Origin of the sequence: Streptococcus infantis (assembly GCF_047465185.1) — a bacterium.
In the GTDB taxonomy this organism is placed as follows: domain Bacteria; phylum Bacillota; class Bacilli; order Lactobacillales; family Streptococcaceae; genus Streptococcus; species Streptococcus infantis_O.
Map to the genome: position 1 here is coordinate 515151 of NZ_JASHAJ010000001.1, position 57671 is coordinate 572821.

Annotated in this window: 65 protein-coding genes and 1 pseudogene (2 of these 66 cut by a window edge); 9 read left to right on the top strand and 57 right to left on the bottom strand. The window is 37.0% G+C overall.

Going from position 1 to position 57671, the window contains the following annotated elements; genetic code table 11:
- The 5 genes from QM382_RS02565 to QM382_RS02585 form a co-directional block, all read right to left on the bottom strand.
- Positions 1-497, bottom strand: partial view of a hypothetical protein gene (locus QM382_RS02565; RefSeq protein WP_414272335.1) — the 5' portion only. It extends 58 nt beyond the left edge of the window; the window shows 497 of its 555 coding nt (coding positions 1-497); its start codon is at positions 495-497; the stop codon falls past the left edge of the window.
- Positions 498-514: 17 nt separating this feature from the next.
- Complete coding sequence (locus QM382_RS02570; RefSeq protein WP_414272336.1) at positions 515-997, bottom strand: hypothetical protein; 483 nt, start codon at positions 995-997, stop codon at positions 515-517.
- A gap of 18 nt (positions 998-1015) precedes the next feature.
- Complete coding sequence (locus tag QM382_RS02575; protein ID WP_414272337.1) at positions 1016-1867, bottom strand: CbrC family protein; 852 nt, start codon at positions 1865-1867, stop codon at positions 1016-1018.
- Between the two features lie 132 nt (positions 1868-1999).
- On the bottom strand, positions 2000-2404 hold the full coding sequence (locus QM382_RS02580; protein WP_414272338.1) for a hypothetical protein: 405 nt from the start codon (positions 2402-2404) through the stop codon (positions 2000-2002).
- Between the two features lie 48 nt (positions 2405-2452).
- Positions 2453-2959, bottom strand: a complete 507-nt coding sequence (locus tag QM382_RS02585; RefSeq protein ID WP_414272339.1) for a YfbM family protein — start codon at positions 2957-2959, stop codon at positions 2453-2455.
- Positions 2960-3076: 117 nt separating this feature from the next.
- Between QM382_RS02585 and QM382_RS02590 the strand changes: the two genes are divergently transcribed.
- Positions 3077-4096 (top strand): hypothetical protein, encoded by a 1020-nt coding sequence (locus QM382_RS02590; protein WP_414272340.1) that lies wholly within the window; start codon positions 3077-3079, stop codon positions 4094-4096.
- Between the two features lie 36 nt (positions 4097-4132).
- Here the strand turns inward: QM382_RS02590 and QM382_RS02595 are convergent, their stop codons facing one another.
- The 13 genes from QM382_RS02595 to QM382_RS02655 all read right to left on the bottom strand — a co-directional run bounded on the left by QM382_RS02595 (position 4133) and on the right by QM382_RS02655 (position 13371).
- Positions 4133-4933 carry a hypothetical protein gene (locus QM382_RS02595; protein WP_414272341.1) on the bottom strand — a complete coding sequence of 267 codons (801 nt, stop codon included), beginning with the start codon at positions 4931-4933 and terminating at the stop codon, positions 4133-4135.
- Positions 4934-4981: 48 nt separating this feature from the next.
- Positions 4982-5293: a hypothetical protein gene (locus QM382_RS02600; protein WP_000351658.1), complete on the bottom strand. Its 312-nt coding sequence runs from the start codon at positions 5291-5293 to the stop codon at positions 4982-4984.
- A 38-nt stretch (positions 5294-5331) separates the two neighbouring features.
- Complete coding sequence (locus tag QM382_RS02605; RefSeq protein WP_414272342.1) at positions 5332-5652, bottom strand: hypothetical protein; 321 nt, start codon at positions 5650-5652, stop codon at positions 5332-5334.
- Positions 5653-5674: 22 nt separating this feature from the next.
- The gene (locus QM382_RS02610) at positions 5675-5857 is read right to left on the bottom strand and encodes a hypothetical protein (protein WP_414272343.1); all 183 of its coding nucleotides are present in this window, start codon (positions 5855-5857) and stop codon (positions 5675-5677) included.
- A gap of 14 nt (positions 5858-5871) precedes the next feature.
- Positions 5872-6756 (bottom strand): DUF4300 family protein, encoded by an 885-nt coding sequence (locus tag QM382_RS02615; protein WP_414272344.1) that lies wholly within the window; start codon positions 6754-6756, stop codon positions 5872-5874.
- Positions 6757-6931: 175 nt separating this feature from the next.
- The gene (locus QM382_RS02620; RefSeq protein WP_414272345.1) at positions 6932-7453 is read right to left on the bottom strand and encodes an RDD family protein; all 522 of its coding nucleotides are present in this window, start codon (positions 7451-7453) and stop codon (positions 6932-6934) included.
- Positions 7454-7492: 39 nt separating this feature from the next.
- A complete protein-coding gene (locus QM382_RS02625; protein WP_414272346.1) occupies positions 7493-8374 on the bottom strand; it encodes a diacylglycerol/lipid kinase family protein in 882 nt (293 codons plus the stop codon).
- Positions 8375-8419: 45 nt separating this feature from the next.
- A complete protein-coding gene (locus QM382_RS02630) occupies positions 8420-8806 on the bottom strand; it encodes a hypothetical protein (RefSeq protein WP_414272347.1) in 387 nt (128 codons plus the stop codon).
- A gap of 258 nt (positions 8807-9064) precedes the next feature.
- Positions 9065-9307 carry a phosphohydrolase gene (locus QM382_RS02635; protein WP_373074341.1) on the bottom strand — a complete coding sequence of 81 codons (243 nt, stop codon included), beginning with the start codon at positions 9305-9307 and terminating at the stop codon, positions 9065-9067.
- A 105-nt stretch (positions 9308-9412) separates the two neighbouring features.
- Positions 9413-9979 (bottom strand): hypothetical protein, encoded by a 567-nt coding sequence (locus QM382_RS02640; protein ID WP_414272348.1) that lies wholly within the window; start codon positions 9977-9979, stop codon positions 9413-9415.
- Positions 9980-10025: 46 nt separating this feature from the next.
- A complete protein-coding gene (locus QM382_RS02645) occupies positions 10026-10880 on the bottom strand; it encodes an ADP-ribosylglycohydrolase family protein (RefSeq protein WP_414272349.1) in 855 nt (284 codons plus the stop codon).
- Between the two features lie 21 nt (positions 10881-10901).
- The gene (locus QM382_RS02650; protein ID WP_414272350.1) at positions 10902-11687 is read right to left on the bottom strand and encodes an alpha/beta fold hydrolase; all 786 of its coding nucleotides are present in this window, start codon (positions 11685-11687) and stop codon (positions 10902-10904) included.
- Positions 11688-11829: 142 nt separating this feature from the next.
- Positions 11830-13371: an ATP-binding cassette domain-containing protein gene (locus QM382_RS02655; protein WP_003003557.1), complete on the bottom strand. Its 1542-nt coding sequence runs from the start codon at positions 13369-13371 to the stop codon at positions 11830-11832.
- A 376-nt stretch (positions 13372-13747) separates the two neighbouring features.
- Between QM382_RS02655 and QM382_RS02660 the strand changes: the two genes are divergently transcribed.
- The 4 genes from QM382_RS02660 to QM382_RS02675 are packed head-to-tail and all read left to right on the top strand — an operon-like array spanning position 13748 to position 14992.
- Positions 13748-13993, top strand: a complete 246-nt coding sequence (locus QM382_RS02660) for a hypothetical protein (RefSeq protein ID WP_001813542.1) — start codon at positions 13748-13750, stop codon at positions 13991-13993.
- Complete coding sequence (locus tag QM382_RS02665; protein ID WP_000806926.1) at positions 13990-14325, top strand: hypothetical protein; 336 nt, start codon at positions 13990-13992, stop codon at positions 14323-14325. The genes QM382_RS02660 and QM382_RS02665 overlap by 4 nt, the downstream gene beginning before the upstream one ends.
- Positions 14326-14337: 12 nt before the next feature.
- Entirely contained in the window at positions 14338-14706 is a 369-nt protein-coding gene (locus tag QM382_RS02670; protein WP_000567222.1) for a hypothetical protein, read from the top strand.
- On the top strand, positions 14693-14992 hold the full coding sequence (locus QM382_RS02675) for a DUF5960 family protein (protein WP_001072467.1): 300 nt from the start codon (positions 14693-14695) through the stop codon (positions 14990-14992). The genes QM382_RS02670 and QM382_RS02675 overlap by 14 nt, the downstream gene beginning before the upstream one ends.
- A gap of 117 nt (positions 14993-15109) precedes the next feature.
- On the opposite strand, the gene msr(D) is transcribed toward QM382_RS02675, so the two are convergent.
- The 14 genes from msr(D) to QM382_RS02745 form a co-directional block, all read right to left on the bottom strand.
- Positions 15110-16573, bottom strand: coding sequence for an ABC-F type ribosomal protection protein Msr(D) (msr(D), locus tag QM382_RS02680; RefSeq protein WP_000420313.1), 1464 nt, complete (start codon positions 16571-16573; stop codon positions 15110-15112).
- A gap of 119 nt (positions 16574-16692) precedes the next feature.
- Positions 16693-17910: a macrolide efflux MFS transporter Mef(A) gene (gene mef(A), locus QM382_RS02685; protein WP_000417519.1), complete on the bottom strand. Its 1218-nt coding sequence runs from the start codon at positions 17908-17910 to the stop codon at positions 16693-16695.
- A gap of 385 nt (positions 17911-18295) precedes the next feature.
- The gene (locus QM382_RS02690) at positions 18296-18466 is read right to left on the bottom strand and encodes a hypothetical protein (RefSeq protein ID WP_000873143.1); all 171 of its coding nucleotides are present in this window, start codon (positions 18464-18466) and stop codon (positions 18296-18298) included.
- A 514-nt stretch (positions 18467-18980) separates the two neighbouring features.
- Positions 18981-20336 (bottom strand): 23S rRNA (uracil(1939)-C(5))-methyltransferase RlmD, encoded by a 1356-nt coding sequence (gene rlmD, locus QM382_RS02695; protein WP_414272351.1) that lies wholly within the window; start codon positions 20334-20336, stop codon positions 18981-18983.
- 74 nt (positions 20337-20410) lie between these two features.
- On the bottom strand, positions 20411-21385 hold the full coding sequence (locus tag QM382_RS02700; protein ID WP_414272352.1) for a DUF1002 domain-containing protein: 975 nt from the start codon (positions 21383-21385) through the stop codon (positions 20411-20413).
- A 235-nt stretch (positions 21386-21620) separates the two neighbouring features.
- A complete protein-coding gene (locus QM382_RS02705; RefSeq protein ID WP_006148472.1) occupies positions 21621-22223 on the bottom strand; it encodes a lysozyme family protein in 603 nt (200 codons plus the stop codon).
- A complete protein-coding gene (locus QM382_RS02710) occupies positions 22223-23197 on the bottom strand; it encodes a nucleoid-associated protein (protein WP_414272353.1) in 975 nt (324 codons plus the stop codon). Before QM382_RS02710 ends, QM382_RS02705 begins: the two co-directional genes overlap by 1 nt.
- 6 nt (positions 23198-23203) lie before the next feature.
- Entirely contained in the window at positions 23204-24460 is a 1257-nt protein-coding gene (gene glyA / locus QM382_RS02715; protein ID WP_414272354.1) for a serine hydroxymethyltransferase, read from the bottom strand.
- Entirely contained in the window at positions 24457-24903 is a 447-nt protein-coding gene (locus QM382_RS02720) for a GNAT family N-acetyltransferase (RefSeq protein WP_178895068.1), read from the bottom strand. Before QM382_RS02720 ends, glyA begins: the two co-directional genes overlap by 4 nt.
- Before the next feature lies 1 nt (position 24904).
- Positions 24905-25507, bottom strand: coding sequence for an L-threonylcarbamoyladenylate synthase (locus QM382_RS02725; protein ID WP_178895069.1), 603 nt, complete (start codon positions 25505-25507; stop codon positions 24905-24907).
- Positions 25491-26327: a peptide chain release factor N(5)-glutamine methyltransferase gene (prmC, locus tag QM382_RS02730; protein ID WP_178895070.1), complete on the bottom strand. Its 837-nt coding sequence runs from the start codon at positions 26325-26327 to the stop codon at positions 25491-25493. Before prmC ends, QM382_RS02725 begins: the two co-directional genes overlap by 17 nt.
- The gene (gene prfA, locus QM382_RS02735) at positions 26327-27406 is read right to left on the bottom strand and encodes a peptide chain release factor 1 (RefSeq protein ID WP_001028810.1); all 1080 of its coding nucleotides are present in this window, start codon (positions 27404-27406) and stop codon (positions 26327-26329) included. The genes prmC and prfA overlap by 1 nt, the downstream gene beginning before the upstream one ends.
- Positions 27407-27415: 9 nt before the next feature.
- Positions 27416-27895 carry a GNAT family N-acetyltransferase gene (locus tag QM382_RS02740; protein ID WP_414272355.1) on the bottom strand — a complete coding sequence of 160 codons (480 nt, stop codon included), beginning with the start codon at positions 27893-27895 and terminating at the stop codon, positions 27416-27418.
- A complete protein-coding gene (locus QM382_RS02745; RefSeq protein ID WP_414272356.1) occupies positions 27885-28484 on the bottom strand; it encodes a thymidine kinase in 600 nt (199 codons plus the stop codon). The genes QM382_RS02740 and QM382_RS02745 overlap by 11 nt, the downstream gene beginning before the upstream one ends.
- A gap of 122 nt (positions 28485-28606) precedes the next feature.
- Between QM382_RS02745 and QM382_RS02750 the strand changes: the two genes are divergently transcribed.
- Positions 28607-28789: a 4-oxalocrotonate tautomerase gene (locus tag QM382_RS02750; RefSeq protein WP_001117401.1), complete on the top strand. Its 183-nt coding sequence runs from the start codon at positions 28607-28609 to the stop codon at positions 28787-28789.
- A 114-nt stretch (positions 28790-28903) separates the two neighbouring features.
- Positions 28904-30277, top strand: a complete 1374-nt coding sequence (mnmE, locus tag QM382_RS02755) for a tRNA uridine-5-carboxymethylaminomethyl(34) synthesis GTPase MnmE (protein WP_414272357.1) — start codon at positions 28904-28906, stop codon at positions 30275-30277.
- A 394-nt stretch (positions 30278-30671) separates the two neighbouring features.
- On the opposite strand, the gene hemH is transcribed toward mnmE, so the two are convergent.
- Positions 30672-31766, bottom strand: coding sequence for a ferrochelatase (hemH, locus tag QM382_RS02760; RefSeq protein ID WP_414272358.1), 1095 nt, complete (start codon positions 31764-31766; stop codon positions 30672-30674).
- Positions 31767-31920: 154 nt separating this feature from the next.
- On the opposite strand from hemH, the gene pepT reads away from it, so the two are divergent.
- Complete coding sequence (gene pepT, locus QM382_RS02765; RefSeq protein ID WP_414272359.1) at positions 31921-33144, top strand: peptidase T; 1224 nt, start codon at positions 31921-31923, stop codon at positions 33142-33144.
- A 36-nt stretch (positions 33145-33180) separates the two neighbouring features.
- Here the strand turns inward: pepT and QM382_RS02770 are convergent, their stop codons facing one another.
- The 11 genes from QM382_RS02770 to QM382_RS02820 all read right to left on the bottom strand — a co-directional run bounded on the left by QM382_RS02770 (position 33181) and on the right by QM382_RS02820 (position 46042).
- Complete coding sequence (locus QM382_RS02770) at positions 33181-36684, bottom strand: pneumococcal-type histidine triad protein (RefSeq protein WP_414272360.1); 3504 nt, start codon at positions 36682-36684, stop codon at positions 33181-33183.
- A gap of 7 nt (positions 36685-36691) precedes the next feature.
- Positions 36692-37621, bottom strand: a complete 930-nt coding sequence (locus QM382_RS02775; RefSeq protein WP_414272361.1) for a metal ABC transporter solute-binding protein, Zn/Mn family — start codon at positions 37619-37621, stop codon at positions 36692-36694.
- A gap of 138 nt (positions 37622-37759) precedes the next feature.
- Positions 37760-38728, bottom strand: a complete 969-nt coding sequence (locus QM382_RS02780) for a hypothetical protein (protein WP_414272362.1) — start codon at positions 38726-38728, stop codon at positions 37760-37762.
- 175 nt (positions 38729-38903) lie between these two features.
- The gene (locus QM382_RS02785) at positions 38904-39815 is read right to left on the bottom strand and encodes a bifunctional riboflavin kinase/FAD synthetase (protein ID WP_414272363.1); all 912 of its coding nucleotides are present in this window, start codon (positions 39813-39815) and stop codon (positions 38904-38906) included.
- A gap of 54 nt (positions 39816-39869) precedes the next feature.
- Positions 39870-40853, bottom strand: a complete 984-nt coding sequence (locus QM382_RS02790; protein ID WP_414272462.1) for a dihydroorotate dehydrogenase — start codon at positions 40851-40853, stop codon at positions 39870-39872.
- Complete coding sequence (locus QM382_RS02795) at positions 40816-41616, bottom strand: dihydroorotate dehydrogenase electron transfer subunit (protein WP_414272364.1); 801 nt, start codon at positions 41614-41616, stop codon at positions 40816-40818. The genes QM382_RS02790 and QM382_RS02795 overlap by 38 nt, the downstream gene beginning before the upstream one ends.
- Positions 41617-41864: 248 nt before the next feature.
- Positions 41865-42554 carry a sugar phosphate nucleotidyltransferase gene (locus QM382_RS02800; protein ID WP_004252737.1) on the bottom strand — a complete coding sequence of 230 codons (690 nt, stop codon included), beginning with the start codon at positions 42552-42554 and terminating at the stop codon, positions 41865-41867.
- 12 nt (positions 42555-42566) lie between these two features.
- Positions 42567-43445 (bottom strand): DMT family transporter, encoded by an 879-nt coding sequence (locus QM382_RS02805; protein WP_414272365.1) that lies wholly within the window; start codon positions 43443-43445, stop codon positions 42567-42569.
- Positions 43435-44301, bottom strand: coding sequence for a choline/ethanolamine kinase family protein (locus QM382_RS02810; protein ID WP_414272366.1), 867 nt, complete (start codon positions 44299-44301; stop codon positions 43435-43437). Before QM382_RS02810 ends, QM382_RS02805 begins: the two co-directional genes overlap by 11 nt.
- 6 nt (positions 44302-44307) lie before the next feature.
- On the bottom strand, positions 44308-45330 hold the full coding sequence (locus tag QM382_RS02815; protein ID WP_414272367.1) for a ribitol-5-phosphate dehydrogenase: 1023 nt from the start codon (positions 45328-45330) through the stop codon (positions 44308-44310).
- Between the two features lie 4 nt (positions 45331-45334).
- Positions 45335-46042: a 2-C-methyl-D-erythritol 4-phosphate cytidylyltransferase gene (locus tag QM382_RS02820; protein WP_303405219.1), complete on the bottom strand. Its 708-nt coding sequence runs from the start codon at positions 46040-46042 to the stop codon at positions 45335-45337.
- Positions 46043-46362: 320 nt separating this feature from the next.
- On the opposite strand from QM382_RS02820, the gene QM382_RS02825 reads away from it, so the two are divergent.
- Positions 46363-46662: a YbaB/EbfC family nucleoid-associated protein gene (locus tag QM382_RS02825; protein WP_142557396.1), complete on the top strand. Its 300-nt coding sequence runs from the start codon at positions 46363-46365 to the stop codon at positions 46660-46662.
- Between the two features lie 46 nt (positions 46663-46708).
- Here the strand turns inward: QM382_RS02825 and QM382_RS02830 are convergent, their stop codons facing one another.
- From QM382_RS02830 to QM382_RS02890, 13 genes and pseudogenes are all read right to left on the bottom strand, one after another.
- The gene (locus QM382_RS02830) at positions 46709-48472 is read right to left on the bottom strand and encodes a glycerophosphoryl diester phosphodiesterase membrane domain-containing protein (protein WP_414272368.1); all 1764 of its coding nucleotides are present in this window, start codon (positions 48470-48472) and stop codon (positions 46709-46711) included.
- Positions 48473-48480: 8 nt separating this feature from the next.
- Complete coding sequence (locus tag QM382_RS02835; protein ID WP_414253570.1) at positions 48481-49071, bottom strand: 3'-5' exonuclease; 591 nt, start codon at positions 49069-49071, stop codon at positions 48481-48483.
- A gap of 69 nt (positions 49072-49140) precedes the next feature.
- The gene (locus QM382_RS02840; RefSeq protein WP_004252719.1) at positions 49141-49632 is read right to left on the bottom strand and encodes a DUF536 domain-containing protein; all 492 of its coding nucleotides are present in this window, start codon (positions 49630-49632) and stop codon (positions 49141-49143) included.
- Positions 49633-49826: 194 nt separating this feature from the next.
- On the bottom strand, positions 49827-50705 hold the full coding sequence (gene truB, locus QM382_RS02845) for a tRNA pseudouridine(55) synthase TruB (protein WP_414272463.1): 879 nt from the start codon (positions 50703-50705) through the stop codon (positions 49827-49829).
- A 216-nt stretch (positions 50706-50921) separates the two neighbouring features.
- On the bottom strand, positions 50922-51887 hold the full coding sequence (locus QM382_RS02850) for a hypothetical protein (protein ID WP_414272369.1): 966 nt from the start codon (positions 51885-51887) through the stop codon (positions 50922-50924).
- Positions 51884-52873 carry a hypothetical protein gene (locus QM382_RS02855; RefSeq protein WP_414272370.1) on the bottom strand — a complete coding sequence of 330 codons (990 nt, stop codon included), beginning with the start codon at positions 52871-52873 and terminating at the stop codon, positions 51884-51886. The genes QM382_RS02850 and QM382_RS02855 overlap by 4 nt, the downstream gene beginning before the upstream one ends.
- A gap of 11 nt (positions 52874-52884) precedes the next feature.
- A pseudogene (gene truB / locus QM382_RS02860) lies at positions 52885-52980 on the bottom strand (tRNA pseudouridine(55) synthase TruB); the annotation flags it as partial.
- Positions 52981-53145: 165 nt separating this feature from the next.
- Positions 53146-53907: a hypothetical protein gene (locus QM382_RS02865; RefSeq protein ID WP_414272371.1), complete on the bottom strand. Its 762-nt coding sequence runs from the start codon at positions 53905-53907 to the stop codon at positions 53146-53148.
- 44 nt (positions 53908-53951) lie between these two features.
- Entirely contained in the window at positions 53952-54065 is a 114-nt protein-coding gene (locus QM382_RS02870) for a DUF4176 domain-containing protein (protein ID WP_414272372.1), read from the bottom strand.
- Positions 54065-54871 (bottom strand): hypothetical protein, encoded by an 807-nt coding sequence (locus QM382_RS02875; RefSeq protein ID WP_414272373.1) that lies wholly within the window; start codon positions 54869-54871, stop codon positions 54065-54067. The genes QM382_RS02870 and QM382_RS02875 overlap by 1 nt, the downstream gene beginning before the upstream one ends.
- An 11-nt stretch (positions 54872-54882) precedes the next feature.
- The gene (locus tag QM382_RS02880; protein ID WP_414272464.1) at positions 54883-55680 is read right to left on the bottom strand and encodes a hypothetical protein; all 798 of its coding nucleotides are present in this window, start codon (positions 55678-55680) and stop codon (positions 54883-54885) included.
- Complete coding sequence (locus QM382_RS02885; protein ID WP_414272374.1) at positions 55673-56785, bottom strand: glutamyl-tRNA amidotransferase; 1113 nt, start codon at positions 56783-56785, stop codon at positions 55673-55675. The genes QM382_RS02880 and QM382_RS02885 overlap by 8 nt, the downstream gene beginning before the upstream one ends.
- Positions 56786-56923: 138 nt before the next feature.
- A protein-coding gene (locus QM382_RS02890) for a DUF2130 domain-containing protein (RefSeq protein ID WP_414272375.1) crosses the window boundary here: on the bottom strand, positions 56924-57671 show its 3' portion. It continues 524 nt past the right edge of the window; the window shows 748 of its 1272 coding nt (coding positions 525-1272); its start codon lies beyond the right edge, outside the window; its stop codon occupies positions 56924-56926.

The window sequence follows — 57671 nt, forward strand, 5'->3', positions numbered from 1 at the left end:
AGTTTCCTAAGTAAATCTTTATCTACAGTAATTTCATAATAGTCAGTCACAAACTCATGAAATCTCTCAAAGCTATCAAAAAGGTAAGATAGCAACCATTCTCCGCCCTCCTTATCTTGGTAAGTCTGTTGATGCGCGTGACCATCATACCAGATAAAGAAGGTTGTTTCATCTTTTTGTTCTTCTGAATAAAGTGAGACATACTTTTCATCTAGTCCTTTATAAAAACTATCGATGATATCTTGATTCCACTCGTCAGCAGCAAACTGGCTTAAACTACTTTCATGATCAAAGCCTTTTATAAGGATCATTTTATCAGTCAAAATCACATCTAAAGAATCACCAGAGCCATTGTCAATAAGATATCGGACTCCATAGTCTTCCTCAATCTTAATCACGAGCCTAAGCCAATTCTCACTCGGATTTGTTAGATACTCATCAATGACCAGCAAGGCATCTAAGCGAGTTTTTATCTTGTCCCAATCAATCTTTCTCATCTCTAAAAACCTCCTTCTTATTCTCGCAATTTATCAAGATCACAAGCCCTATAACGAGCTGTTATATAGCCTGAAAAGCTAATCTGAGGGATATTCCACTCATTAGGCAAATAAATGGAACAATCTACCTGATCTCCAAGAGGAGAACTTGCTGAGAAGACATATCTTCCCAAATCCTCATTATTAGGATTTCTTTCAACTTGACCCAATCTGCTAGTATTGAACCAGTCTTTAAACAGTAACCAGATTTGCTCTGCATCTTCGTTTAATAGGGAGACTTTCAAGTTATAGCTGATTCCGACTCTACATCTTTTTTTGAATCCTGACTCATCAGCCTTACAAACTTTTATCGAACCCTTATCATACTGCCAGTTATCACTATCTAATAGGGGAAATTGAACAGATAGATTGTCTTTAAATCCCTGCATAGTATCAAATAAATCTTTGGAGGCAGCTTCGAATAATTCTAGTTCTTCCATAGTCTTCTCTTTAATTTTCATAGCTAATCACATTTCGATTTAATCTGCATCAACCCAGATTTGGTATTTTTGACAATGTAGACATCTAAACAAATAACCACAGATAGGCCCGTCTTTGACCAAGTAGTCTTCTACCTCTTGATATTCTTCACACGCTTCATAGTCTGCCAAGACCTGCTCAGCGATTCCCATTACCTTTAGTTCTTTAGTGCCTACTGTTCCTAAATAGGCACAGTAGTCTTGGCAACAACATAACCAATGTTCTCCCTGCCAACTTATATAGCCTGGAGTCTGGCAAAAAAGAAGCTTATCTTTTTCTAGATCCAATTCCCCCTGCCACTCGGCATCTTGGATAAATTCTGCATCAAATTTTTTAGCTGCTTGACCGTTTGCAATGCACATTGGGCAAAGGTATTCTATATCCTCGATACAATAAGGGATCAAGTCATAATAAATATTGCTTTCTTTCCCACAAGATGGACAAAGCTTGGCTTCTCCTTCAACAAATGAACCTGTAGCTAAAGGGTCTGGATGATAGATAAAATGTGGTAAGGACTGTAATAGCTTCTGTCTTTGCTTATTCTCTTCTTTTCTTAGAGGACGAGGAAGGGCAAAACGATCGCCATGACTCTGACTCATTTCTTGTAAACGGCTCAGTTTCTTTATCTGTTTTCGATCAGGTTTTTCTAAGATTTCGGTAAATAAGCTATAGGCACTAGTGTAGAGACCCAATTGTTCATAGAGGTCAACTAAGACTTTTTTAGCTTCTAAATCCTCAGACTTAGCTAATTCATCAACCAAATCATAAAGGGCTGCAACACTTGAAGGATTTCCATCTTTAGCATGGTATTCCCTTGTCCGGGTGATATATTCTTGTAAATATGGATTCATCTGACTACCTTTTCTTTTATGGATAAATTCTGATCAACAAATGGTAATAAGGAAAATACCATTTAAGCCTAACATTGCTTTATATATATCTTTCATTTCATCACCTGATTTTAACCTCTTATTGTCAGACAGTTAGTAAATTTCATACACAAGCTCTCTATCAGCTTGAAAATATTTGTCGAATTTCACTAAAAGATAAAGGGATCCAGCTGGAGAGACACCGGCATCATAACCTAGAGCAAATTCGCCATAAGAACTACTTTTATCCAAGATTAACTCCTTTAATTCCAGTTCTGTAACTGCTTTATCAGGCCAATTATCATGGATAACCTTTTGAGCTTTTTTATCAAGGTGTTCTAAGTTTCTATATAAACTAGTCATCAAATCATCTGATAATAAGACTAAATCCTGTTCACAGTAACCTGTAAAATAAATATTTATGTCTTTATTTAGATATCGCCCTAGAAAATAAATCCCCGAATCATGTTTTTCCCAGTTTATTCCCTTCCATAATGCCAATAAATCTTCTTTGTTCATTTATTACCTCAAGCAGTTTTATTCTTTTAGGAATGTTTAATAAACTTTCTAACAGATAGTGACCAGGACATTTCCATTGAGCTCCAGAATCTTTTTGTAAAACTCTTTCAAATTTACAAAACTGATTCGAATATCATCCTTGATTTCTTCCTCTTCCTCAAGATAATCCCAAATATCAGGATACAAGTCGGCTTTCTTGCATGCTTCCATACTAAAGTTAGCCATAGCTCTGTCCATGTCAAAACTTTCTAAAGCTTCTACAATATCGGCTATCTTGTTTTTTTCAGTATAGGCGATATAGTCAGATACATCCTCTAGAGGAGTCACCCCTAAAACAGCTTCTCTCAAGGGATTGTCATCCAAAAATTCTGAACTACTAAATCCTGTCAAGACAAAGAGAAGAGCATCCCACATTTTGTCGATATCTAGTAAGATATCATGACTATCAGCGGAGTCCTCAGCAAAGTCTAACAAGTCATCTTCTTGATTGGAAAGAGCTTTTATTTGTTCTAATTCATCGTCTGGTAAATATTGATAATTGGCAATCATTCCCATGATTTTTCTCCTTTGAATCTTGTAGGATAATACTGATGTTTTTAGCTCTATTTTATAGAAAATGCTATAATGGAGCTAAGAAATTGTTTTATTGAATGTTAAATAGGGGGAACAGTCATGTTCACTAGTATTGTTTTGGGTTTTTATGCTCTTTTCTTTCTATCCTTGTCCTTTACTATCTATCTCTATATTAGACTTGTAGTTGCAGTTAAAAAAGGCAAAGACATTCCCAAATGGATTTATAAACTTGGTCATGCTGTTCAAGGAAGAATTCACGTTGACTATGAAGAAATCACTGATGCTAATGCCCTTAAAGAGATTCATTGGTTCTTGCTAATCTATTTAATCGTAAATCTACTCGTATTGGCTGGCTTCTACTATCATGGAAATAGCTTTCCTCAAGCCATTTATGAATGTTTGAAAAAACAATTTTTTATCGTACTTGTTAGTATGGTTTTAAAAAGTATTGGCAAATTTGTTGTACTCGCTATAAGAAAAAACTTTCATAACAGTCATGTCTATGCATCAACCAATGCTTTTGTCGGGACAGCTTTTTTAACGAGTTATGTTTTTATGTTTTGCATGATGATGAGTGGCCTTCCAGCTCAACCTGTTCCAGTAACCATTCAAGATACAACTGTCATTATCGGGGAGACCAAGGCTTCCGAGCTTTTAGACCAAGGCTATACCTTTGGAGATAAAGGTGCAGAGAGCTCCATCACCAATCCCAAAAACGACCACTTTTACTACGGTCAGCTTCTCGAAGTCAAGCGGGATAATCAGTCCTTTGGCTTTATGAGCCTTACTCCTACAGGTAAAGATACTGATCAGCTCAAAAACTGCGTCATCACCTATTACAGAACACCTAAGGATAGCAAGCAACTAGAAGAAATTTCCATCAATCATGTCAAGCTAGCAAATCTCAAGCTCCAAGATTTTCAAACACGAAAATTAATCGATATCTTTGAAGTCAATCCAGCTGATTATAACGTCTCTGATAAGGATACCAACTTCATTCTGACTATTCAAACAGCAGATTACGACCTCTGGAAAAGATACCAGATTGAATCCAAGTTCAATTCAGATGGTTCGATTGATAGCTATGGAGTCAGAGCCCAGCATAGCATGTGGGAATGATTCACCATTTCTCCCTTTATCACATAAGCATTAAACTTAAAAAATATCATCGACGAGTTTGTAGCTTTCGATGAATCGAAGGCCAGAAGAACCTTTATCTCTAGTGATTTCTTCATAAATGTCTTCTAAATTTTGGGCAGGTGCCAACATCCAAAGACTAAAAGGTTTAAGTTTCACCTGTCCAATTTTTTCAATATTTTCTAATAATTGCCCTAAATCTTTGTGATTGAACCAGCAATCTGTAACGAGAGCAAACTTTGTATTGTCCATCTTACAGGAGATTTGACTGGTCAAAAAATCATCTATGAAGGGCTTTTTTGTTTGTAAGAGGCGTGTGCAAGCCAAATGATACTCAAGCTTTCTAGGACTCTGCTCAACCATAGATACAAAGACAAGACCATACTCATCTTGGAACTTAACAGCAAGGAGATCTCCTTCTTCAAAATAAGGTTTGCGTTTAGTTTTGGCTTTAGGGACCTTTAGAGGCCTAGGATTTTCAGTTTGCAACTGAACTGCAAGTTTATCCAAGACCTTTTGCCTTTGCTTCAAAGCCTTTGAATCTATTTCCAACCAAAATGGATCAGCCCCTTTTTTGATAAGCTCCAAGGTTTTGTCTCTGATATCGTCTGTCAGGTGACCAATCTTCCACAGTGAGTAGGCAAGAGCAGTCCAATAAATTTCTGTAAAAAAGTCTGTTTGACAGTAATCTTTCTCTGCATCGAGGATATCCTTGATAATATTGGCCACATGATCACCATCTCTATAGCGACCAACTACCTCATTGTAAATGTCATAACCTTGATCACTGTCAATGATTTTAATGCCATCAATAGCCATTCTCAACTCCTAATGTTCAATCGACATCTTATTTCTAAATCTCATAACTTATTTAATCTTATGCTTGTTCATTTTCTCTTGGAAAATATCTGTAAGAATTTGTCGCAATTCTTGAGCTTCCTTTTCAGGAAGTTGGCCTTCTTGTTCAGCTACAGCATACAACTCTGGATATTCGAGTGAAATTCTCTTGACAGTACGTGTTATAGCATGTTTTCTAACAAAAAACGGAATCCGTTTAATCATATCTTGAGGGATTAAGGCGATAATTTTATCGGCAGTTTCCTTATCGTTAAGCTTAGAGAAAGTTAGTCCCTTTTTAATCATCTCTTGTTCTTTTTCTGTAAAATCTTTAATATCCATTGTGTCTCCTTATGACTATTTTATTTGCTTCTATTATACTATTTTTTTAATTGGTCGAATGAAAAATCTCTATAAATCCTCTCTTGCCCAAGAACGGAATCTGTTGTAACAGGTAGTTTTTTCAGCAACTCTTGAATATCAATATCTTTGAGAAGAGGATTCAATTCTCCCAGACTATTTTCCTGAAGATGTGCTGCAAAGATAAACTCTCCCTTTTCCCAATCCATAGCACAATCATTGATAACATCCACCGGCGACAGGTCCAGCAGTTCTTGCTCTTGCGCTATAAAAGTTTCGTAGATCAGCTCAAAAATAGCTTCCTTATCAATTTTTACAACTCTTAATGTATGTTCATCCATGCTTGATTTTCCTTAATCATTTCTATTCATCATCTTCTGTCACTTCCCAAACTTCCGCTTGGTAAGGTTCTCCATCTTCATCGTATCGATTGATATAACCAATAAATTTATCATTCCTTTTTGGTTTGTACTGATTACCCTTGATTGTCGTAATAGCCCATGTCCCTATCAAGAATAAAACGACCAGTCCCAGCAATATATCCATAATAATCACTTCCTTTAGAATTGAACCCACTTATCATTATCCATAATAAATGGCTTAGCTAGACCTTCACCTGTATAGTTTTCATATTTTGTATCTAGATATTTGTAACAATCTTCCTTGGTCGCAAATTTGATGGCTTGATATGGCTCTTCAAAAGTCAACTTTTCGACAAAGAGATAGCCATCCTCGCTTGGTACAAGTATCCCTACATGGCCAATAAATAGGGATTGACCATCCAAGTCATCATGAACGACTACGGAGAGCATTCGAGCATTTTCGTTAAACTTGAATTGAGAAAGGAATTGTTCCATCTTTGCAGCATGAACTTTGACATCTGTCGTTGCTTCGGTCTTGACTCTTGAGAATAAAATATCAAAAGCATCTTTGTCTTCTGCAGCAAAGACCCTACCTTTGTCAATGGCATCATTATCGACAAACAAAAGGGAATCATCTTTCTCTAACTTAGGAATTTCGATAGAATTTTTTAACAAACAATAACTGTTAATACGACAGTTGGTACCGACAAAATCACCCTTTTTAGGCGTCCAAAGATTGCTTATCTTTTCAACATCATAGTCTGTTTTGGTAAATGTAGAAAAATCTCCAGTTAAGCCTACTGAACCGACAGTCGCGTTGTAATCATTGACAAGGTTGAAAAATGCATCGACACTGTCTTTATCCAAATGTGCAGCCAAGGCTTTCCGAACTTCTTCTGAACTTTCCTTGCTATTGAGATTGCTATAGGTTCCTTTGTAGTTTTCTTTATCTGAGCTAGCCAACTTAGTATTTGAACTATTCTGTTGTTCCATAGATTGGTTTTGGTTTGTACCACAGGCAGCTAACGTAAAGATAGCTAGACCACAGCAGCTCATTAATCTAATTTTTTTAGATACTTTCATAAAATGTTTCCTTTTTTACTAAGATTTTTCAAGTCGATTAGCTTCTCTTACATTATAGTTCAAATTTATTTTAAGTCCAAGCATTTTGCTAAGTAAAGTAGATTTTAAATCATTAAAAAGGAAGCTGGCACACAGCACGCTCCCTAATAAGTGAAATATCTATGAAATATTTAATTTAGTCACCTTTTAGCTGTACCTGTGTATGAGCTATAAGATCACCTAGATGTCGCTTATCTTTCCTGAAAACCATCATTGCTAGTAAGGCAACTGCGAGGAGAGTAGCTAAAAACGAGAGGATAATAGATAAGAAATCAAACTCACTATAGAAACCATGTATCGTGCCCATATGACCTATTTGCCAAGGAAAAAATTTAATGGTGTTTCTAAGCAAGCTAGCTTGCACAGTTTTTTTCTTGTAAACCAATTGAAGTCCAGCTTTCGACTTCCCAAAACTCCCATTTTTTGTATAATCTAAGAATGTAAAAAGTAGAGTGATTGGCAAAACAGAGGTAAAAAATACAAGACACTGCGACTGAATTTCTGTAAACTCTGGGATACCATTAAAAAAAATAATGTAAAGAAGCATAGAACCTAAAAACAGAAGCGCTAAATAAGCTAGTATGAAAAGATAATCAAATAGTAATTCAATCATTCTTTTTTTAAACGAAATAGAATTAATTGCTAACATCTTCATCATCATCGCCTCCTTTATTATCTACTATTCTTTTCAAAAGTTTTATTCTTTCGGTTGAGAATAGACTTCGATATGCTGACCTAGCACCTTGATTTCTACTGGTAGGTCATCAGATTTGTCACCATCAACATCCGTTTCTAAATCAGAATCAGAAGAAATTTTTATATGACGAGCTTTTATATACTCGATATTCTTATTCACGACGACATCCCCTTTTAATAAATCAGGGATAACTGACAATTTAGTAAGGATTGAGGCATCTTTTAAAATCAAAATATTGGCATAACCATCCTTGTCTTCTTCAAAAATCTTCTTGTCAGCGAAATAATTAGTAAGGAGAACCAAGACATGACTGGCAGGGCCAATGTAATTTCCTTTTTCAGTCTCAACAGTAATATTAAATGCTTGATCTGTTACGACAGACTTCATAGTATTAATCGCATAGGCGAGCATGCCAAATTTTGTTTTATCCTCTATCCCAACATTGTGAATCGCTTCTGGTAGTGATCCAATACTAAAAATATAGCCAAAATAGTTTCCATTAGATTTTCCGATATCAATCTTATTCGTAGAATTAAAATCAAGCTCGTCAATGGCACCGTCAATTTCTTGATTGATTTCTAACAGTTTCGTAATGAGATTTCCAGTTCCTCCTGGGATAATCGCAAGTTTAGGAATGTAGTCTTTTTCCGCGATACCAGAGATCACTTCATTGACAGTCCCATCTCCACCAAAAACAAGAACAGCATCATATCGCTCCTGAGAAGCCTCTTCTGCAAAGTTTGTGGCGTCTTGCGCTTTCTCCGTAATTTTAATTTCCACATCTTCAAAATAGTCTCTAGCTTTATTTTCCAGTTTCACCTTATAATCCAAAGCTTTTTCACCACCAGAGGTAGGGTTGATAATCACCATTATTTTATTCATTAATAATTCTCCTGTCATTAGATTTTCTTACTTTAACTTACCATCTCAAGTTTGGTCCATATATATTTTGACCTCTTGGTATTCCTGCTCTTTAGCATAGGCAAACACCTCTGAAGCTCTAATGTAATTAAAGATATTTTCCTCTAAATCTTCATCCCAAATCGATTCATGAAATATTCCATTCTCTTGACATGCTTCATAGAAAATATCGAGGTGAACTTGATAAAACTCTTCATCTTCATTTGGGGCTTGCCTTACTAAGGATAGTTGAAACATTGGCTTATCAGATATACTTGTAAATGTCCCTGTTTCAAATAAAATCATCTCATCCTCAATAGGCTCACGGCACAAGTCTTCAAAGATTGCTACCATTTCCTCTAAGGGCATCTTATCGGTGATTCTTTCTCTTAAAAATTCAAGTGATTGCTTCATGATTCTCCTCTTTCTAGAAGAATTTTCATTCTTGGAAAAATCCTATTAAAAAATAGAATTCTTACACCTTTTATTATACTACATTAACAGAAAAAAAGACTGAACCAGACGGTTTTCACCGTGGTTTCAGTCTAGTTTTTTTATAACGAAAAAGTCTCTATGAAGACTCTATTTCAAATATAAACTCTTAACTTAAATTGATTAATTAGGTCTAAGCTTAATTAAAAGTAGGCATTTTCAATTTGCAACTCACATCCTCTAGAAACTCTCATGAGCGACTTCTTCAAGATAGTCATCCAGATGATGGTAAATTTGTATATCTTCTTCTGAACTATCTTGTAAAACTGCAAATACCTTCACTTTATCATCATTGACAAATACGAAATTATGTTCACCAAAATAAGCCTGATAACCCTTGTCAACTAAGGTCCAAAGTTCATCTTTTTTTAAACCAAAAATATCTTTTTTTACAAGATAGGTTTTCCCTATTTCCATTTTCATGATCGATATTTCTCCTTAAGAAACTAGAAATGTTAAAGGTTTACTATTTGATGGTCAATCAGCTCACACAAGACGTGATAGCAACTCAAAACGAACTTTGGTTGACTATTGCATCTCTTCCATTGCTTCTTTCACATATCCCTCTACATCTTTAATCTCTATAAAAGAAGGATCTAGGTGACATAAGAAGTGCCAATCTTCGGCGTCTTTTTTTCTGTAGACAATCGCTTCACCGTCTTCGCTTCCAAAAAAGGTTCTATCGACTTCATATCCTTTGCTTTCTAAGAATGCTGTTGCCTTACGGAATTTCGCTTCTCTGGCTTCGACATAGGTTTTCACTTCACCGTTGTTAACGACATAGGCATCTACTTTTGTAGCGCCTTCGATTACTTTATCGTTTTTAACAGATAGATTCGAAATCTCTTTCCAAATAATGTCCACATTTTCCTCAGAATCAAACGAAAATCTAGACAAAGGCACAATGTTTCCGTTATAGACAATTTCCATATAATCCGGCAAGTGTTTAGGATTCACATACTCCACTTCAAACCCATCTTCTGTTTCTAAAGTATATCCAGGTATTTTGGCTACAAATTCTTTCCCTTCTTCTATTGTCTCAAATACGACTAAATCCTTTGAATAATTGTTTTGGTACAATTCTAATATAACCATCGATAACCCTCCTTCATTCAGTATCGGTCCGCATAACGCCTATCTATTATTTTATTACAAACGTTTCTTCCCATCGTCTAAGCACATCTTTTAAAGGCTCATCTAGATAGGTATAGGCCTTGTCCTTTATCCAATCAGGGATTCCATATGCGGCCTCTGCTATACTCCCGGTAATGGCAGCAAGAGTATCACTATCCCCACCAAGAGAGATGGCATTTCTAATCGCATCTTCAAAATCTGTACTTTCAAGAAAAGCAATGATGGCTTGAGGTACCGTATCCTGACAGGTTTCATTGAAATGATAGTTAGGACGAATGTCATCGAGTGATGGAGAAAGGTTATATCCATACTCTTTCTCTATATATTCCCTGATGCGTCTCTTACATTCTGCCGGATCATCATTGATTGGTTGCTCGTAGTCGCCACAGTAGCCTCCAAAGTAATAACGACACAGAAAGATAGCATCAGACGTCGCCATTGCCCCTTTGACACCCTCTGGATGATTATGAGTCACCTCTGCAGAAATTCTCGCAAGATTTCTACTAGATGGCCAAGTACCTGTTCTTGCAAAGAAACCACAATCCATGATCCAAGCACAAGGAGAAACACGCATGGCAGAGCCATTGCCAAAGCTATTATAAGGGGAACCATCATTGCTTTGAATCCACGTATTAAACCTAGGCCCGTACCCAGCATCGGGATACATTCTGCCATATTTCTTCATGGCATCAATAAAGTCATCCTTCTGACCACCGTTCATAATGGCTTCTGCCACAGCACAGGTCATAACCGTATCGTCAGTGAAAAAACAATCCTCACGAAATAATGGAAAGTCTTTCGTTTTAATATTGCCCCATTCGTAAACAGAACCTACAATGTCTCCTACTATTGCTCCTAGCATAAGATTCCTCCTTACAGCATATCAGATTTCCAATGGATCACTCTTTAAAAATGGCTCAACCAAATCAATCCACTCTTGAGGCAGGTAAGCTGATAGATAGCCATGGTTATACCCCTTTGCTTCATACAGGATAGTGTTGGGATGTAGCTGCTGAAATAATTTCGCCGATGCTTTCACACAGTTTAATTCTTTTTCACCATAGATATACAGAACCTGGGCCTTGCTAGCAGAAATCGTCTCCTTCAGCTTGTAACGCCCCATATAGGTTTTGTAAATGGTCACCAATGTTTTGATAGGTGTCCTTGGCAGATCCTCTAAATAATATGCTTTTATCTCCTCTGGATAAGCCAGTTTAGGATAGAGTTTGTCCATCATGCTTAATTGAAGTTTGCAAGAGAATTTACTGAACATCAATTTACCAAATAGTGATACTAGAAAGATGCTGATTTTAGCTAACCTTGGTTGAGGAATACAGATGCTTCCATCTATGATGGCCTTCTCAGCTATCTCGCTGTCTAAGGATAAAAGTTCCATGGCAATTTGACCACCAAGTGAAACGCCACCGATCGCAAACACCTTTCCACCACAGTTTGCTTTGACATAGTCTAGAATCTCCAAAGCAGAATCTTCCGTAGAAACATAATCGAGTTGATATTCTTCACCGTGGCCATTCAAAGTGGGTAGAATAACACGGTAGTCTTCTGACAAAATACGTGCTTGACGAAGATAATTCCACCAAGAACTGCCACCGCCATGTATCAGTAAGATAGGAGGCAAATTCTTATCACCAAATTCATGGAATTTCATATTTAAACTCCTTACTGTAGGATTTTCACTAGATACATCCCTCGTTTGACATAATTGTACTGATATTTTAGACAGAGTTTTTATTATATATCTCACAAAAAAGAATAAACCTGCCACTCCTTTCTGAAATCTATACCTCCACCTATTTCTCCAGTTTTATCACCTTATCATAGCGCTTCAAGTCCTCTTCACTATAGTGATGAATCACTTCTACGAGTGTTTGAGGGAGGGAGAAGAGAAGTTGACTGATTCTCTCTTGATTTTTAAAGTCCAGATTGGCTTTGACCTCATCAGCTAGGATAAATTGGCGATTGTGATAGAGAGCACGGGCAATTTCCAAGCGCTGCTTCTCACCGCCTGACAGAGTCTGGTTGCTAAGGTTTTTGTTTTGAAGAGCTTTCAAACCAGTTTGATGCAGGATTTCGTCCATCCTTACAGTATCAAGTTCTTGTCCCAAAGCAATATTTTCCTCTAGGCTCAAACCATCAAAGATATGACTAGACTGGAGAATGTAAGCTCCTGCCTGATAGAGTTCATCCGAGGTTAGTTCTTGCCCATGGTAGCGAATCCGACCATGACTAGGTTCAATTTCACCATAGATTAGGTTCAGTAAGGTTGTTTTTCCAGACCCACTTTCTCCGATAATGGCAATCTTTTCCCCTTCCTCAATAGTAAGGTCACAAGAGGCTAGGATTTCTTGACCATCACGCTCAACACTGACTTTCTCTAACTGGATAGGAAAGACGGAACCTTCGAGAACAGAAGGCATATCCAAGTCTACTCCCAACAATTTTTGATATTTATCACAGAGAGACTTGGCTGATTTTCTAGTATTGATAAAGTAAGATAACTCCTGAAATTGATAGCCAATATTATACGATACGAGGTAAATCCCCACAAAGCTGGCTGCAGATAGGTAGTTATAATAGGTCATGAAACCACCAATGACAATAGGCGCAACAGAGCAAAAAGCATCAATTCCATTGATAAAGAGACTATTTATGGTCCGTTGCTTTTCATAGGCGATTTCTTCCTTTAGAGCCTTGTGCAAATCTTTAGAGAACAGTTTGTAAAACAAGCTTTGTCCCCGATAATACCGTATGGAACGAGCACCTGCGATCATATTGGTTGCTTGAGAGACATAGACTTGATTAGCTAAGGACTTCTCCTTCGTAATTTCATCCAAACGTTTAGAGCCAATTCCACTACAAAGGACAGGTATCGAATAAAAAATGATAAAGAGCAGACCAAGATAAAAGTTAGTCCAAAGAGCGTAACAGATAGAGACTGTTGTAAATCCCAAAGAAGAAATGATAATAACAGTCGGCTCAATATAATTATCTTCTAGCTGTTTTACATCATTTTCCAAGTCTGACAAAACTTCTTCATCTGCTATCCGACGGCTATATAGAAAAGTCTGAAAGATCCCCTTCTTAATACCCGACTTGAAGTCTGTCAGCACTCGTGCATAGTAATAACGTTTCCCTGCCAAACCTAGCAAGAGAATCAAATTTCCAACAATCCCCCAAAACAAGACCTGCCATAGCAAATGCAACTGGTGATTTGTAAAACTGGAGACAATATACTGAATCAAAGCTGGTGTAATGATAGCCTCCAGCCAAGTAATCATAATCGCTATAAAATAAAAGAATAAGTGCTTCTTGGTTACATAAGATCTAAGCATAACGTATAAACCTCCCGAAGTTATTTACCAACTTAGATAGTCTTTCTTTGATCTCTTTGCTGGGATACAAACACTTTAAAAATATTTCATTCAAAGATTTCTATGCTACTTCCAGCAGAATTACAGATGCAACATGTGCTGAGAGCTTTCTTCTATACTAATAGACGAAAGGGTGTGAAAATGATTTTTAAATGATACTGTGGAACGGAACAGTAGCCCTAGTATTGACTACTGTCGTTTCTATTCATATTGGCTATTCTAGGACTGAGATGAAAAAATCTATAAATGCTCAGAATAAAATTGAACCCGCAAATCTCCCCAAAACAATGGTGAGTCATGTACTTGTATTATTCCGAAAAAATACACCTCTGGTGCAGTGAGACAAATTGGTGTATCTTATAGTGGCTTCGTAGATGAAAGCTATACTCTACTATCACTCTTTGATGATGTAGAACAAATTGAAAAAGATAATAGACTTCAGACAGCTATTGATGTTGTCAGAGAACAGTTTGGTTTTTTAGCCATACAAAAAGGAACCGTCCTAACTGAAGGTTCCAGAAATATTGAACGCAGTAAACTTATCGGTGGTCATTCCGCGGGTGGATTGGAGGGATTAAAATGAAACAAGAAAAAAATACAGTACAATTTTCAGAAATCCGTAGCAAAGGATGTAATGATATTGAAATGCTTGAAAGATTTTTACATGGAATCGTTGAAACAGCAACTTCAAAACTTCGTCAGAGAAAACTCAAAACAACTGAAATATCGATACGACTAGTACATGCTAAATCTGAAAACCGATTACCATTGGAATTTACATTTAGCATTAAGCCAACAAGCTCATCTGTGATAATCTATACTGAGGTAATCAATCGCTTTAAAGAATGTTACACAGGTGGGGGAATTCAAGGTTTTACGATTCAATTTGATAAAAATACCCTTGCCTCTGCATAGAAAGGATTTGATATGATTGACCGTTCATATTTACCATTTCAATCAGCAAGAGAGTACCAGGATACAAAGATGCAAAAATGGATGGGCTTTTTCCTATCTGAACATGCATCAGCACTCTCTGATGATACAAACAAAGTAACGTACATGTCTGACTTATCACTAGAGAAGAAATTATTACTCCTCAGTCAAGTATACGCCGGGCAGCTACGCACACGCATTCAAGTGATTGAAAAAAACAAGCGTGTTTCCTACACTGGAACAATACCAAGTCTGACCAAAGATTTCATTTTGATAAAAACTACAACAGGTCACATCAATTTGAAATTAAAAGACATTATTAGTATTGAACTTGTCGAGGAGGTGCTCTATGAATCAGCTTGAGTTTCAGCGTAATCACCTACAAATGGACTATTATAGCGAGAGCTACCAAGATTTTGAACGTGACTTCTACCGCTACTCTAACATGAATATTCCATTGACCTTCCTAACTGATGATATCCTAAAAACAATGGCGACTTCACGTAAGAATTACTTTGTCCTCAATAAGGAAAAGTCCAGAGATAACCGCGATCACTTCTTCATATTTGAAGTAAGTACCGTAGATGAGAATCCGCTAATCTATCATTATACATATAAGAAAACTACAATATATTTAGCAGAAAAATAGGAGCAGTTCAATTGACTGTTCCTATTTTTAATATTCATAAAATCTAAAGTCTTTATACTCTTTAACAATGGAGTCGCCAACCAGAACAGACTATACTGACCAGCGACTACCTTAAATTTAATGTTTCAGATTTATTTTCTTATCTCTAATTTCATAAACTACATCTGCTACATTTTCGAGTAATCGTTTATCGTGGGTGATAAACACGATAGTTCCGGTGTACTCCTTCATTAGTATTTCCAAAGCCTCTAAACTTGGTATGTCAAGGAAGTTACTGGGTTCATCCATTATTAGGATGTTATATCTACCCATGAGCATTTTAGCAAGCAACAATTTTATAATTTCTCCACCGCTTAAAACAGATAAACTTTTTCCAATATCGTTCTGTTTGAACCCCATAGATGCTAGCACTGAACGAATTTCTGATATATTGTAGTCACAATCCTTCTGCATAAACTCCATAACATTCTGATTACTGTTGTACTTGTAACCATTCTGTGCAAAGTAACCTATTTTTGCCTTAGGCGAAATAGAAATTCCTTCTTCATGGTTTAAGATCATTTGGATTAAAGTTGTTTTTCCGATTCCATTACCACCAGTTAACGCCACTTTTGCTCCTAACGGAATTTGAAAAGATGCATTTTCAAACAGAGCCTTATCCCCAAATACTTTATTAATTTCTGCACCGACTATAGGGTATGGATTATGGAGCTCCAATGCTTTACTTTGCCTGAAACGAATTCTGCGAATGCCTTCCGGAGCTTCTACTTTTCCTAAGGCCGCAATCCTGTGCTCTAGGGTTTTAGCAGCATTATACATCTTTTTTTCCTTACTTCCTATTGATTTTTGATGAGCTAAACGCCCTCCGTCTTCAGTACTTTTTTTCTTTGAAGAACCTTTTGCCTTCTGTTCTATTTTACGAGCCTGTTTTCGCTTTTCCTCCGCAGCCCTTTCCAATCGGGCACGTTCCGCAATAAATTGTTCGTATTCTGCAGCTTGGCTCTTACGTTCTTCCTCTTTCTGACGAAGATAATCAGAATAGTTTCCCCAATACTCAGTGATTTTGCCATCTTTCAGTTCCCATATTTTATCTACTATTTCATCAAGAAAATAGCGGTCATGGCTAATAACTAACAGTGCACCTGTAAAATATTTTAGCTGTCCTATTAGAAAATCAATTCCTTCACGGTCTAAATGGCTCGTAGGTTCATCCGCTAAAATACCATGAACCTGTGCCGATAAGGCCTGTGCTATTTTAAGCCTTGTTTCTTCACCACCGCTCATAGTCTGTATATTTAATTGCTCAACACCTAGCTTGCCTACAAGTGCAAAATCTTTTTCCTCCTGCAGAGTTACTTCGTCCAACTGGGGAATATAGGCAAGTTCACCCAGACGATTCATTTTACATCCTGGGGGAGTTAATTCTCCTAAAAGTACCCTGAGTAAAGTGCTTTTTCCAGCACCATTTGCTCCTACTAAACCAATACGGTCATAATCATATACTTCTAATTCATTTATATCTAAAACATCGCGTCCTTTGAATTCCACACGAATGTCTTTTGCTTTTAATATTAATTCCATAACATTTCCTCCTGTCTATAATCGCATGCTTTCATTTGCTTGTATGCAGGGAAAACCCTGCGATTTTAGCAGGAAGAGTTACATGAAAATAAGATACATAAATATTCCTCCAATATTGTTTATTTTAAATCTAATTTTCTAACCTCAGTTATCATTTGGCAAACTATAGCAATGCCAATAATTAAAATACCTGATAGTAAAAACCAATGATTTACACCGATTTTATCAGCAAAGAATCCAGAAAGAATTAACCCAATTGGCATAGCAAGTGACATGATACTTCCGATCAAAGAAAATACACGTCCTAAATATTCAGGCTTAATTTTCTCCTGAAAAAGAGCTGTTTGCACACCGCTATAAAATGGCACCGAAAGCCCCATTATTGCACAGCAAACTACGAATATTACAAATCCATTTGGAGGAAGTATTCCCGAAACGGCTAAACTGGTCCCCATTATAAAAAATGAACTTGTTATTAGTAATACATGCTTTTCGAAGCCCCCTAATCTTCCTAATAATAAGCCTCCTGCTAGCATCCCAAATGCAAAGGAAATTTCCGTAATAGAAATATGCACAGGCGTTCCATTAAAGTGTTCCATGCTTATTAAAGGAAATAGTGCATTGATTGGCATATAAACAAAAGTATATAGTGTTCCTAAGAGTAATAAGGCAAACAATCCTTTGTTTTGTCTCAGAACCACAACTCCTTCTTTCATCTCCCTTATGAAATTTGGTTCTAAACTTTGCACTTGATTACCCAGCTTAGGTATACGTACAATTGCTACCGTAATAGATGCAATCACAGCACCCAATACGTCGATGGCAATAATAGCATTTAAATCCCAAACGGAGTATAAGAGTGCTGCAACTGCCGGACTAACAATATAGCTTATAGACTGCAAAGACTGACTATAGCCTGCGCATTTCGTTAGCTGTTCTTCTGGTACTAAAAGTGGTGTAACCGCATTGAGTGCTGGGGTATGAAAAGCTGTTCCAATGCTACGGATAAACAATACTATCATAATCATCCAGACAGGTAGCTCCATACAGAATGCAACAATAGCAAGCACTGCACCAGCTGCTGCGATAATTAAATCGGCACCAATCATTATCTTCTTCCTATCATGACGATCCACTAGCACACCAATGGCAGGTCCCAAAATCGCATAGGGTAAAAAACCTACTAATGAAGCCATAGACAAGACCATCGCAGATCCTGTTTTTTCTGTAAGGTAAAAAATAATCGCCATTTGCAGGATGGCACTAGTGATTAATGATACTGCTTGCCCTGCCCATATTGCATAAAATTTTCGTTTCCAATTGTTGTATTTTTCCATTTATATTATCTCCTGCATATTATTTTGCTTGAATTTCTATTTTGAATAGCATTCTAGGCAATAAAAAATGCAGGCCAAACCCCACAATGTGGCTTTTGGTCTGCATACATACAATTTGGAAACATTCATATTAAAGACATAGTTAAATAAAGGTATAGTTAAATAACCAATATCCTCACCGTAACTAATGAATGCTCAATATCGTATAAATAAGCACAACAAAAAAGCCTATCATCGGGTATAGATTCTGCTTTTTTTATTGCCAGCTTATCTTAAACGCATTGAGGCTGTCATAGTTTCGGTTCCTCCTACATCTTTGTTTATATCAATTTATAGTATAACACAACAAGATGATATGTTCAATATAAAAGTTATGGAATGAGACTCATACTTCCAATTCGATGCCAGATTTAAAGGATATGACGAAGTTTTCTTCATAGACTGTAACGCTCTGGATTATCTTCCTTAGTAGCAAGCGATTAGCTTTCACAAAATCTTCTGTTTGTAGTTTTAAAAATTCATCAGGATTTTCTAACTCAACCTCAAAATATTTCATTTTACATTCCCTCATTTCATTTATTGATAAATTGAGTTTGCAAAAAAGAGTGGACAATTTTTGTCTACTCTTAACCTTTAAAATAGTTTTTTTTAATCGATTTGAAGTTGCCTAAATTATTACTTATTCGGTAAAATGAAGTATTGCTTTCAACAGATTTCCTTCAACTACACTTCACTTGATTCAAACAAGGTGGGTACATTTCTATTCCCACAAACTCCTTGTCAATGGAAACAAACACGTACCCACAGGGTAAATGGAAATAGAAACTGATAATTTCTAGCTATCACTTCTACTCATTCCAAAAATTTTCTCACTCTGATACTTACCCACCATAAAGCAAAAAGCCTTGCAATCAAGGCTTTCATTATCCCTTTCGTTCAAAGGTTTCTAAGCTTTTACGAGCAGAGCGACACACTCAGCGGTTCGCTATCTCCGTTCTGTCTGCGTGCTAGCACTTGTCAATCACGGACAGCTATCGCATGGGCGGAAGTAAATGCTAATCTTCGTCGTTTTACTCCTTGACTAGCAAACTTACCGCCTCAACATGGTGCGTTTGCGGAAAAAGGTCCACCGGCTGGACTTTCTTCAATTCATAGCCCAACTCTTGATAGAGTTTGATATCACGCGCCATGGTTGCGACATTACAGGAGATATAGGCGATGCGATCAGCTCCTGTTTGGGCACTTGCTTTGATGAAGCTTTCGGTCAAGCCCTTGCGTGGTGGGTCGACTAGGATGGCGGTTGGTTGGATCCCCTCCTTGAGCCAATTCTTCATGGCATTTTCAGCTGTGTCACAGACATAGTGGGCATTGGTAATACCGTTCAATTCTGCGTTCTTCTGGCTATTTTCTACTGCTTCTGGGATGACTTCGACACCATAAACTTCCTTAACATGCTTAGCGACAGATAAGCCAATAGTTCCGATTCCTGAATAGGCATCAATCACCACATCGTCTTCTCTTAACTCCGCAAAATCAATAGCTGTCTGATAAAGCTTCTCTGCCATTTCGGTATTGACCTGATAAAAGGCTGGTCCAGAGATTTGGAAGCTATTCCCCAACATTTGGTCCGTAATGTAATCTTGACCATAGAGAACCCGCCATTCTTTTCCAAAAATGGCATTGGTATTCTGTTCATTGATATTTTGCATGACAGACACAATCTCTGGGAACTGCTTGATGGCTTGTTCAATCAACTGTTCAACTCGGAAAATTTTAGGACGAGTGGTCACCAAAATAACCATGATTTGACCTGAATGATGGCCACGACGAACAACAAGGTTACGAATCAAGCCGGACTGTTCCTTCTCATCATAGGGTTTTAAGTCATAGCGACGAAGCAAATCACGTAAAGCCACAATAACTTGGTCAATGACTGGATCTTGGATATAAAAATCTTCAAGAGGCATCAGATCATGAGAATTCTTACGGAAGAAACCAGTCTCCAGAACACCGTTGACTCGACGAACTGGTACCTGAGCCTTGTTACGATACTTGACAGGATTATCCATGCCAAGAGTATCTGAAACCTCTACATCCGTGATTCCAGCAATTTTATAAAGACTGTCTTTTACTTGCTTAGTTTTAAATTTGAGTTGCTCCGGATAAGCTAGATGCCCCAAGTCGGCAATGCCTGAACGCAGGTAAGCCAAATCTAAGTCTTGGTTACGATGTGGAGATTGTGTAAGGTATTCCTCAACTCTACCAAAGCCAATCTTCTTGTTGACTTTAAGGACTCGCATAAGGATTTTTTCAGTCGGTAGAGCATTCTCTACAAAAAAGACCAAGCCATCTACCTTGGCAACACCTGCTCCTTCATGGGTCAAATCGACAATCTCAACTTCTACAATATCATTTTTCTTTAACATATTTTTCACTTTCTATAAGCCGACAAAAAAAGACGGCAACAATCCTGTTACCATCTATTATACCATGAATTGACCTAAGCACCAAAACTCTTGAAGAAATCAAGGATAGCTTGCCAAATTGAGCTAAGGATGTTTCCACCGTCTTGAATAGCTTTATTGGCATCAAAGTTTAGGTCGATATTGCTGAAACTATCACCTGCTTGTGCAACGATACTTTGTTTCAGATCTTTTAGCGTCTTAGTAAAGTCTTCGTTATTAAGAATATCGCTCTTTGAAAGATTGAATGCAAAGTTGATGATGACATTGACTTGGTTGCCTGTAACAACTTGATCCAGTTTATAGTTCTTTAAAGTATCTTCAACAATCTTACGAACATCATCTTCTGTAAGTTCACCCTTAGACTCTTTAGCCTTAGCGACTGCAGCCTTGATATCAGCAAGGGCTACGTTCAGTTTATTGGCATCAAAGCCTGATTTGTCCTTGTTTTCATCGTTAATGTCTGACAAGGCCTTGAGCTCTTCCTGAGCCAAGTCTTTATTTTCCTGAGGTAATTTTACACCATTTGACTCAAGGGAATAGTAAATACCTGCTAGGGCACTTTCACCAGTAACTGGAATTGGTGCCGCAACGGTGATACGCGCGTGCTCCACACCCAAGGTAACAGCCGCATTACGGTACATATCTTGCGTTACTTTTGTGATATTTTCAGGTGTCTCAATCTTGACCTCAAGGGGAGATTTTTCTCCTAATTTTTGAATTTTTGCTGATGAATAAAGTTGAAGACTTGAATCGTTTGCGACATTCATAATTTTTGAGTAGACATCTGGTGTCATGGTCTTCAAATCTTTAGTATCTTTTGAGGCATCATAGCCAAGTTTTTTAAGTGTTTGATTTTTTTGATCTTCCGTTAATGAAGAACCCAAGACGTACTCAGGTTGAACATAGGTTTCATCAATTACTTTTTGAACATCAGTAGATGCCTGGGCGCTTTGCAGTGTTGCAACTGCTAAAAGTACTGCAGCGCTAGTCAGAAAGAATTTCTTTCGCATGAGACGTTCCTCCTTTTCTACTCTAGCATATTAAAGTATCCTTAAAGAAAACTTATAAAAGAGAGTGGGACAGAAATCGGTAATTCGTTAGAATTCGATTTCGTCGTCCCACCTCCGCACAGTTGAGTAGGGCTGTAAAAGCTGATGAAATTAGCGTAGTAGAGCCCACTCAACCACTGCGTCTTGCTCGATAATCCAAAGACAATTGAGAGGCTAGGTCTTTTATCCCAGCCTCTTAAAATAGATTAAAAATTTTCATAATATAGAGATTTAGCTGAACCTGTCTAGAGTAATAATAGTTTCCCCCATCCACATAAAGTTCTCCACCTTGAAAAATAGAAATGGGATTGATGTAGCGATAGGTTTTCCCTGTTGTATTTCCTAATATAGGCGCAACTGTATCTCTGGAGTATTGCTTAGCTAGTACAAGAGTATTCTTTTTCCCATTCTGGGCGATAAAATCGATATAAGCTGGACCAAAGTTATAAGCTTGAATGGCTGTCCAGACATCCACTCCTTTTTCTTGAGCTAGATAGAGATTTTCTGTCAAGGTTTGAACCCCTTGCCGAATACTACTTGCATTATCGTTTATGGTATCAGTAGAGCCACTAGCAGATTCACTTGACTGCATCACGTCTCCCTCTTTACCCTTAGTTTCTGTATAAATCATGGCGAGCACAAGCTCTTCGTTTGCTGGAGTATCTCTTTCATTCAAGATTTCACGGACCATGGGTTGGTAGGTCATGACTTGTTTGACATCCTGACGAATCAGATAAGCTTTATATCCAGCGAAAAGGAAGACTGCTAGTACCAGCATTCTTCGTATAAATTTAAACATTATTTATTTTGTATATCCTCGATGTTTTTGATTAAGATAGAATAGGTTCCATTATCGTTTTGAATGAACTCAACCGATTCCGCATCTTGATAGACATTGTTTGGTACGATGAGTTCAATCCCGTTTGACAAGGAAAGTTTCTGATTTTCAAATCTCTTTAACTGACGACTAGCATCAATCTCATCAAACTGAACTGGCTCTGGTACTGCTTCTTTGACTTTGTCAATAAAGCTTAGACGAGCAGTAAGATTGTTGTCAAAGAGATCATTAGCTAATTTTTCTGGAGAGAGTTCATTGTTTTCTTCGATATTATTGAAGATTGCTGATTTAACCTTGGATTGAAATTGAAAATCATCCGCATTAAAGGTTTCGGCAATTTTTTGAGCCGTTTTTTCAAGTTCTTTGATTGATTTCTTAGGTGAAATCTTTGGTTGAGCTTGAATAAGATTCTCAGAAAAATAGTTCAAAAACGCTCCATTGTATTTAATGCGTTTTTCAATCAGGTGATACTTGCGATTTTGAAGATTAACCACAAGGGCTTCATCAGCTCCAGTACCAAAACCTGGTAAATTATTCTGAGTCAACTTGATTGGATTATCAACTTCACCACCTAGGTGTGTTAAGGTTTCTCGCAATGCAATTCGAAGGAAGGCAAAGTGTTCCACTCCTTCTTTTGAAAACTGTACAAAGACCAAATCATTAGTTTTTTGGTTTTCAGATACAGAGAATTCCTCTTTCCAAAGATTGGCAATCGTCACAGATGTTTTCATTAAATCTTCTGTAATGTTGTTGAAAAATGGGTTATCCTCTTCAAAAATACCAGTTTTAGCATCATCAGAATACACACGCTCCACTTTTTTACGCAAGTATTCCTCGATTTTTGGAGCGATATTGAGAAACTTATCCGCTAAGAACAACTCTGTGTCATCAGGGCTGAACTGATGGATGATGGCTTTCTTGATATAAATATCCATAAAATATTAGTCCTCGTATAATGGGAAGGCATCTGTCAAGGATTTGACTGCACTTCTCACTTCTTCTAAGACAGCTTCGTTTTCTGCATTCTTAAGGGCTTTAATAATAAGTTCAGCAACTTGACGGCTTTCTTTTTCACCAAAACCACGAGCAGTAATTGCTGCCGCTCCGATACGAATACCACTAGTCTTAAATGGTGACAAGGTTTCATAAGGGATAGAGTTCTTATTTAGGGTAATATTAACTTCATCCAGCAAGTTTTGAGCTACTTTTCCACTTTCTACAACCTTAGTAACATCCACTAGGAAGAGGTGGTTTTCAGTGCCACCAGAAATAATACGGAAATCAGGATCTTTCAGGAATACTTCAGCCATAGCCTTACTGTTCTTGATGACATTAGCAGCATATTCCTTGAAGGCTGGATCCAAGACTTCTTTGAAGGCAACAGCCTTAGCAGCAACAACATGCTCTAAAGGACCACCTTGGATACCCGGGAAAATAGCAGAATTAATCTTCTTAGCTAAGTCTTCATCATTGGTCAAAATCAAACCACCGCGTGGCCCACGAAGGGTTTTGTGGGTCGTTGTAGTTGTGATATGTGCGTATGGCACCGGGCTTGGGTGAAGACCAGCAGCAACCAAGCCGGCAATATGAGCCATATCTACCATGAGTTTAGCACCAACAGCATCAGCAATTTCACGGAATTTTGAAAAATCAATAATTTGAGAATAGGCTGAAGCCCCTGCTACGATTAGTTTGGGTTTCACTTCTTGAGCTTGTTTCAAGATGGCGTCAAAGTCTAAAAGTTCGGTCTCAGGATCAACACTATAAGAAACAAAGTTGTAGGTTTGACCAGAGAAGCTTACAGGAGCTCCGTGAGTCAAGTGCCCGCCTGCTGCCAAATCCATCCCCATGACCGTATCACCTGGCTCAATCAAAGCCATGTAAGCTGCACAGTTGGCTTGACTTCCTGAGTGAGGTTGGACATTGGCAAATTTAGCATCAAAGATTTCTTTCGCACGTTCAATAGCTAGAGTTTCGATAACATCTACTACATCTGTACCACCGTAATAACGACGTCCTGGATAACCTTCGGCGTATTTATTAGTCAAGATAGACCCTTGAGCAGCCATAACAGCCTTAGAAACTACGTTCTCTGAAGCGATTAATTCAATATTATTTTGTTGGCGTTCCTCTTCTTTGGCAATGGCATTCCAAAGATCCGCGTCATAGGCTTTAAAATCATCTTTGTCAAAAATCATAGGTCTTCTCCTTTTATTAATTTAATGAATCGTTTCTGCATTTTATCGCAGGTATAACCAACTCTTTCATAAAATGCATGCGCACCTGTACGATGGTCTGCAGAATTTAAGCGAATAAAGTTATAGCCACGTTTTTCTGCTTCCTGTTCTAATCCTTCAAGCAAAGTTTTACCGATTCCTTTACCTTGTGTTTGAGGTAAAACAGCTAAAGCTAGGATATTAAAACCTGGTTTTGAATAAAGGGATTCATAAACCTCAGCATGAACATAACCAAGTAAGTCATGGCTAATTGAATCCTCAAAACCAAGTAGGAAGTGATGGGAGTCTTGTGTCAACTTAGCTAGTTGACCAGCCGTTTCCTCTGGACTAAAAGCATAACCTAGCGCTTCTTTGTTAATGACACAAATTGTTTCGACATCTGTCGCTTTCAAATAACGTAGCATATCATACCTCTTCAAAAGAAATTTCACGTATCTTGGCAAGAATATCTTCTTGTTTAATTGATCCTTGGCGTAGAATCTTCACCTTGCTGCCAGATAAGTCTATAATAGTCGAATCTTGACCTGTTAAAAAAGCATCATCTTCTATTCCCAGAACCTCTTGTCCTAAGTCTTTTAAAATTTCTTTAAAGCTAACTCCACTTGTATGTCCTGAAATATTTGCAGACGGGCCGATTAAGGGACCAAACTCACGAATCAATTCTAGAGTGACGGGATGACTCGGCATGCGAAATCCAACAGTCGTCAAGTCTGAATTAACCCAGTAAGGGACCTTGTCATTAGCTTCTAGGATAATGGTCAATGGACCAGGAAGAAAACTATCAACAAGTTTTTGTAAATAAGGTGGCTGATTCTTAGAAAAGTTCAAAATATCGTCTAGATGAGCGACATTAAGATTAAGTGCCTTGTCTCTTGGACGACGTTTAAGCTGGTAGACAAGATTAACAGCTTTTTTATCTAGCGCTTTTGCAAAGAGACCATAAACTGTTTCTGTCGGCAAAACTACAGCTCCACCTTTTTCCAACTCTTGCTTAATTTTCTCCATCATCAATGACAACCATCCTATCTTGACCAAATTGGTCTTTCAGAGTACGAACTCGTTTCTCTGGAAGATTTTCCATAAAGAGAGCGGGTACACTTTGACCTTGTTTGTAGCCAATTTCAAGATAAATCTTACCACCATCAGTTAGATAGTCTTTGGAACCTTCCGCGATTTTGCGATAGATTGCGAGACCATCCTCGTCAGCAAAAAGTGCCAAATGTGGTTCTGAATGCAAAACATTCAAACCAACCTCTGTTTCATCTGCTCGAGAAATGTATGGTGGATTGGATACAATTATATCATATTTTGAAGAAATTTCGGAGAAACAGTCAGATTTGATAAAAGAGAGATTTAGATTTTGAGCGTAAGCATTCTCCAATGATAAGTCTAAAGCATCCTGTGAAATATCTGCAGCCGTAACTGACCAATCTGGTCTATTTTTCGCTAAAGCAAGGGCTATCGCTCCGCTTCCTGTTCCGATATCAAGTACCTTGAGATTTTTCTCAGGATTTTCAGTCAAAATGAGTTTCACTAACTCTTCTGTCTCTGGTCGAGGAATCAAGACTCGCTCATCTACTTTTAACTGCATCCCATAGAATTCAGCATGACCGATGATGTACTGGGCAGGTATGTGGCTAGCTAGCTTGATGTAAATATCCTCTACAAATTTGTAATCTTCATCAGTGACTTCTTGCTGAAGGGCAAAGACGAAGTCAGTAAAAGATAGATTTTTCAGGCTACGATAGACAAAGGAGAGGCTTTCTGCTTCCTCTCCTTGTGCTATCAACTTTTCCTCAAAATCTTTAAAAATTTGAGCTAGTTTCATTATTTGTTTAATTCTTCCAATTTTTGTGTTTGATCATAAAGAACCAAGGCATCCACAACTTCATCTAGTTTACCAGACAAAATAGTATCAAGTTTTTGAAGGGTTAAGCCAATACGGTGGTCTGTCACACGGTTTTGTGGAAAGTTATAGGTACGGATACGTTCTGAACGGTCACCAGTACCGATAGTAGACTTACGCTCAGCGTCCTGCTCATCTTGGGCAATTTGAGCAAAGTGGTCAGCAACACGCGCACGGATGATTTTCATAGCCTTCTCGCGGTTTTTCTGTTGCGTACGTTCTTCCTGCATTTCAACCTTGATATTGGTTGGTAAGTGAACGATACGAACGGCAGTCGCAACCTTGTTGACATTCTGTCCACCAGCTCCAGATGCGTGGTAAATATCCACACGAAGGTCTTTTGGATCAATATCATATTCTACCTCTTCCACTTCAGGCATAACGAGAACTGTCGCTGTAGAGGTATGCACACGCCCTTGGCTTTCTGTCACAGGGACACGTTGAACACGATGGGCACCAGATTCATACTTAAGCTTAGAGTATACAGACTGACCTGATACCATAGCAACCACTTCCTTGAAACCACCGACACCGTTCATAGAAGCCTCCATGACTTCAAAGCGCCAGCCTTGGGCTTCAGCATACTTCTGGTACATTGTTAGAAGGTCACCAGCAAAAAGTGCTGCCTCATCTCCACCAGCAGCTCCACGGATTTCAAGGATGATGTTCTTATCATCGTTTGGATCTTTAGGAAGGAGTAAGATTTTCAATTTTTCTTCGTACTCTTCTTTTTCAGCCTTAGCATCTTTCAATTCTTGTTTGGCCATTTCTTCCAAGTCAGCATCTCCGCCTGATTCTTTAATCATCTCTTCGGCATCGATAATGTTTTGAAGGACTTGTTTGTATTCGCGGTAGGCAGTTACCGTGTCACGAGTAGAAGCTTCCTCTTTTGAAAGCTCCATGAAACGCTTGGTATCAGAGACCACATCAGGGTCGCTTAGCAATTCTCCCAACTCTTCATAACGGTCTTCTACAGCTTGTAGTTGATCATAGATGTTCATTTTTTCTCCTTATTTTTCAATTGTTAAATCGTATATGGCTACTACTTCGTTCTCAAATATTTCCCCAGTTTCTTTAAATCCGTAACTGAGGTAACAAGATTTTGCATGTTCATTTTCTGGTTCATAAGACAACCAAAGTTTCTTGGATAAACCTGCTGGCGCTGTCCGAACATAGTCTAGCACCTTATCCATAATTGGTTTAAAATATCCTTGATCTTGACAATGCTTATCAATCATGAAACGAAATAGTAAATAATTTCCATTACTAATTCCGATATTTTTATCATAAGCTAACATCACAAAACCTATGATTGCATCATTATCGTAAACTGCCAATGGAGCTACAAAATCTCCATTTTTTGTGTAGACATATGCTTCAGCTAGACTAATTGCGTTGGTAGCAATAAATTGTTTTTGATATTCCTTAACATCCAAATGCAGAACATCAAAATAATTATCCATTGTAACATCTCTTAGTTCAATTGTCATAGTCTTGTTCCTTATCAGATGTTATCATTGGAGCAAAATAATGTTTACGGCAAACCGAGATATAGGTTTCATTGCCACCTATCTGGATTTGTTCACCTTCATAAGTAGGTTTGCCATCTAGCGTTCGTAGTACCATGGTCGCCTTTTTCTTACAATACTGACAGATGGTTTTAATCTCATCAATCTTGTCTGCTAAGAGTAAGAGATGTTTAGAGCCTTCGAACAGTTCATTGCGAAAATCATTCTTCAAACCAAATGCCATAACGGGTATGTCTAACTCATCGACAACACGAGCTAGGTCGTAAACATGGTGACGCTTTAAAAATTGGGCTTCATCGACCAAAACACAGTAGGGCTTTTCAGGTAAATCTCGAATAAAACCAAAAATATCCGTAGTATCATCGATAGCAATGGCTGGTCGCTTCATGCCAATCCGACTCGACACATAGCCTATACCGTCTCTTGTATCCAGAGCCGAAGTCATGATAACAACTCCCTTTCCTTGCTCCTCATAGTTATAGGCTACCTTGAGAATCTCGATGGTCTTTCCTGAATTCATGGTCCCATAACGATAATACAACTGTGCCATGTTTCTATTTCACGTCCATTTCTAATTTTCTGCTACATTCTAGTATATCATATTTTCCAAAAGCTTTAAACGGCAAAATGTGGTAAAATAGAAGAAATCAAAAACTAGTGGAGGAAGCTATTATGCCATTTGTACGCATCGATTTATTTGAAGGTCGCACACTCGAGCAAAAGAAAGCCTTAGCTAAGGAAGTAACTGAAGCTGTGGTTCGTAACACTGGTGCACCTCAATCTGCTGTTCATGTCATCATCAACGATATGCCTGAAGGAACTTACTTCCCGCAAGGGGAAATGCGCACTAAGTAAAGCTTAAGCAATCTGCTTAGGCTTTTCTTTATAAGTGGCATTCGTTGAATAAAAAACTTTATTTTGTTACAATTTTAAGAGATATTTGTATATAAATTGTTAAAAGGAAATGAAATGATTACACGTGAATTTGATACCATTGCAGCAATCTCGACACCGCTTGGTGAAGGGGCGATTGGGATTGTTCGCCTAAGCGGAACGGATAGCTTTGCCATTGCACAAAAAATTTTTAAAGGCAAAGACTTGAGCAAAGTTGCTAGCCACACACTGAACTACGGCCACATTATTGACCCTTTGACTGGTAAGGTTATGGACGAGGTCATGGTTGGGGCTATGAAGTCTCCGAAGACCTTTACTCGCGAGGATATTATCGAGATCAACACCCACGGAGGGATTGCCGTGACCAATGAAATCCTGCAATTGGCTATCCGTGAAGGGGCTCGCATGGCAGAACCTGGAGAATTTACCAAGCGTGCCTTCCTCAATGGTCGTGTAGACTTGACTCAGGCTGAGGCAGTGATGGATATCATCCGTGCTAAGACTGACAAGGCTATGAATATAGCAGTCAAACAACTTGATGGATCCCTATCTGACCTCATTAACAATACTCGTCAGGAAATTCTCAATACCTTGGCTCAGGTTGAGGTTAATATCGATTACCCTGAGTATGACGATGTGGAAGAAGCCACTACTGCTGTTGTCCGCGAAAAAACTATGGAGTTTGAACAACTCTTGACCAATCTCCTAAAAACTGCACGCCGAGGTAAAATCCTCCGCGAAGGAATTGCAACAGCCATCATTGGTCGTCCCAACGTTGGGAAGTCAAGTCTACTTAATAACCTCCTGCGCGAAGATAAAGCCATTGTAACGGATATTGCAGGGACTACTCGAGACGTCATCGAAGAATACGTCAATATCAACGGTGTTCCACTGAAGTTGATTGATACTGCAGGTATTCGTGAAACGGATGATGTCGTGGAACAGATCGGGGTTGAACGCTCCAAAAAAGCCCTCAAGGAAGCTGACTTGGTACTACTAGTCCTAAACGCTAGCGAACCTCTAACTGCCCAAGACCGACAACTTCTTGAAATTAGTCAAGATACTAATCGAATCATTCTTCTCAACAAAACTGACCTCCCAGAAGCGATTGAAACTGCTGAACTTCCAGATGATATCATTCGTATTTCAGTCCTCAAAAATCAAAACATTGATAAGATTGAAGAACGCATCAATAACCTCTTCTTTGAAAATGCTGGCTTGGTCGAACAAGATGCTACCTATCTATCCAACGCCCGTCATATTTCATTAATTGAAAAGGCAGTTGAAAGCCTACAAGCTGTTAACGAAGGCCTCGAACTAGGAATGCCAGTTGATTTGCTTCAAGTTGATTTAACACGTACCTGGGAAATTCTTGGCGAGATAACTGGTGATGTTGCGCCAGATGAGCTGATTACCCAGTTGTTTAGCCAATTTTGTCTGGGTAAATAACATAAAAACTAGGTCAAAAAAATGCTAGTCACCTAAAAAGAGGTTGGGACAAAAAGATCCCGACCTCACTTTTTATTATCAATCATAATTTGACGCGGTAGCTGATTGAACTTTTTGTTCGTCTTTTAGACTCCAAAAAGCTCCTAATCATCCTCGCGGGGCTGAGACTACGAAATCAAGACTTTGTCTATCGATTTCTGTTCCACCGCCTTTTCTTTCACCTTCTTAGTTATATCCTGCCTTAGCAGAAATCTGAAACAAACCTTATACTCAATTAAAATCAAAGAGCAAACTAGGAAACTAGCCGCAGGCTGTACTTGAGTACGCCAAGGCGACGTTGACGCAGTTTGAATTTGATTTTCGAAGAGTATTACCAGTTCTTTTCTATTTTCACTTAGTCTTTAGGTAATTTGCCAGCTTTTTCAAGCATTTTTTTGATTAAATAAGGCATCTTGACATTTTCACGACCTTTTTTCTCAATTAATTTTTTAACAAATTCTGGCATTTGTAAGTCTTGTGATTCATCTAAAATATTCTTAGTTTCCTCCGAAGGGACTAATTCATCAAAGGTTTCTTCTTCTGGGAGGAATTCTCTAAATTCTTTATGTTCATTAGCTCGGATAATATTGACCAAGGCATCAATCAAACGAGAATCTGTATTTGGCATTGGTGGACGATGGTAGTTCACCTCCAATTCCTGACACAAGTCATGACATTCCACATCGTTGTCAAACAAGACTTCAATATGCTCACTGATAAAACTAATAGGCACAAAAATATAATGCTCTGGATGTTCTTCCTGTTCTCTAAGATACTCCAATACATCTGGTTTAATCCAAGGAATACCAATATCACTTTCGCTCTGCCAAGTGTTGGTATATTGCTCTGGTTTCAAGCCTAATTTCTCAGCAATTAACTTGCTATTTTCGAAAATCTGGTCGATATAGGGATCGCCAAAATCCAAGGCAAAAATGGGTACACTGTGGGCAGAAAAGATGACTTTAAAGCTATCCTGTTTCACCTTTTCTTTTAAAATCTTAGCAATTTCATCTGTCCAATAGTTTAATAGTGCTTCTTCTTGATACCATTCTTTAATAACTAAAAACTGAATTTGTTTACTTTCCAGAAACTTTTCGTAGCCCATGACAGAGTAAAAGGAATAGTGTGGCTCCAAAATCAAGCAAATACACTTTTCAATTCCATCTGCCTCCATTTGCCGAATTACATCTGGAATAAAAGGAGTTGAAAATTTATTGGCAAAATAGACACTATATTCATTTCCTAACCTAGCTTCTACCAAAGAAACTTCTTTACGGGTAATTTTTTGAAGTGGAGTGCCTCCAATTCGAACATAATTATCATAAAGGGTTTGAATCTCGTGGTCTTGAGGTCGAACTCCTCGACGAATGTTGGTAAAAAAGTCGGCTACTCCTTCAAAGGTAATCTCTTCTGGTGAACCAAATGTCATCATTAAAATTGCTTTTTTCATCTCTGCATCCTTGTGATATTTTTATCTTTCTTATTGTATCACTAAAGAAGCCATAAGTAAACGCTAACATAAGGGTTTTATCTCCCTTTTGACTTTTGTTTTTCTCTTCTTTCTATGATACAATGGTTTTAAAATAAGGAAAAAAGGAGTTATGATGAAATACCCTACATTACTAGAGCGTTTTTTAACTTATGTTAAGGTTAACACACGTTCAGACGAAAATTCTACTACTACACCAAGTACTCAAAGTCAAGTAGACTTTGCGACTAATGTCCTCATCCCAGAAATGAAACGTGTCGGTTTGCAAAATGTCTATTATTTGCCAAACGGTTTTGCTATCGGTACACTTCCAGCTAATGATCCTAGTTTAACTCGCAAGATTGGTTTTATCTCTCACATGGATACGGCTGATTTTAATGCTGAAGGTGTCAATCCACAAGTAGTTGAAAACTACGACGGTGACCTTATCGAGCTTGGTGAATCTGGTTTCAAGCTCGATCCAGCTGATTTCAAGAGTCTTGAAAAATACCCTGGTCAAACTTTAATTACTACAGACGGGACAACTCTTCTCGGTGCTGACGACAAATCAGGTATCGCCGAAATCATGACAGCCATCGAATACTTGACTGCTCATCCTGAAATTAAGCACTGCGAAATTCGTGTCGGCTTTGGACCTGATGAAGAAATCGGTGTTGGTGCCAATAAATTTGATGCAGAGGATTTCAATGTTGACTTTGCTTATACAGTTGACGGTGGACCTCTTGGTGAACTTCAATACGAAACCTTCTCTGCTGCAGGTGCAGAACTTCACTTCCAAGGTCGTAATGTTCACCCAGGAACAGCTAAAGGACAAATGGTTAACGCCCTTCAATTAGCGATTGACTTCCACAATCAACTCCCAGCTGGTGACCGCCCAGAATTGACTGAGGGCTATCAAGGTTTCTACCACCTCATGGATGTATCTGGTAGTGTTGAGGAAGCGCGTGCTAGCTATATCATTCGTGATTTCGAAAAAGAAAACTTTGAAGCGCGTAAAGCTGCTATGCAAGCTATCGCTGATAAGATGAACCAAGAACTTGGTAGTGATCGTGTCACTTTAACATTGACTGACCAGTACTACAACATGAAAGAAGTCATCGAAAAGGATATGACTCCAGTAACCATTGCCAAAGCGGTTATGGAAAGTCTTGATATTACACCAATTATCGAACCAATTCGTGGTGGTACAGATGGTTCTAAGATTTCGTTTATGGGAATTCCAACTCCGAATATCTTCGCTGGTGGTGAAAACATGCATGGCCGTTTTGAATACGTTAGCCTACAAACCATGGAACGTGCAGTTGATACTATTATTGGAATTGTAGCTTATAAAGACTAAAAAAAAGACGAAGTAGCTTAGCTACCTCGTCTTTTTTTATTCTGCGACTTTTTCTGTTGATTCAGGATTCAGTTCAGTTGTTGTTTCAGAAGTATTTTCTGTTGTTGTCTGTACTGAGCTAGCTTCTACTTGCTCATCAGTACTTGCTTGACCTGGTGTTTCTTGTTTTGCTTCAACAGGTGTTTCTTGACTTGGCGTTACTTTAGATCTAAGCTCTCGATTTAACAAGACTATTTCTTGGGCAACTGCTAGAAGAGCCTGCTTATCCTTACTTGCTGCTGCTAGTTTATCAAACAGAGCATCTACTTTTTCAAAGTCAGCATCTGAACCATTATTCATCTCCAAATAGCTATGGAGAGCAATGACTCCGTTATAGAGTTTTTGGTAAAGAACTAAAACCTCTGGGTCTTGTTTTGAATTATCACGTTCATTTTGGATTGTTAGTGAAATACGTTTCAAAAGATCTTGAACCTGTGTATTTAATTCATCAAGGTCTACGTCTTCTTTCTCCAAAGCAGCCTTCAGATTTTTCACTTCGTCAGAGAGTGAAGCTTTAACTCCTTCCTCATTGACTTGATTCACTAATTCTTCAGCTTTTGTTAGTAACTCTTCTACTTGCCCTTTTAAGACATGATTACTTTGTTCCTCAGGTTTAATATCATCATACAAACCTTTCAAAAACTCATAGACTGCAGTTTTAGCACTATGGCCATCCACTTTTTCTGTATCTAAGATTGTTTCAGAAGCCTTGCTTGCAACAGGTTCATTCTTCAGAGCTTCTTCAACTTCCAGTTTTGTTTGATAGATTTCTGGGAAGAGTTTGTTCAAGTCAGTCGCCTTAAGGAAGGATTGTGACTGATAAAGAGTCCAAGTTAAGTTGGCAACTTTATTTCTAAGAGTGTCATTTAAGCGACCGTCAGATAGATGTTGGTAGAAATACTTGATGTATTCGACTGTCGTAACACCAGTACGGTCATTAAAATCTTGCAAAGCTTGTAACTTAGCTTCAACTGCATCTAAACCTGCTTCATCTTGGGCTAGTTTATTTTCTTGAAGCTGAGTCAATAAATCCTTCTTAGGAAGTCCATAAGCATCTGTGTCTAAGGTATTAATCTTATCTACTAAAGCTTGATATTTCTTGTCTAAAGGACTGATTTCTGTTGGTTTGACACTTGAGTCAATGTGAATATACTGCTTATCAAACAAATCCAAAGCTGCCAAATAACCTGCAGTAGAGTTGGTTGATAGCTTCTTCATATTCTCAGAAAATTGCCCCAAGGCAAGCTCAATTTGTCTTTGAAGAGTTGGTTTATCTTTATAGACTTCGCGACTTTCTGCCAAAAGTTGATCAATCTTATACTGGACTGCTTTTTCATCAAAAGCACCAGGTTGGTAAGTTGACTGTAATGCAGGAATTTTGTTTTTCAAAGCGACTTCATAACCTTTAGTTTGAACCTTGATGTAGTGGTTATGGTCACCATGAGGGATAACAAAGCTACCATTTTCAACCTGCAAGCTATAAGGAGAAACACCATCACGTAGAGCAGTTGTATAGAGTTCGTTTAGGAAATCAAGCTCTGCATCCCCTGTTTGAAGCGGAATACGAACGTGTTCCTTACGAACAGCGTAAGGGTGAATGTGAGTTGGGTCATAAGCCTGGTCTGGATTACCAAATACAAAGAATCCATTTGAAATACGGATAGCCTCAAGAGGAACGCCATATGTTTTAGAAATATAAGCTATTTTTTCTTCATCACTGGCATCTCGAGAGAAGCTTTCAACCGTCTTGGCAAGAGGTTTAACAGGTTCTGTCTGCTGATGGCCATGAAGATGGTCTTGTGCAGCCTTAATCTGCTCTGCTGATAAATCTTTCTTAAAGAAATAATGGGCATGGTCTCCATGTGAAACTACAAAACCTTGTTCATCTTCACTTATCACTCGATCAGCATCGAATCCGTGATCGTGGTCTTCACCATGGTGGTGATCATGCCCGTCTTCATCATGGTGCTCATCTGATGGATTAGGTTTTACTTCGGTTTTACCTTTCAAGTGTTCCTGAGCTTCTTTAATCTGTTGGGCCGTTAAATCTTTCTTGTAAAAATAATGATTGTGGTCTCCATGTGAAACTACGAAACCTTGGTCGTCTTCACTTATCACTCGGTCAGCATCGAATCCATGATTATGGTCTTCACCATGGTGGTGATCATGCCCGTCTTCATCATGGTGCTCATCTGATGGATTAGGTTTAACTTCGGTTTTACCTTTCAAGTGTTCCTTGGCTTCTTTAATCTGTTGAGCCGTCAAATCTTTCTTGTAAAAATAATGATTGTGGTCTCCATGTGAAACTACGAAACCTTGGTCGTCCTCGCTAATCACTCGATCAATAGCAAAGCCATGATCGTGGTCTTCACCGTGTCGATGATTAGCATGATCGTGGTCATGGTCTACTTCGTGTTGATGATCAACATCTTCGTGGCCATGGTCTTCGTTTGGTTTACTTGGAGTTTCTAAAGGATTTGATGGTATCATTAAACCTGAAAGTGGTATCAAGCGTGCAATCTTTTGCTCCAAAGCAGATAAACTACTATAAGGGATGAAATGGTAATGATTTCCATGAGGGATAGCAACTCCATTAGCCGTACGACTGGTAATTTTAGCCGGGTCAAATACCAAACCATCAGATTCTTTATAGCGTTGACTAACTGGTAAAGCGTAAAGTTGGTCTAGAAGTTTTTGAAGATTATTTTCTTCTTGTCCTGGACTGCTTGTAGCTGGTTTCTCTACTTGATGACTTGGTTCAACACTTGGTATCGGTTTGTAGTCTGTTAGACTTTGTTGACTTCCTCTTCCAGCAAGGTAAGCTTGAGCGGCAGCCAATTCACTTGAAGATAGAGCACTCTTAGGAACGTAATGATAATGGCCACCATGAGGAACGATATAAGCGTCACCTGTGTCTTCAATAATATCTGCAGCATTAAAGACGTAACCGTCATCAGTTGTATATCGACCTTGTGCTCTGGCAGCAATAACTTCATTACTTGTACTACTACTATCTGATGTGTGTTCTTGTTTTTGTTTCTCGATTTGGTCTTTGGTACGAATATTATCTGCGTGACTAGCATCTTTAAGATAGACATAATATTTGCCATCAACCTTGATGATATAGCCACCTTTAATCTCATTGACAATATCTCCATCACTTAGTCGATAGTTTGGATCTTTCATGATCAATTCTTCACTAAAGATGGCATCAAAAGGCACCTTACCATTGTAGAAATGGAAATGGTCACCGTGGGAAGTCACATAGCCTTGATCTGTAATTTTAGTAACAATCTGTTCAGCTTCTATTCCTTCTTTTTGGTTAACTTGATCAGGTGTCAGATTTTCATTCTTTTTAGCATCAGACTCTTTCCCATCAACATAGGATACACGGTTATTTTCTTTGTTCTCAGGCGCTTGATGTTGATTTAAAGCGTAAGCGCAGACACTTAATGCAAGGACCACTGCAGATCCTGCTAAATATTTTTTATTAATTTTCATAAACTCCTCATTTCAATTCTTCAGCTAAAATAGCTATATTGTCTTCTAAATTTTCCAAGTAGGACTTGTCATTTTGTGGGTCGGCCTCTAAAGGATTGAGTGTTTTAAGACTCACACCTGTTGATTTAACAAGTGTATCAGCAACCTTAGACGAAGCACTGCTCTCTGTAAAAATAGTTTTGACCTTATAATTCTTTACAAATTCTTGAATTTCGGTTAACTGTCTCGGGCTTGGTTCTTGGTCTGGTGAAATACCAGCTATTCCAAGTTGATTTAATCCAAAGCGTTTAGCTAAATATGAAAAAGCTGTGTGTTGAGTTACAAAATTTCTTTGATTGACTTTTTCAAAAATGGGTTGGTATTTCTTGGTCAAATCATGAGCTTTAGCACTAAAACTTTGTGAGTTTTTCTGATAAGTATCCTTGTTAGCGCTGTCTAGTTCGGATAACTTATCAGCGATAATCTGAGCTTCTTCAGCAACCTTTTCAGGATCAAGCCAAGTATGAGGATCATACAAGGTCTTCTCATCAATCCCGTCTCCAGCTTCCATATCTTCTAATCCAGGCACGCGCTCCAAGGTCATACCTTCTGATGCTTCTAAGACCTTTACCTTAGACTTTTGCAGGCTTGGATCCAAACTTCCCGCCCATGATTCCAAGGTATGAGAATGATAAACAAATACATCCGCATCGTAGATAGCTGCAATATCATTTGCTGACGGTTCATAAGAATGAATGCCTGAACTAGACTGAATCATTCTTACATCATTTAGTTCACCCGAAACTGCTTTTACCATAGCATATACAGGGTAAAAACTAGTCACAATCTTCATTCCCTTAGTTTCATTACGATTGTCTTGACTAGCCTTTTGTCCACATGCTCCTAAGGTAAGGGCAAAGAAGGTAATCATGACCCATAGGATACTTCTTTTTTTCATAACAACTCCTTAACTAGTATTTAACCATTTAATTAACCAGTAAATATTCTACTCCAAAAAATTTACGATGTCAAGTGATAGACTCGATTTTATAAGATTTTTTATAAATAAAAAAGCACCGATTCTCGGTGCTTAATATTAAACTCCTATATGAATATCTGGAAATTTATCTGAGATTAAATCCCAAAGTTTTTCCAGTTGCTCTTGAACTGTTTTAGTTGTTTTCAAGGTCATGTCTTGTTTTTTCTTAGCATTCTTACGAACATAGCAGAACTGGTAGACTTTATTTGTGATTAGGGAACGGTTAATTCTCGTTTCAACTAGATAAAGTTGCTCAACATCTCTTAGGTCTAAAGCTTGAGTTCCTTTAAAGTAAGTGATAAGATGATTTTTATAAAGGATTACCTTTAGACTCTCATCATAAAATTCTGCCAAACCAGTTAGATTTTCAACATTTCCTTGTAATTCAGGATAGGCTTGATAAAGCTCTTCAAAAGCTGCGATAGATTTTTTACGAAGAAGAAAGGCACTCACTAATGTGACTAGGCCAATTCCTCCAAAAATTGCAGCACTTATGATATACCACCAGCCATCTTTTGAGTGTTCAGTCAAACTCAGATAGACACTTGAATTCATGTTCAATGCAACAGTTGAATCAGGTTCAAGTATAGAGTCAAGAAAGCCAGACAAATCTACAATTCTATTATTTCGAGACTTGTTGTTAACATTTTTACTTAAAGGTTGTAACTGTGTACCTACTAGAGTAGCTGGATTATCTATAAGTGTTTCAGTTTCAGCTTGATCCATAAGTTTTTGAATCTCTTTATCATTTTCTTTAGCCTCTACAACTGCAAATTTACCATCACCATCATTGCTATATTGCACAAGATATAAAACACTTCCACCTTCAACTTCTCCAACCACTTCTGGATAGATATCATAGATAGTCATAGTAACTTCTTTACCTGACCGTGTGTCGTCTGAAAATGGATCCATTGGATGTTGATGATAATTCCACATGAAGACAGTTCCTGCAGAAAAAGCAAAGAAAACTAGCGAAAGAATAAGACCTGAAATAAAGCCTTTATTTCTTTTTTCTTTAAACATCATAATCTCCTTTAGTTTGATGATTAAATTATAGCAAAAATTCCTATAAATTTCAATAATAATCTTTAATACAAATGCTATTAGACAAGGAAAGAAAGCGCTTATCAAAAAATAATATATGATATTTCAAAAAAAGAGCTTGAGATAATCTCAAACTCTCCTATTATTTCAAATTCTATTTTCTTGCAGCTTTTTCATCTTCTTTGAGTTGTTTGACCAGTTGTTCAACACTATCAAATTTTACCATATTTCGGATACGATCTAACCAATAGACGGTCACTGTTTCGCCATAAATATCTTCATCAAAATCAAAGATATTCACTTCAAAACGTTCTTCTTCCCCATCGAAGGTGACATTCTTACCGACACTTGCCATCCCTCGATAAAGTTTTCTCTTGATTTCGATATCAACAGTATAGACACCATCTGCCGGCATATAAGTACGGTCCAAGAGCACCAGATTGGCAGTTGGATAGCCGATTGTTCGACCACGAGCATTGCCGTGTACGACTATTCCTCTTGTAGGAAGTGGACTTCCTAGTAACTGACCAGCTTCTTTCACATTCCCTTCAAGGATCGCTTGTCGAATACGTGTAGAGCTAATCTTCCCTTTTTCATCTTCTACAGGAGGTACTACGACTACTTCTCCATCAAAGATTTCTTTTAAGTCTTCAGCTGATTTTCTATCTGAACCTAGACTATAGTCAAATCCAACTACAATGGTATCTGCTTTAACTTCTTTGACAAAGGTATCTACAAATTCTTGAGCTGTCATATTAGCGATACGACTTGAGAAGTCCATTAAATAAAGATTTTCAACACCAGCACGTTTAAACTTACGTTCACGTTCTTCTGCATTCAGGATATGAAGTAAATTTTCTGGTGAATAGGGTTTTAAGGTTAATTTTGGTGATTCATGAAAGGTAATTAAAGCAACACTCAATCTCTTCTTTGCAGCAATTTCACTAGCAATACTAAATAATTTTTGATGTCCAAGGTGGATACCATCAAAATATCCTAAAACAAGGACTGTTGGTCCTGGTGTTGCAATGTCTTTTTCAGTTTTTATAGGTATTGTTACAATCATAGTCATATTATACCAAAAAGAAGAAGGCATTCAAAATATTACGAATTTAAAAAACTATAAGCTACTTTTTACTTCTTTTCTCAATTGCTCCAGAGTTTCGATGTGATATTTGTCCATGACTTTTGGTAGGTTATCAATGATATCAGGACAGGCATAAGGATTGGTAAAGTTTGCTGTACCGACTCCTATTGCTGACGCACCCGCCAAATACATTTCTATAGCGGATTCAGCTGAATCAACTCCTCCCATACCAATGATTGGAAGATTAGTTGTTTGAGCTACTTGACGTATTAGTTTAAGAGCTACCGGAAAGACTGCAGGACCAGACATTCCACCAGTACCATTGGCAATGATTGGTTTTCTAGTTTTGAGATCAAAGCGCATACCAACAAGGGTATTGATCATAGTGAGACCACTAGCACCAGCATCTTCTACTGCTTTTGCAATAGTCACGATATCCGTCACACTAGGCGTTAATTTTACATAGACAGGAACTGATGATGCCCCTACGGCTGCTTTTACTACATCATAAGCTAAATCTGGGTCTTGCCCAATCAAAAGTCCGTGATTCCCATGATCGACGTTTGGACAAGAAATATTGAGCTCAATGGCTTTCACGTTAGGTGCCTTGGAAATACCACTAGAAACTGCTGCGTATTCTTGCTTTGAGAATCCAGCAACATTGGCAATGATTGGAAGATTCGGATATTCCCTTTGCAACCAAGGTAACTTTTCAGAGAGTACGACATCTAAACCAGGATTTTGTAGACCAATGGCATTCAGCATACCAGCAGGTGTTTCAGCCACTCGAGGAGTTGGATTACCAAAACGTGGTTCAAGGGTTGTAGCCTTAATCATGATAGAGCCCAAGAGATCCAAATCATAGTATTTGGCATACTCTTGTCCGAAACCAAAACAGCCTGAAGCAGGAATGATAGGATTCTTTAGTTCTAAGCCTGGTAGAGAGACTTGTAATCGATTTGTAGTCATGACACTCTCCTTATAAAACAACAGTTCCTGTTTTAAATACAGGCCCATCTTCACACACACGTTGACTAACTGTTTCACTATCTGGTACTTTCAGTACGCAAGCGTAGCAAGCCCCCATGCCACAAGCCATACGAGATTCTAGGGATAGGTAAGCTCTTGGATGGTCGTAAAATGTTTGATTAATGTATTTCATCATACCAGGCGCACCGCATGAGTAGATTGCATCAAATTCTGTGTCAAATTCATTAATCACTACTGATACATTTCCTTTAATACCATAAGAACCATCATCAGTCGTTACAAAAACCTGACTAAATCTGGATAATTCATCTTCCAAAATAACAGCATCTTTAGTAGCGAATCCTAAAACAGTTGTTATTTCAACACCACGCTCATTCAGTTGTTTAGCTACTTCGAGTAAGGGAGGCACTCCGATTCCACCACCAACTATAAGAACACGATTCTGCTTGTCTAAATCAGATAAATCAAAGCCATTTCCTTGAGGTCCCATAACATCTATGCTATCACCTGTTTTTAAGGTTGAAAAGATTGCTGTCCCTGATCCTTCAACTCGATAGATAAGTCTGCATTGCTTAGCCGCCTTATCTATTGATGAAATCGAAATTGGACGACGTAAGAGATGGGCATCATCAGGTACACGCAAATGAAGAAATTGGCCCGCTTTCATAGCTTCGACCATTTCTCCTTCAAGTACAAGCTCAAAGATTGCTGGCGCGATTTCCTCCTGAGATACAACTCTCATAACTTCCAAGCGAATGGCACCCATTCGTTTTTTACAATTTGGATTCATAACCTTTCCTCCTTAAATTTTAAGGGGATCAGATAAAGAAAAACCTTGCACTTGCAAGGTTTCAGTTAAGATATTTACACAAAAGTAGCAAATAAGCACTTGCTTACTTGTTTCCATTGTAGCTTCTTTTCTCTGACACCTTGTGAGTCTCTCTGGACTGCCCTTAAAGGTTAAATTTTCACTAGTATACTGTATCAAACATAAAAAGTCAAGTAAAAATAGGTAAGGTATCAGTTCATAAAAGTCGCTTATTTTTGTGAAGAAAGAATCTTTTCTAATTTTTGATAATCTTTTACACTGTCGATTTCATAGATAGAGTTTTCTTCCAACTCTTCAACATATACATCTAGTTCTTTGATATTATCTTTGACCATGTTATCCCAATAGAGGTCCACAAACTCGCCACTTGCATATGCCTTGTCAATAAATCCAACAATTTTCTCAGCTGTTGGAGCATCCCAGAATGATACACCACTCAAGATGCGTCCATTTTTGCTATCTACAATGATATCTTGAACTTTGTAATCATCTCCGTAAACTAGAAACCACTCATTATCACAATCTTCACGATAAACACTGAAATAAGTTGAACGTTCGATATCATTACGGAACATATTTTTGAAAAGATAGTTATCCGCATCGATAACATAGCTGTTGGCTAATTCTTCTTTTACCAAGTAAAGAGAGTAAAAGTTATTGTAATCAGCATACTTATCGTTGAAGACCAAACGAACCCCGTACTTTTCTTTAAGATAGTCGAATTGTTCTTTTAAATAACCGACAACGATGATAATGTCATCAATTCCACGTTCTTTCAAAAATTCGATTTGATATTCAACCAATGGTTTTTGATTGACTTTAACCAAGGCTTTGGGAGTATTTTCTGTCATGGGTCTCAAACGTGTTCCCAAGCCAGCTGCTAAGATAATCGCTTTCACGCGCTTTCTCCTTTATTCTTTAATAATAATGTAAACACCAGCCATTACGATAAGGGAAGTAATGATGGTCAGCAAATTAAGGGGCGAACCCAAGAAAATTGCTGCAAACAAAACAGTCCATACTACATAACTCACATTTAATCCAGTAGCTTTTGCTGGCTGCAATCGATTGATAGCAATGTAGTAGGCAAGGTAAGAGATCATATTACATGCTGCAAAGACTATCAATAAACCAAACAATTGACCATTTGCCACTTCCGCAAATGAATGATGCGAGAAGAGAACAATGACAAGATAGGACAAGAAAGATGTGACTTGTCGTATCAAGAGTGCTTCGAGTTCACTGAGTTCACTTTCCATAGCAAAGGAGCTCAGAACACTTTCACTTCCCCAAGCAAGCGCACAAATCAAGGCACAGAGTATTCCGATATAGAAGGAATTAACTTGTTCAACCTTGTAAGTCTGAGCAATAATGCCTGCAATGATTAACAAAATACCAAACACTGTATTCTTCGAAACCTTATGCTTAAGAATAAAGAAGGCAAGCAAGACTGAGACTGCAGGATAAATCGCTGAAACAGAGGATGCTAATGAACTACCGATATACTTGACTGCATAGAGATTGGCCTGCATGCCAATTGGTCCAGCCAAAAGTGCTCCGATAATAACACTAACATTTCGAATGTTCAAGAAGATTGAAAAACGTATCTTTCCTTCTTTAACTAGAAGATATCCTAGCAGGATAAAAATACTCAGAAAGTCGTGTGCTGCTGCTACTACAAAAGGTGATAGGTCAGTAAATATAGAGAAGATATAGGCACTAATGGTTAGCCCTAAACCCCAAAAAATACCTGAGATAAGTCCAAAAGAAACTCCATTTTTAGTTTTCATAATTACCTCTCAACTCTTTTACAGCTCTATTGTATCGAGAAATGCCATAATCTCCGAAATCTGCACCATTTTCTTCTTTGTAGATAGTCCAGAGACTCCAAATAATGTCTTGCAATATTTTATAAATGCGGATCTTCTCTCTCGAAACAGGAGTCTTATCACCCTCGTAATAAGCTAGAAAGTCTGCCTCTTCTTCCGGTGTAAATTCAGATTCTAAAAAGAGTGCTGCAAGGTCCCACATAGGGTCGTTCATGGAAGAATATTCCCAATCAATCAGATAAAGATGTCCATCTGGTCCTTCAATAAAGTTTTCTGGAACCAAATCAATATGACATGATTTCTTCTCAATACCAATTTTTTCAAGCTCATTTTTTAAAGAAAGAACTGATTTTCTGACAGCTTCATAGTTTGGATAAGAAATTTCCCCTTGAATCAATGATTCATATTTTTTGATTTCCTCAAAAGGAGCAAACTCTCCTTTTAATTCTTTACCAGAAGCATGGATCGTTTGTAGAATTGGAGCAATTTTTTCAAATTTGGTTTTTATGGTAGCTGAATCAAGTGTCTCAGCATTTTCAATGTATTGATTAACCTTGATACCTGCTTCGATATCAAAAAGATAATTTTCTACATCTAATTTTAAATCTTTCAACAACTCAAGATTGTACTTTTCATTCTGGCGGTCGATTAATTTATCAGTACCTTTACCGAAAAACTTAACGATGTACTGGTTTGAGGTTGTCTTAACCAAATAGTTTTGATTGGTCATCCCCCCCAATTGTTCAACGCTCTGAATTTCTTCATCAGCTGACAATAAGGGAGCAATCTTTGCTTTAACGATTTCCTTCACAATCATCCTCCATTATACTTCCCACTTAAAGACTGTCTTAAATGCGGTATTTAAGTCAGTTGCAAAAACTCGGTGAATATCTTTAATTTCTCTGACTGGTTCTTCTAGATAAATGATATTCTTCAAACGATTGGCAAATTTTTTAATTTCCATCATTTGGATAGCATTTTCAAAGTCAATTCTTCCTGAACGTGAAGAGCCGACTAGTAACAAGCCTTTTTCCAATGAATCCCGAGTGTTGATGTTGACCTTATACTCACTAACACCCATCATCAAAATGGTGCCTTGTGGTTTGATGTAACGAATCAAGTCATTAATAGCAGGCCCGCATCCATCACCACCACAGCATTCGAAACCATGGTCAAAACTAAGATTTTCTGGAATGCTATCCGTAATGTAGAGCTCTTTTGCAAATGAGAAGAGTTCTAACTTTTCCCAGTGACGACCGATAACAATAATCTCAGCTTCAGGCAAAGTGTAGTTGATAATATTAGCCATGACAAAAGCTAGGCTTCCATCACCAATGACAGCAATTCGTTGACGTCTGCTGTGAGATACCGTCATGAAACGATTCATAGCATGCATGCCCACACTGACAAACTCTGTAATGGCGGCAACTGTATCTTCGATATCTTCGTAAGCTACCACACGATCCTTAGGTAGAGATACAAATTCTCGCATAAACCCATCATAACCACTTGAAAGGAAATATGTTCCAGTCATGTAATTTTCGTAGAATTCCTCATCACTTTGCATAGGTGGTTGATTTGGAATCATAACAATCTTCTGACCAACTTTGTAGGTACCGGTTGGGTCAGAAATGACTGTACCACAAGATTCATGAATCATAGCCATAGGTAGTTTTTGGGCTAAAATTTTTGGATCTCGTTTACCTTGATAATAGCGCTGATCCGCATGACAAACAGCCATATAGTTTGGTCGGATGAGAATATGATTCTCTTGATCAATTTCTTCTTCCTGGTATTTAATATTAATAAACTTTGGTTTTGTCAGTTGATAAATTTGATTAATCATGTCTCTAGTCTTTCTCAATCATGCTTTTAGCAATCTTCAAGTCTGTAACTGTTGTAATTTTAAGGTTTGAGTATTCACCTTTAGCCAAGGCTACATCTTTGCCCTTAATGACAAAGATCTTACATGCATCTGTTAAAATTTCTTTTTCTTCTGCTGATAAAGAACCATACAAATCAATAAAGTCCTTACAACGGAAGGTTTGTGGAGTTTGCCCTTGATAGAGATGCGCACGATTTGGAATGTCTGTGATAAACTGACCATTTGTACTTTCAACAATAGTATCCACAGCTTCAACTACAGTATCAACAGCATCATGATTTTGTGCAAGAACAATGTTATCTTGAATCATTCGAAGTGTGATAAAAGGACGAACTGAGTCATGTGTGACCACGATATCATCTTCAGTGATTGGACGATAAGCATCGATAGCTTCAATAATCTTTTCAATACTAGAATTACGATCCGCCCCACCTTTTGTGATGATGATACGATCCTTGTGGAGTGGAAGGAATTTTTCAACTAAATCTTCTGCGTGTGTTACCCAGTCTCCGTGAACTCCAACCACAATCTTTTCGATACTTGGCTCTAAGACAAATTTTTCAATTGTATGAATCAAGATTGGGCGATCTCCCAACTCAAGAAATTGTTTGGGTAGGTTACTAATACCCATGCGCGTGCCGGTTCCACCTGCTAAAATTCCAGCGTAAATCATATCGATTCTCCTTTAGTTTGTTCTAAAAACTCATTCCTTACTATTATATCATAATCTAGCGTTATCTTGAAATAAATACTAGTTCTCTCCATTTAGAAACTGATGGCGAGAGCACTTTAGGTTTTGAACATTAAAAAATTTAATCCTTGCATTCTTATTTCTCGATTAAAATAGAGTTTTTCAGAATAATATAGAAAGCTTAAAGAAACCTTAAATCATTGGTTGATATGTATAGAGAACCTGAAATTTTAATTAGACTTTTCCAATTAAAATTGTTAAAATAAAATGGAAAATAAAAGAAAAGGAAACTAACTACCGCCATGATGAATATGCAAAACATGATGCGTCAAGCTCAAAAACTTCAAAAACAAATGGAGCAAAGCCAAGCTGAATTGGCTGCCACAGAATTTGTTGGGACTTCTGCTCAAAACCTTGTAACTGCTACCTTAACAGGTGATAAAAAAGTCGTAAAAATTGATTTCGATCCAGCAGTTGTGGATGCTGAGGATATTGAAACACTTTCAGATATGACTGTTCAAGCGCTCAATGCTGCTCTTGAACAAATTGATGAAACTACTAAAAAGAAACTTGGAGCATTTGCTGGTAAGTTACCATTTTAATTATATTCTCAAAAAGAGGCTGGTTTACAGCCTCTTTTAATTTATGTTAATAAGCAAAGAACTCATTTGCTTTATTTAGCAATAAGTCACTATATTCAGGATCTTCCTGAGCAGTTACTAATTCTTCTTTTATGTTTTCCAAATCATCCGTAATCATTCCGTCAACACCTAGGTGAAAAGACTTATTAAAAGATTCGGAACTATTGATTGTCCATACATAGAGTTTTTGCTCAGTATTCCATAGTTTCGTGACAAAATATTCATCCAAAGTAGAGTACTCCATTGTGTAGCCTGTCGCAACCGTTCTAGGAAAAACAGAATTATAGGGAAGAATAAAGTAAACAGGAATATCCTTGTCATACTCTCTTACTTTTTCAATAACCTTATAATCCAAGGATTGCATTTGATGACCATAAACCTTAATTTTTGCACCGTATTTTTCTAGAAAATGTTCCATCATCTGCGGACTATCTTTGTGGCTAGTCTTAATTTCAATGAGTAGTTTCTGATGCAGTTCATTTGCGCGAGTTAGATAATCATCGAAACTTGAAATCTTTGTATCATAACCATTCTCATGAATGTCAATCTGCTTTAACTCTTCTAAGGTCAAATCTTGTGGTGTTTTATTGATACCAGCTAATCCTCTAAGATTCGCATCATGCATCATGACAAATTGTCCATCCTTTGTTTCCTGTATATCCATCTCGATTAAATCTGGTTTTAATTGAGATGTTTTTTCTAGGGATTGAATGGTATTTTGTACACCATTGCCATTTGATACACCACGGTGTGAAATCACAAGTGGTGGATTGACTACAGGAGCTTCTAGATAATTATAGCCTTCAATCGCAAAAAAGATACATGCACACACCATAACACCCCACCTCATGATATGGTCCTTCTCGCGTCTTGGCATAATATCAAGTTCTTCTCCTGTTAGGAAGGACGTAAATTTCACAAGGAAATAGGTTAATGCCATATAGTGGAAATTCTTGATAAGAACAAAATTCAAAATAGCTAGAACCAGAGACTCTCTCCGAGTAAGGCTATCCACTATATACTGAGTAGATAATATTGGGATGAGAGGAAGATAGAAAAATAGATTGGTTTTTACAATAATTAAGAATAAATGCCAAGCGTAAAACCAAAAGTGATCTTTAGTTTTATCCAAACTATAAATGATTGCTTCCTTAACCGTCATCTTTTCATAAAAGACCTTGGGCAGAGTGAATATCAAGCGAACTGAAACATAGAAGAATAAGAGTGATAAGATAATAATGGCTACCCACCACATCCAGTACTTATCTTCCATGTAGGTTTGAATAAACTCTGGAATTACGATTTTATTGAAATAATAAATCTTAAATATCTTTCTGATAAACGGAAATAGCATTGCTACAAATATAAAGATGAACAAAGCTTTTGAAATAGTCAATTCCTTCATAAAAGCAAGGCTTTCACGAAATACTTTTCGACTGTATTCTATAAGAGTTCTTTTTTCGTGATATAGGAGGTGGCGAGCTCCAATAAAGAGAATACTAAGTTGAAAATAGGCTACCAGCAGATTGATGGCTATTAAGATTACGAAGCCAAGACTGACTATAGGTGCGTTTTTTATAATCTCAAAAATATTGTTGTAGGAAATAAACAAATATCCAGTCTGACTTAGCAAAAATCCAGCTATCACTGAGTTTAATGGCAACCAGATATAGTCAACCAACATAAAGATTAGAAAGAATAGAAAGAGGATTTTATCTAGATTTAGGTAAATCTTTTTAAAACCCAATTTTTTCGGTTTTTCAGGTTTCATAAAATCTCCTAATCAAAAAACTGTGATAGATCTAAGGCATCAAATGGATTCGAATTGAGACTACTCTGAGAATTGAGTAACAGCCTACTCTCATCAGACTCAAGAAAAGCTTCATACACTCGAGCAGTCATACGAGCATCCTCTAAACTATTATGAGATCGCCCTTTAAAACCTAGAAAATTAGCCACAGTTTGTAATTTTAGATTAGCAATTCCATGCAGATCAGAACTACGTCGCTCAAGTGCCTCATTGTAGAGATCGACAAAATATTGTTCTCGATAGTCCAAACCATGTTCTAGTAAAATCGGTAAATCACTCTTTGCTGCATTATAACCAACAAGGGGTAAATCACCAACAAAATCTTGAAATTTTTGGAGGACTTCTTCTACCTTTGGGGCATCCTTGAGTATCTCTGAAGTAATACCAGTCAAACCATTAATAAAACTCTTTAAAGGTACATCGGAGTGAACATAAGAGTCAAACGCTTCTACCTCTTCACCATCTTTAAAGTGCACTGCCGATACCTGAATCAAATGAGTCTTATCTTGGTGTTTGTTGAATTCTAAGTCAAATGAGATATAATCTCTTACTGTTTCCATCTTATCATTCCTTATTGATTTGTAAAAAGAAACCACCTGGTCTATTTATAGAAACCAAGCAGTTTTTTCTTATTTTCCAAATAAGCGAGCAAAGAAGCCTTTCTTCGATGCTTGTACTTCTTGCTTAGCTTGATCCAACTCCAACTGAAGTGTTTCTTGATCCTTCATTGCTTGAAGGGTTAACTGTTGTTGTTGATCCAATTGCTTATCTTTTTCAGCAATTTGGCGGTCTTTAACACGCATCTGTTCATCTTTTTCAGCCAGTTGCTTGTCTTTTGCTTTCAGTTGTTCATAAAGACGGATGATTTCAGCGTTCTTTTCATCAACAAGAATTTCCATGAGTTCTCGTTGCTTAACTTCATCACTAACTGGTTCATCTTCAAAGATAGTCTTTTTGTAGATTTCTTCAAGTTTGATCAATCCACTGCGAGTAACTACAGTAACACCTTTGTCGTTTTTTGTAATATCTTCTTCAGGTAATTCTTTGACACGATTATTGATTGCTTGTCGGGATAGTCCCAAGACCTCAGCAATCTCACTGACAGTCATTTCAATACTCATAATATCCTCTATTTTTCTCTAGCTTTTCTTAAATTAAATCTTATCATAAGTAATTCAAACTGTCAAATAACACTGTATTTTCAATGGTTTTTTAAGACATAAAATTTTAAATCTATTTATCTTCAAATATTTTAAAAAGATGAGAAAATCTCATCTTCGGACTAGTAGATAAAAATCATTAATTCGTCAAATAATTAAGAGAAAACCTTTCTCGGTTTGTAAAGATGTTCTCGTTTCTCTAAAATTGCTAGTAATTTATCACCTTCAAAGCCAGCCAATTCCTTCTCAGTTTGTTCCAATTCAATAAAGCGACCAAAACGCACTTCTTCAGCCTGTTCTGGAGTCAAATAAACTTTGACTAAGTCACCTGTCCCAATCTCCAATGGATGAAGAAAATCTAACTCACCAGCTTGAACCTTTTCCTCAATTTCATTCAAGGTCAAAGCATCATCTAACTGCAAGCCTGCAGCACTGGTCCTTGTTAAATGAGACATATGAGCTGAATAGCCAAGTTTTTCTCCCAAGTCAACTGATAAGGTACGGATATAAGTCCCTTTGCTACATTTTACACGGAAGCTAAATCGAGCAAGATTCTCCACATAGGAAATGGGACTGGTTCTTTCGAAACTATAGATCGTTACCTGACGTTCTGGACGCTCCACTTCTTGACCAGCACGCGCATACTCATAAAGTTTACGACCATTGACCTTAACGGCTGAGTACATAGGTGGAACTTGGGTGATAGTACCTGTTAAACTAGCAATCGCTTCATCGACAAGTTTTTCATCCAGTGGAGCTAAAACAGGAGTTTCTGCAACAACTTCCCCACTAGCGTCTTCGGTTGTTGTTGAATATCCTAATGTGATTTCTCCCTCATAGACCTTGCCTTCATCCTGCATGAACTCTACCATGCGAGTCGCCTTCCCTACAGCAATGGGTAAAACACCCACTACATCCGGATCCAAAGTGCCACCATGGCCTATCTTCTTAGTCCCTAAAATCTTACGCAGTTTAAAAACTGCATCATGCGAGGTCATCCCTGCTTCTTTCTTTAAGTTGATAATACCGTTCATGTCTTGCTTTCTATTTTCCTTTCTCATTTTTTGCTCAATTAAATCGAACTAATTACATTTTATATTATTTATAACAGTATTAGATTGACAAGTATCATAAATGATTGGTTTCTATCACTACTATTGTTACGAGTTTCCCAACTGTTTAAATATGAACCATTTTAATTATTTGTAATAAAATTAATGATTTTCAATGTTTAATTCTACTTTTTAAATTCATTTTTTGAATCCAGTTTTTAATCTTTTCATCATAGATAGAATAAAGCTCCCCAAAATATCCAGTCCTATCAAAATTATAAATATTCTCCCAAACCAAATAAGCCAAAGGGGGGTGTATGAACTAGGACTAAAATAGCCTATATTATACATAATACCTAGGAATATTGAACAAAACAAAATCTCAAGGAAAATTCTAATCTTTGCTTTCTTCAAACTGAAATCCTTAAATAAATTTCGAAAAGTCTCTTTTTTCTTAGGTACATCTTCCCAATACTCCTTGCTTTGAATTTTTAGATATAAAAGATAGGCGACTTCTGTGATCAGTTGGGAGAAGCCATAGCTAAAAAGTACCGCTGTTAGAATTCCTAAAACTAGCGCAAACTTACCAGAAAGAACACCGCCTAGCATGGAAACTGTAAAAATAATGAGAAGAGAATTATTATTGTGGGCACTAGATTTCGCAAAATAATTACCCATTGTTCTATTGGTAGAAAAACCTTTTTTTAACTCTCTTTTTAGCCAAAAATAGTGATAAACAAAACCAACAACTGTACAGATTAACAAAAAAGGAATGGTGTATAATGAACGTAAGTTATATTCTTGCAAATTAGTCCCTGAATAAACAAGAATAATATAGGATATAAGTATCAAGGATAAAAAAATACCTATATAAGATAAAAGTAATAATATGGTTGATAAAATCTGTCTACGATAAATAAATGTCATTCCTAGCGGAATAAATGTTGCCACGACAAGATAAATAACATAAATCAAAACAAAATCAAAAAAGTAATTTTCCAAAGGATTTATTCCGTAGCCTTTAACAAAATAAAAATATTGGAAAAGCAGAAACAATGCCGAAGCGAAGGCTCCTGTAAACGAAATAAACATCATACTTGCAGATGCGCGAGTATTCGCTAAGCTTTTAAAATATGCTTTATTTAATTCTTCAACTTCTTTCACTGTTTTTTCTTTCCTTTTTTGAATCCAGTTTTTAATCTTTTCATCATAGATAGAATAAAGCTCCCCAAAATATCCAGTCCTATTGCATAGATGAACAATTTGACACTCCAGACCAGCCAAATAGGTCGCTTAATGCTCTCATCTGAATAACCACTATAATTAATAATCCCTAATAATATTGCAAAAGCTACTATTTCAAGTGGGATACGAATTTTTGCTTTCTTTAAACTGAAACCCTTAAATAAATCACGAAAAGTCTCTTTTTTCGTAGGCACATCTTCCCAATACTCCTTGCTTTGAGTTTTTAGGTATAAAAGGTAGACAACTTCTGTAATCAATTGAGAAAATGCATAGCTGAAAAGAAGAGCTCCAAGAATTCCAAAAATAAGTATCAATTTACCTGAAAGAAGACCACCTAGCATAGAAACTATAAAAATAATAAGAAGAGAGTTCTTACTATAAGTACTGGATTTTGCAAAATAATTACCCATTGTTCTATTGATAGAAAAACCTTTTTTTAACTCTCTTTTTAGCCAAAAATACTGATAAATAAAACTTAAAATTGTACAAATAACTAAAAATGGAATAAAAATTGGAGAATATAGAGAGAATCCTATAGTAAATTCCTTCGTTGAAATAGAAGTCACTATAATTAAAAGCATCATCAACTGCAGAGAAAAATATATGACTATATAGACTAGTAGCAGAAAAATTGTTGACAAAATTTGCTTCTTATATACAAAGAGACCAACTAATGGAATGAAAAATGCAATAATAAGGTAGAAACAAGAAATCAAGAGTAAATCAAAGAACCAATTCATAAATGGATTTATTATAGCAACTGTGTCAAAATAGTAATAAAAAGCGAAAATTTCTAGTGCTAATATAAATACTCCTGTCCATGAAATAACCATCATACTTGCTGATGCGCGAGTATTCGCTAAGCTTTTAAAATATGCTTTATTTAATTCTTCAACATCTTTCACTGTTTTTTCTTTCCTTTTTTCTTAGTTCCTAAAATCTTACGTAGTTTAAAAACTGCATCATGCGAGGTCATCCCTGCTTCTTTTTTTAAGTTTATAATACCGTTCATTTTTTGCTTTCTAATTTCTCTTTCTCATCATGTGAATAATACAGTTTTTTAATGCGTTCCAGTATCATTTAAACCATCCTCTCATGCCTTTAATTAGGCTATTGACACCTTTTTAATATTTCTTTTAATGCAGTATCAATAATAAATCAATAGGTAAATACCCTACTATTCACCTCTGTCTCTCCAATTCTTTATGATAGTATAAATATAATGTATCAGTATTGCTACTAAAAATGCGAACAAAGGGCGTAATGATACCAAACTGATACCCACAACAAAGAAGGCTGATAAAAAATAAATGATAAACGCCTCTAACTTAGATGGTCTTCTCTCCTCTGGAAGCATATCTAAATGTTCCTTCGTTATAGCTGAGCGTTTATCGAATCGATAAAAGAAACGATATCTTGCAGATAAAGAATCAATATCTAAAAAGTCATACCCCCTAATATAATCAATTACGTAAAATATCAGTAAATTGTCAATTTCGTCAATATTTTCAGTATAGAGAGAAAAGTTTCTCTTTCCAGCAATTGCAATGTTACTTGCAGCATAAACGGCAATCGGAATGCCATCTTTTGTAACAGGTAAAATATCTCCTTTACTACCTGAACCTACACACGTCATTTCATAGTTATTTAAATTGAATTGAAAAACTCCATGCCAGTATGCTTGTTCCCATAAATGTTCAAATCTTTCTTCTTCAAAATAAATCAAATCCTTATTTAACCCTCTTGCGACTATTCTTTTTCTTTTAGAAATATATTCTGATACTTTCAAGACTAGAATTTCTACATCTTTTGCATATAGACGATAACCTGCCTCTTCTTGAACGATTTCAATTCTTTCAGTCCAATGTTCATCATCAGGTAATTTTGACTCAAGGATAAATCCTTCTGAGTTTCCACGTAATTTTAATTGTATTTCCATGTTTTATCCCCCTATTGATAAGCCCAATCCAAATGGTCCCAGTTTCATTTTTGCCTCTGCTTTTCAGTAACTGGACAATGATTAACAATCATGACAGGCTCTACACCTTCTCTCACTCGAACAACACTTCCAATCGGTAAAGCCGTACGTTCTGACATTAGTTTTCTCCTTCTAAATATTTTTTCGCTTCCTGAACATAAAAGAGTTCTGGATTTTCATGGGCGATGCTTTCAAACAAACCACGGGCACGAGCTTCATCTCCTTTTAATTGGGCATTGAGAGCGCCGTAATAAGAGAACATGATTCGAGCTAACTTATTTTCTGGTTCTGTGGTATCGAAGTAGTCGTTCACTTCTTTATTGAACACAATGTCTTTTATGGCTTGAGTTTGGGCGACTAGTTTAGCTTTGCCTCCTTTAAAATCTGGCGCCTTGGACAATTGTTCCTCAAAGAAAGCAATATCTTGTGCATCTTGAAGATGAATGCAAACTTTTAATAGCTCATAGGTTGATATTAAAAATGTATGGTTCCTGAATCTCTTCCAAATTTTCTTCAAATCATATTTGGACATATTTTCCTTGGCAGCTTGAAAATCTCCTTTTAGATAAGCCACTTGACCTTGGATAAATTGGCAATACTCACGATATGTTGCCCTAAAGGGCTTAATAGATTTTTCTGATTGAACCCTGAACATGTCTTCATAGAGTTTAAGATTAATAGCATCGTTTAACATTAGATAAATAACTTTGTTTAGGATAAAACGTAGATATAAGATCCAGATGATTAGAATCCACATCAGTGAAGCAAATATCACCCCCAAAATTTTGGTATCAGGTTGGTATACTAAAAAAACTCCTATTGCTCCAATAGCTATTGCTACAACTGAACTAATTAGAATAACAGTCTCTATTTGTAGAAGAGTGTTTTCTGTCGCTGAACTGACTATTTTTTTTTCTAATTTCATATATTACTCTCTTATTTCTCTGCTCCTATATATTTCTGCGCTTCCTGTACATAGAAAAGCTCTGGATTTTCATGGGCGATACTTTCGAAAAAACTACGGGCACGAGCTTCATCTCCTTTTAGCTGAGCATTGAGAGCTCCGTAATATGAGAACTTGATTCGAGCTAGCTTATTTTCTGGTTCAGTTGTATCGAAGTAGTCGTTTGGTTCTTTATTAAACACAATATCTTTTATGGTTTGGGCTTGTGCAACGAATTTAGCCTTACCACCTTTACAATCTGCAGCCTTGGACAATTGTTCCTCAAGGAAAGCAATACCTTGCGCATCTTGAAGATGGATAGAAGATAGAAATTCATAATATAATTTCTTAAATTCAAATATTTTTCTATTTTTTTTAGAAATATTAGAAAGATTGATATTTGAATATTGACTAAGTGCTAATAAAAAATCTCCTCTGAGGTAAGATAATTCTCCTGTGATTAATTCAAAACTTACTTCATTGAATTTCTTATTAAACTTATTGGAATGACTAACACTGTGTTCAAAGAAAGATTGATATTTCTTAAAGTCAATCAAAGTCTCCTTCAAATATAGGAGAACTTTCCAAGTCAATAAATTTAAAAAGATGCCAATAACTATAAATAATACCGACAAAAATAACAGATAACGTACTGCAATAATATTTTGTTTAAACAATAAAAACAATCCCAAAATTGCTATATAAACTGCAACAACTACTAAATATGAAGATAATCGAATACAAATATTATAAAGAAGTTTTACATCTTTATTTGCTAATAATTTAATCAAGCTTTTCAATTTTATAAAAATCCTCCAAATAAAATTGTTTACTAGATTCTCTCAGTAAAAAATTTTCAAAATCACCTTCATCTTCAACTATTGTATACATTCCGTTGTTCACTATAAAATAGTCATTATTGATCATGTAGTGTCCATCGGAAAGTCTTGAAAAATCAATGTCTTCTAACTTCAATTTGTCACTTTCACTAAGTCTTAAACATAAACGAAGGGCTCCCTCTCTCATATAATCTTTAAGAGAAATTGTTGCATATCCTCCAAATGCTTGTTTTTCTGGACTAGATGACTTCTGATTTTGAACTGCTTTTTCTTTAATAAAAGGAGTGATTCTAAATGAACGTGATATTTGAAAACCTGGGCTAGCCAATGGCTGTTCTTTATCATCAATAACTGCTAAATCATATCCTTTCTTTTGTATTGCACTTTCTACAGTTGATTTAAAATCATTCAGAACTGTCTGTGCCTCTTGGCTCGATACAGAAAGCCTCAAGAATTCTTTAAAACCATAATTCTCATTAATGAAACTGACCTCTGTTAATCTTTGATGAATGTACTTAGCACCTACTTGAATAGTTATTCCATTATCCGATACTTCAAAAATACTAATATCTGAAACGTTACTATCTATTTCTACGCTTTTAAGAGCAACATCATAATTCATTCCCCTAGAAGAATAAAACTCTTTTAATTGTTGAACTTTAGCATTATTTCTAAAGTGGCTTTGAATTCTACTTCCTATAAGTAGAGAAAAAATCCCAATCAAAAATATAATAAGTAAATTACGACTTAATTTTGGTTTATAGTTTTCCTTTTGATAAATCCAATCTAAATACGGAAATAAAAATAATAAAAAAACAAAACTCCAAAGATCCAGATCTTTTATAAAGTCAAAGGAAACGATCATTTTAAATCTTAGCAAAAACATTAGAAAAGTTGCTAAAAAAACATTTCCAATCAACAGGAATGCTATCAAACACTTCGTTTGATTTTTTGCTTTTATTACATAAGTTATACCTACAATAAGATTGGCTAGAAAGCTAAAAGCATAGCCAAAAATAGTTGGAATAAGGCCAACTACACCAAAAAAACAAGCCATATCTGGAACTTTCGTTAGAAACTGTTGAGCCTTCTAAGTTCAAAAAGCCGTATAAGAAATTGAGTAAAAAAACAACTAATGGTAAATAGGCAATATAGACATCTGTAAATTTTAGAGTTCTTTTTATAGTCAAGGTCATTACCCCTTCAAGGCATCAAACTTAGCCTTCATTGTTGGATTTTTACGGGTCAATTTTTTGACTGATACATCATCCAACTTATTATTAGCTAGGCGGAGTTGATTTTCGGATGTGGTTAGGAATTTCTTGACTTCTTCCATGCGTTTGATGGCCTTGTCAATTTCATCAATGGCTTTACCGAAGTTAACAGAAGCTGAATTGTAGTTTTTGGCAAAGGCTACCTTGAAAGCTTCCAAATCTTCCTCAAAATGAGTGATATCAATGTTTTGCTCACGTATAAGCGCCAACTCCTGCTTATATTTTAGAGAGTTAAGAGCCGCATTACGCAAGAGCCCAATCAGTTGGATAAAGAACTGAGGACGCACTACATACATCTTCTCATACTCATGACTAACATCCACAATTCCAGTATTGAAGTAGTCATTATCAGCCTCAAGCATACTTACCAAAACTGCATACTCACAGTTCTTCTCACGACGATCCTTATCCAACTCTTTGTAGAAATCGGCATTCTTATGCTTCTTTTCAGTCCCGTCAGCTTCATTTTTCATCTCAAACATGATGGAAATGAATTCTAGCCCATTTTCATCAAAGTCACGGAAGATAAAATCACCTTTAGAGCCACGAGCTGAGACTTTGTTATCCTTTTCGAAATAGGCATTAGGGAAGGCAAAGCTACGAACCTTGTTAAACTCACTCTCCGCATACTGCTCTAAACTCTCTCCAATAGCCTTGGTTGATTGTTGA

Bases quoted from the DNA above. Each gene is read 5' to 3' on its own strand.
- QM382_RS02590 (WP_414272340.1), top strand. From the start codon at position 3,077: ATGTTCACTAGTATTGTTTTGGGTTTTTATGCTCTTTTCTTTCTATCC.
- QM382_RS02725 (WP_178895069.1), bottom strand. From the start codon at position 25,507: ATGATGGAGAAAATTAAGCAAGAGTTGGAAAAAGGTGGAGCTGTAGTT.
- QM382_RS02665 (WP_000806926.1), top strand. From the start codon at position 13,990: ATGAAACAAGAAAAAAATACAGTACAATTTTCAGAAATCCGTAGCAAA.
- QM382_RS02645 (WP_414272349.1), bottom strand. From the start codon at position 10,880: ATGCTAGGAGCAATAGTAGGAGACATTGTAGGTTCTGTTTACGAATGG.
- QM382_RS02675 (WP_001072467.1), top strand. From the start codon at position 14,693: ATGAATCAGCTTGAGTTTCAGCGTAATCACCTACAAATGGACTATTAT.
- QM382_RS02840 (WP_004252719.1), bottom strand. From the start codon at position 49,632: ATGAGTATTGAAATGACTGTCAGTGAGATTGCTGAGGTCTTGGGACTA.
- QM382_RS02790 (WP_414272462.1), bottom strand. From the start codon at position 40,853: ATGGGCCTGTATTTAAAACAGGAACTGTTGTTTTATAAGGAGAGTGTC.
- QM382_RS02775 (WP_414272361.1), bottom strand. From the start codon at position 37,621: ATGAAAAAAAGAAGTATCCTATGGGTCATGATTACCTTCTTTGCCCTT.
- QM382_RS02820 (WP_303405219.1), bottom strand. From the start codon at position 46,042: ATGATTTACGCTGGAATTTTAGCAGGTGGAACCGGCACGCGCATGGGT.
- QM382_RS02795 (WP_414272364.1), bottom strand. From the start codon at position 41,616: ATGAATCCAAATTGTAAAAAACGAATGGGTGCCATTCGCTTGGAAGTT.
- QM382_RS02710 (WP_414272353.1), bottom strand. From the start codon at position 23,197: ATGGATATTTATATCAAGAAAGCCATCATCCATCAGTTCAGCCCTGAT.
- QM382_RS02650 (WP_414272350.1), bottom strand. From the start codon at position 11,687: ATGAAATTCCATGAATTTGGTGATAAGAATTTGCCTCCTATCTTACTG.
- QM382_RS02870 (WP_414272372.1), bottom strand. From the start codon at position 54,065: ATGTCAGAACGTACGGCTTTACCGATTGGAAGTGTTGTTCGAGTGAGA.
- QM382_RS02885 (WP_414272374.1), bottom strand. From the start codon at position 56,785: ATGGCTTGTTTTTTTGGTGTAGTTGGCCTTATTCCAACTATTTTTGGC.
- QM382_RS02630 (WP_414272347.1), bottom strand. From the start codon at position 8,806: ATGAAGCAATCACTTGAATTTTTAAGAGAAAGAATCACCGATAAGATG.
- QM382_RS02815 (WP_414272367.1), bottom strand. From the start codon at position 45,330: ATGATTAATCAAATTTATCAACTGACAAAACCAAAGTTTATTAATATT.
- QM382_RS02670 (WP_000567222.1), top strand. From the start codon at position 14,338: ATGATTGACCGTTCATATTTACCATTTCAATCAGCAAGAGAGTACCAG.
- QM382_RS02865 (WP_414272371.1), bottom strand. From the start codon at position 53,907: ATGGAAATACAATTAAAATTACGTGGAAACTCAGAAGGATTTATCCTT.
- QM382_RS02720 (WP_178895068.1), bottom strand. From the start codon at position 24,903: ATGCTACGTTATTTGAAAGCGACAGATGTCGAAACAATTTGTGTCATT.
- pepT (WP_414272359.1), top strand. From the start codon at position 31,921: ATGAAATACCCTACATTACTAGAGCGTTTTTTAACTTATGTTAAGGTT.
- QM382_RS02825 (WP_142557396.1), top strand. From the start codon at position 46,363: ATGATGAATATGCAAAACATGATGCGTCAAGCTCAAAAACTTCAAAAA.
- truB (WP_414272463.1), bottom strand. From the start codon at position 50,705: ATGAACGGTATTATCAACTTAAAGAAAGAAGCAGGGATGACCTCGCAT.
- QM382_RS02595 (WP_414272341.1), bottom strand. From the start codon at position 4,933: ATGGCTATTGATGGCATTAAAATCATTGACAGTGATCAAGGTTATGAC.
- QM382_RS02585 (WP_414272339.1), bottom strand. From the start codon at position 2,959: ATGGGAATGATTGCCAATTATCAATATTTACCAGACGATGAATTAGAA.
- QM382_RS02875 (WP_414272373.1), bottom strand. From the start codon at position 54,871: ATGAAATTAGAAAAAAAAATAGTCAGTTCAGCGACAGAAAACACTCTT.
- QM382_RS02780 (WP_414272362.1), bottom strand. From the start codon at position 38,728: ATGTTTAAAGAAAAAAGAAATAAAGGCTTTATTTCAGGTCTTATTCTT.
- QM382_RS02625 (WP_414272346.1), bottom strand. From the start codon at position 8,374: ATGAATAAAATAATGGTGATTATCAACCCTACCTCTGGTGGTGAAAAA.
- QM382_RS02580 (WP_414272338.1), bottom strand. From the start codon at position 2,404: ATGAACAAAGAAGATTTATTGGCATTATGGAAGGGAATAAACTGGGAA.
- QM382_RS02785 (WP_414272363.1), bottom strand. From the start codon at position 39,815: ATGATTGTAACAATACCTATAAAAACTGAAAAAGACATTGCAACACCA.
- QM382_RS02740 (WP_414272355.1), bottom strand. From the start codon at position 27,895: ATGACAATTGAACTAAGAGATGTTACAATGGATAATTATTTTGATGTT.
- QM382_RS02705 (WP_006148472.1), bottom strand. From the start codon at position 22,223: ATGTTTAAATTTATACGAAGAATGCTGGTACTAGCAGTCTTCCTTTTC.
- glyA (WP_414272354.1), bottom strand. From the start codon at position 24,460: ATGATTTTTGACAAAGATGATTTTAAAGCCTATGACGCGGATCTTTGG.
- QM382_RS02600 (WP_000351658.1), bottom strand. From the start codon at position 5,293: ATGGATATTAAAGATTTTACAGAAAAAGAACAAGAGATGATTAAAAAG.
- QM382_RS02770 (WP_414272360.1), bottom strand. From the start codon at position 36,684: ATGAAAATTAATAAAAAATATTTAGCAGGATCTGCAGTGGTCCTTGCA.
- prmC (WP_178895070.1), bottom strand. From the start codon at position 26,327: ATGAAACTAGCTCAAATTTTTAAAGATTTTGAGGAAAAGTTGATAGCA.
- mnmE (WP_414272357.1), top strand. From the start codon at position 28,904: ATGATTACACGTGAATTTGATACCATTGCAGCAATCTCGACACCGCTT.
- QM382_RS02620 (WP_414272345.1), bottom strand. From the start codon at position 7,453: ATGATGAAGATGTTAGCAATTAATTCTATTTCGTTTAAAAAAAGAATG.
- QM382_RS02575 (WP_414272337.1), bottom strand. From the start codon at position 1,867: ATGAATCCATATTTACAAGAATATATCACCCGGACAAGGGAATACCAT.
- QM382_RS02640 (WP_414272348.1), bottom strand. From the start codon at position 9,979: ATGGTTATATTAGAATTGTACCAAAACAATTATTCAAAGGATTTAGTC.
- QM382_RS02835 (WP_414253570.1), bottom strand. From the start codon at position 49,071: ATGGAAACAGTAAGAGATTATATCTCATTTGACTTAGAATTCAACAAA.
- QM382_RS02805 (WP_414272365.1), bottom strand. From the start codon at position 43,445: ATGAAAACTAAAAATGGAGTTTCTTTTGGACTTATCTCAGGTATTTTT.
- QM382_RS02745 (WP_414272356.1), bottom strand. From the start codon at position 28,484: ATGGCACAGTTGTATTATCGTTATGGGACCATGAATTCAGGAAAGACC.
- prfA (WP_001028810.1), bottom strand. From the start codon at position 27,406: ATGAACATCTATGATCAACTACAAGCTGTAGAAGACCGTTATGAAGAG.
- QM382_RS02700 (WP_414272352.1), bottom strand. From the start codon at position 21,385: ATGCGAAAGAAATTCTTTCTGACTAGCGCTGCAGTACTTTTAGCAGTT.
- QM382_RS02830 (WP_414272368.1), bottom strand. From the start codon at position 48,472: ATGAAACCTGAAAAACCGAAAAAATTGGGTTTTAAAAAGATTTACCTA.
- QM382_RS02690 (WP_000873143.1), bottom strand. From the start codon at position 18,466: ATGAAATATTTTGAGGTTGAGTTAGAAAATCCTGATGAATTTTTAAAA.
- QM382_RS02570 (WP_414272336.1), bottom strand. From the start codon at position 997: ATGAAAATTAAAGAGAAGACTATGGAAGAACTAGAATTATTCGAAGCT.
- rlmD (WP_414272351.1), bottom strand. From the start codon at position 20,336: ATGTTAAAGAAAAATGATATTGTAGAAGTTGAGATTGTCGATTTGACC.
- QM382_RS02635 (WP_373074341.1), bottom strand. From the start codon at position 9,307: ATGAAAATGGAAATAGGGAAAACCTATCTTGTAAAAAAAGATATTTTT.
- QM382_RS02605 (WP_414272342.1), bottom strand. From the start codon at position 5,652: ATGGATGAACATACATTAAGAGTTGTAAAAATTGATAAGGAAGCTATT.
- QM382_RS02615 (WP_414272344.1), bottom strand. From the start codon at position 6,756: ATGAAAGTATCTAAAAAAATTAGATTAATGAGCTGCTGTGGTCTAGCT.
- QM382_RS02655 (WP_003003557.1), bottom strand. From the start codon at position 13,371: ATGCTTAGATCTTATGTAACCAAGAAGCACTTATTCTTTTATTTTATA.
- QM382_RS02750 (WP_001117401.1), top strand. From the start codon at position 28,607: ATGCCATTTGTACGCATCGATTTATTTGAAGGTCGCACACTCGAGCAA.
- QM382_RS02610 (WP_414272343.1), bottom strand. From the start codon at position 5,857: ATGGATATATTGCTGGGACTGGTCGTTTTATTCTTGATAGGGACATGG.
- QM382_RS02810 (WP_414272366.1), bottom strand. From the start codon at position 44,301: ATGATTGTGAAGGAAATCGTTAAAGCAAAGATTGCTCCCTTATTGTCA.
- hemH (WP_414272358.1), bottom strand. From the start codon at position 31,766: ATGAAAAAAGCAATTTTAATGATGACATTTGGTTCACCAGAAGAGATT.